At 72.6% G+C, this 52,289-nt stretch carries 65 protein-coding genes, 3 tRNA genes, 1 other RNA gene, 1 pseudogene and 1 riboswitch (2 of these 71 only partly in view); of the genes and pseudogenes, 33 read left to right on the forward strand and 37 right to left on the reverse strand.

Annotated features, from left to right (window positions below):
* Both AC1DQC_RS11245 and glnA read right to left on the reverse strand, forming a co-directional pair.
* On the reverse strand, positions 1-72 hold the 5' portion of the coding sequence (locus tag AC1DQC_RS11245) for a bifunctional [glutamine synthetase] adenylyltransferase/[glutamine synthetase]-adenylyl-L-tyrosine phosphorylase (protein WP_477051320.1). It extends 2,991 nt beyond the left edge of the window; 72 of the gene's 3,063 nt are visible here — the first part of the coding sequence; its start codon is at positions 70-72; its stop codon lies beyond the left edge, outside the window.
* Positions 69-1,406 (reverse strand): type I glutamate--ammonia ligase, encoded by a 1,338-nt coding sequence (glnA, locus tag AC1DQC_RS11250; RefSeq protein ID WP_477051321.1) that lies wholly within the window; start codon positions 1,404-1,406, stop codon positions 69-71. Before glnA ends, AC1DQC_RS11245 begins: the two co-directional genes overlap by 4 nt.
* A 130-nt stretch (positions 1,407-1,536) precedes the next feature.
* On the opposite strand from glnA, the gene AC1DQC_RS11255 reads away from it, so the two are divergent.
* Entirely contained in the window at positions 1,537-3,225 is a 1,689-nt protein-coding gene (locus tag AC1DQC_RS11255) for an NAD+ synthase (RefSeq protein WP_477051322.1), read from the forward strand.
* Between the two features lie 23 nt (positions 3,226-3,248).
* The gene (gene panB / locus AC1DQC_RS11260; protein WP_477051323.1) at positions 3,249-4,061 is read left to right on the forward strand and encodes a 3-methyl-2-oxobutanoate hydroxymethyltransferase; all 813 of its coding nucleotides are present in this window, start codon (positions 3,249-3,251) and stop codon (positions 4,059-4,061) included.
* 3 nt (positions 4,062-4,064) lie between these two features.
* On the opposite strand, the gene AC1DQC_RS11265 is transcribed toward panB, so the two are convergent.
* Positions 4,065-4,238 (reverse strand): SPOR domain-containing protein, encoded by a 174-nt coding sequence (locus AC1DQC_RS11265; RefSeq protein WP_477051324.1) that lies wholly within the window; start codon positions 4,236-4,238, stop codon positions 4,065-4,067.
* A 67-nt stretch (positions 4,239-4,305) separates the two neighbouring features.
* Between AC1DQC_RS11265 and map the strand changes: the two genes are divergently transcribed.
* From map to AC1DQC_RS11295, 6 genes are all read left to right on the forward strand, one after another.
* Positions 4,306-5,178 carry a type I methionyl aminopeptidase gene (map, locus tag AC1DQC_RS11270; protein WP_477051325.1) on the forward strand — a complete coding sequence of 291 codons (873 nt, stop codon included), beginning with the start codon at positions 4,306-4,308 and terminating at the stop codon, positions 5,176-5,178.
* Positions 5,175-5,951, forward strand: a complete 777-nt coding sequence (ppgK, locus tag AC1DQC_RS11275; protein WP_477051326.1) for a polyphosphate--glucose phosphotransferase — start codon at positions 5,175-5,177, stop codon at positions 5,949-5,951. The genes map and ppgK overlap by 4 nt, the downstream gene beginning before the upstream one ends.
* 3 nt (positions 5,952-5,954) lie before the next feature.
* Complete coding sequence (locus AC1DQC_RS11280; RefSeq protein ID WP_477051327.1) at positions 5,955-6,728, forward strand: MBL fold metallo-hydrolase; 774 nt, start codon at positions 5,955-5,957, stop codon at positions 6,726-6,728.
* A complete protein-coding gene (locus AC1DQC_RS11285) occupies positions 6,725-7,033 on the forward strand; it encodes a DUF6191 domain-containing protein (RefSeq protein ID WP_477051328.1) in 309 nt (102 codons plus the stop codon). The genes AC1DQC_RS11280 and AC1DQC_RS11285 overlap by 4 nt, the downstream gene beginning before the upstream one ends.
* A 10-nt stretch (positions 7,034-7,043) precedes the next feature.
* Positions 7,044-7,442 (forward strand): VOC family protein, encoded by a 399-nt coding sequence (locus tag AC1DQC_RS11290; protein WP_477051329.1) that lies wholly within the window; start codon positions 7,044-7,046, stop codon positions 7,440-7,442.
* A gap of 80 nt (positions 7,443-7,522) precedes the next feature.
* The gene (locus AC1DQC_RS11295; RefSeq protein WP_477051330.1) at positions 7,523-8,407 is read left to right on the forward strand and encodes a hypothetical protein; all 885 of its coding nucleotides are present in this window, start codon (positions 7,523-7,525) and stop codon (positions 8,405-8,407) included.
* On the opposite strand, the gene AC1DQC_RS11300 is transcribed toward AC1DQC_RS11295, so the two are convergent.
* Both AC1DQC_RS11300 and AC1DQC_RS11305 read right to left on the reverse strand, forming a co-directional pair.
* On the reverse strand, positions 8,400-8,849 hold the full coding sequence (locus tag AC1DQC_RS11300; protein WP_477051331.1) for a GatB/YqeY domain-containing protein: 450 nt from the start codon (positions 8,847-8,849) through the stop codon (positions 8,400-8,402). The genes AC1DQC_RS11295 and AC1DQC_RS11300 overlap by 8 nt on opposite strands.
* Positions 8,850-9,088: 239 nt before the next feature.
* On the reverse strand, positions 9,089-9,295 hold the full coding sequence (locus AC1DQC_RS11305) for a hypothetical protein (protein ID WP_477051332.1): 207 nt from the start codon (positions 9,293-9,295) through the stop codon (positions 9,089-9,091).
* 45 nt (positions 9,296-9,340) lie between these two features.
* Here AC1DQC_RS11305 and AC1DQC_RS11310 point away from each other — a divergent pair, with 45 nt between their 5' ends.
* Positions 9,341-9,628: a hypothetical protein gene (locus AC1DQC_RS11310; protein WP_477051333.1), complete on the forward strand. Its 288-nt coding sequence runs from the start codon at positions 9,341-9,343 to the stop codon at positions 9,626-9,628.
* A 60-nt stretch (positions 9,629-9,688) separates the two neighbouring features.
* On the opposite strand, the gene AC1DQC_RS11315 is transcribed toward AC1DQC_RS11310, so the two are convergent.
* The 9 genes from AC1DQC_RS11315 to AC1DQC_RS11355 all read right to left on the reverse strand — a co-directional run bounded on the left by AC1DQC_RS11315 (position 9,689) and on the right by AC1DQC_RS11355 (position 14,754).
* A complete protein-coding gene (locus AC1DQC_RS11315) occupies positions 9,689-9,946 on the reverse strand; it encodes a hypothetical protein (protein ID WP_477051334.1) in 258 nt (85 codons plus the stop codon).
* A 33-nt stretch (positions 9,947-9,979) separates the two neighbouring features.
* Positions 9,980-10,462 (reverse strand): hypothetical protein, encoded by a 483-nt coding sequence (locus AC1DQC_RS11320; protein WP_477051335.1) that lies wholly within the window; start codon positions 10,460-10,462, stop codon positions 9,980-9,982.
* A 95-nt stretch (positions 10,463-10,557) separates the two neighbouring features.
* Positions 10,558-10,722, reverse strand: a complete 165-nt coding sequence (locus AC1DQC_RS11325) for a hypothetical protein (RefSeq protein WP_477051336.1) — start codon at positions 10,720-10,722, stop codon at positions 10,558-10,560.
* Between the two features lie 392 nt (positions 10,723-11,114).
* Entirely contained in the window at positions 11,115-11,762 is a 648-nt protein-coding gene (locus AC1DQC_RS11330) for an HK97 family phage prohead protease (protein ID WP_477051337.1), read from the reverse strand.
* 4 nt (positions 11,763-11,766) lie between these two features.
* Complete coding sequence (locus tag AC1DQC_RS11335; RefSeq protein ID WP_477051338.1) at positions 11,767-12,267, reverse strand: hypothetical protein; 501 nt, start codon at positions 12,265-12,267, stop codon at positions 11,767-11,769.
* Position 12,268: 1 nt separating this feature from the next.
* Positions 12,269-12,568: a hypothetical protein gene (locus AC1DQC_RS11340; RefSeq protein ID WP_477051339.1), complete on the reverse strand. Its 300-nt coding sequence runs from the start codon at positions 12,566-12,568 to the stop codon at positions 12,269-12,271.
* Between the two features lie 259 nt (positions 12,569-12,827).
* A complete protein-coding gene (locus tag AC1DQC_RS11345) occupies positions 12,828-14,255 on the reverse strand; it encodes a DUF3631 domain-containing protein (protein WP_477051340.1) in 1,428 nt (475 codons plus the stop codon).
* A complete protein-coding gene (locus tag AC1DQC_RS11350; protein WP_477051341.1) occupies positions 14,252-14,431 on the reverse strand; it encodes a hypothetical protein in 180 nt (59 codons plus the stop codon). The genes AC1DQC_RS11345 and AC1DQC_RS11350 overlap by 4 nt, the downstream gene beginning before the upstream one ends.
* A 128-nt stretch (positions 14,432-14,559) precedes the next feature.
* Positions 14,560-14,754, reverse strand: coding sequence for a helix-turn-helix transcriptional regulator (locus AC1DQC_RS11355; protein WP_477051342.1), 195 nt, complete (start codon positions 14,752-14,754; stop codon positions 14,560-14,562).
* A 95-nt stretch (positions 14,755-14,849) separates the two neighbouring features.
* Between AC1DQC_RS11355 and AC1DQC_RS11360 the strand changes: the two genes are divergently transcribed.
* Both AC1DQC_RS11360 and AC1DQC_RS11365 read left to right on the forward strand, forming a co-directional pair.
* The gene (locus tag AC1DQC_RS11360; protein WP_477051343.1) at positions 14,850-15,293 is read left to right on the forward strand and encodes a helix-turn-helix domain-containing protein; all 444 of its coding nucleotides are present in this window, start codon (positions 14,850-14,852) and stop codon (positions 15,291-15,293) included.
* The gene (locus tag AC1DQC_RS11365) at positions 15,286-16,392 is read left to right on the forward strand and encodes a tyrosine-type recombinase/integrase (protein WP_477051344.1); all 1,107 of its coding nucleotides are present in this window, start codon (positions 15,286-15,288) and stop codon (positions 16,390-16,392) included. Before AC1DQC_RS11360 ends, AC1DQC_RS11365 begins: the two co-directional genes overlap by 8 nt.
* Positions 16,393-16,419: 27 nt before the next feature.
* On the opposite strand, the gene rnpB is transcribed toward AC1DQC_RS11365, so the two are convergent.
* Positions 16,420-16,802: RNase P RNA component class A (rnpB, locus tag AC1DQC_RS11370), an RNA gene on the reverse strand.
* A 79-nt stretch (positions 16,803-16,881) separates the two neighbouring features.
* On the opposite strand from rnpB, the gene AC1DQC_RS11375 reads away from it, so the two are divergent.
* The gene (locus AC1DQC_RS11375) at positions 16,882-17,172 is read left to right on the forward strand and encodes a LuxR C-terminal-related transcriptional regulator (protein WP_477051345.1); all 291 of its coding nucleotides are present in this window, start codon (positions 16,882-16,884) and stop codon (positions 17,170-17,172) included.
* Here the strand turns inward: AC1DQC_RS11375 and AC1DQC_RS11380 are convergent.
* Positions 17,154-17,537: a tautomerase family protein gene (locus tag AC1DQC_RS11380; RefSeq protein ID WP_477051346.1), complete on the reverse strand. Its 384-nt coding sequence runs from the start codon at positions 17,535-17,537 to the stop codon at positions 17,154-17,156. The genes AC1DQC_RS11375 and AC1DQC_RS11380 overlap by 19 nt on opposite strands.
* Before the next feature lie 47 nt (positions 17,538-17,584).
* On the opposite strand from AC1DQC_RS11380, the gene AC1DQC_RS11385 reads away from it, so the two are divergent.
* Together AC1DQC_RS11385 and AC1DQC_RS11390 are read left to right on the forward strand one after the other, a co-directional pair.
* Positions 17,585-18,364: a YaaA family protein gene (locus tag AC1DQC_RS11385; protein WP_477051347.1), complete on the forward strand. Its 780-nt coding sequence runs from the start codon at positions 17,585-17,587 to the stop codon at positions 18,362-18,364.
* A gap of 18 nt (positions 18,365-18,382) precedes the next feature.
* Entirely contained in the window at positions 18,383-19,534 is a 1,152-nt protein-coding gene (locus AC1DQC_RS11390) for an SLC13 family permease (RefSeq protein ID WP_477051348.1), read from the forward strand.
* Positions 19,535-19,540: 6 nt separating this feature from the next.
* Here the strand turns inward: AC1DQC_RS11390 and AC1DQC_RS11395 are convergent, their stop codons facing one another.
* The 4 genes from AC1DQC_RS11395 to AC1DQC_RS11410 are packed head-to-tail and all read right to left on the reverse strand — an operon-like array spanning position 19,541 to position 23,156.
* Complete coding sequence (locus tag AC1DQC_RS11395; protein ID WP_477051349.1) at positions 19,541-20,293, reverse strand: histidine phosphatase family protein; 753 nt, start codon at positions 20,291-20,293, stop codon at positions 19,541-19,543.
* 43 nt (positions 20,294-20,336) lie between these two features.
* Entirely contained in the window at positions 20,337-21,083 is a 747-nt protein-coding gene (locus AC1DQC_RS11400) for a zinc ribbon domain-containing protein (RefSeq protein ID WP_477051350.1), read from the reverse strand.
* Complete coding sequence (locus tag AC1DQC_RS11405) at positions 21,080-22,279, reverse strand: Nif3-like dinuclear metal center hexameric protein (protein WP_477051351.1); 1,200 nt, start codon at positions 22,277-22,279, stop codon at positions 21,080-21,082. The genes AC1DQC_RS11400 and AC1DQC_RS11405 overlap by 4 nt, the downstream gene beginning before the upstream one ends.
* Positions 22,280-22,301: 22 nt before the next feature.
* Entirely contained in the window at positions 22,302-23,156 is an 855-nt protein-coding gene (locus AC1DQC_RS11410) for an MOSC domain-containing protein (protein ID WP_477051352.1), read from the reverse strand.
* 232 nt (positions 23,157-23,388) lie between these two features.
* Here AC1DQC_RS11410 and AC1DQC_RS11415 point away from each other — a divergent pair, with 232 nt between their 5' ends.
* Entirely contained in the window at positions 23,389-24,225 is an 837-nt protein-coding gene (locus AC1DQC_RS11415) for a phosphatase PAP2 family protein (RefSeq protein ID WP_477051438.1), read from the forward strand.
* Here AC1DQC_RS11415 and AC1DQC_RS11420 read toward each other — a convergent pair.
* The 3 genes from AC1DQC_RS11420 to AC1DQC_RS11430 form a co-directional block, all read right to left on the reverse strand.
* A tRNA-Val gene (locus AC1DQC_RS11420) sits at positions 24,185-24,258 on the reverse strand. The genes AC1DQC_RS11415 and AC1DQC_RS11420 overlap by 41 nt on opposite strands.
* A gap of 59 nt (positions 24,259-24,317) precedes the next feature.
* Positions 24,318-24,785, reverse strand: coding sequence for a peroxiredoxin (locus AC1DQC_RS11425; protein WP_477051353.1), 468 nt, complete (start codon positions 24,783-24,785; stop codon positions 24,318-24,320).
* Between the two features lie 29 nt (positions 24,786-24,814).
* On the reverse strand, positions 24,815-25,237 hold the full coding sequence (locus AC1DQC_RS11430) for a DUF3052 domain-containing protein (RefSeq protein WP_477051354.1): 423 nt from the start codon (positions 25,235-25,237) through the stop codon (positions 24,815-24,817).
* Between the two features lie 333 nt (positions 25,238-25,570).
* Here AC1DQC_RS11430 and aceE point away from each other — a divergent pair, with 333 nt between their 5' ends.
* Positions 25,571-28,315, forward strand: a complete 2,745-nt coding sequence (gene aceE, locus AC1DQC_RS11435; RefSeq protein ID WP_477051355.1) for a pyruvate dehydrogenase (acetyl-transferring), homodimeric type — start codon at positions 25,571-25,573, stop codon at positions 28,313-28,315.
* Positions 28,316-28,377: 62 nt separating this feature from the next.
* Here the strand turns inward: aceE and AC1DQC_RS11440 are convergent, their stop codons facing one another.
* Complete coding sequence (locus AC1DQC_RS11440; RefSeq protein WP_477051356.1) at positions 28,378-29,064, reverse strand: hypothetical protein; 687 nt, start codon at positions 29,062-29,064, stop codon at positions 28,378-28,380.
* A gap of 134 nt (positions 29,065-29,198) precedes the next feature.
* On the opposite strand from AC1DQC_RS11440, the gene AC1DQC_RS11445 reads away from it, so the two are divergent.
* The 5 genes and pseudogenes from AC1DQC_RS11445 to AC1DQC_RS11465 all read left to right on the forward strand — a co-directional run.
* The gene (locus AC1DQC_RS11445) at positions 29,199-30,500 is read left to right on the forward strand and encodes a PucR family transcriptional regulator (protein WP_477051357.1); all 1,302 of its coding nucleotides are present in this window, start codon (positions 29,199-29,201) and stop codon (positions 30,498-30,500) included.
* 88 nt (positions 30,501-30,588) lie between these two features.
* On the forward strand, positions 30,589-31,572 hold the full coding sequence (locus AC1DQC_RS11450; protein WP_477051358.1) for an ACP S-malonyltransferase: 984 nt from the start codon (positions 30,589-30,591) through the stop codon (positions 31,570-31,572).
* On the forward strand, positions 31,569-32,573 hold the full coding sequence (locus AC1DQC_RS11455) for a beta-ketoacyl-ACP synthase III (RefSeq protein WP_477051359.1): 1,005 nt from the start codon (positions 31,569-31,571) through the stop codon (positions 32,571-32,573). Before AC1DQC_RS11450 ends, AC1DQC_RS11455 begins: the two co-directional genes overlap by 4 nt.
* 88 nt (positions 32,574-32,661) lie before the next feature.
* The gene (locus tag AC1DQC_RS11460; RefSeq protein ID WP_477051360.1) at positions 32,662-32,910 is read left to right on the forward strand and encodes an acyl carrier protein; all 249 of its coding nucleotides are present in this window, start codon (positions 32,662-32,664) and stop codon (positions 32,908-32,910) included.
* A 46-nt stretch (positions 32,911-32,956) separates the two neighbouring features.
* A pseudogene (locus AC1DQC_RS11465) lies at positions 32,957-34,072 on the forward strand (beta-ketoacyl-[acyl-carrier-protein] synthase family protein); the annotation flags it as partial.
* 97 nt (positions 34,073-34,169) lie between these two features.
* Here AC1DQC_RS11465 and AC1DQC_RS11470 read toward each other — a convergent pair.
* On the reverse strand, positions 34,170-34,670 hold the full coding sequence (locus AC1DQC_RS11470; RefSeq protein ID WP_477051361.1) for a DUF3145 domain-containing protein: 501 nt from the start codon (positions 34,668-34,670) through the stop codon (positions 34,170-34,172).
* Between the two features lie 125 nt (positions 34,671-34,795).
* Positions 34,796-35,284, reverse strand: a complete 489-nt coding sequence (def, locus tag AC1DQC_RS11475; RefSeq protein WP_056090379.1) for a peptide deformylase — start codon at positions 35,282-35,284, stop codon at positions 34,796-34,798.
* Between the two features lie 160 nt (positions 35,285-35,444).
* Here def and AC1DQC_RS11480 point away from each other — a divergent pair, with 160 nt between their 5' ends.
* From AC1DQC_RS11480 to AC1DQC_RS11490, 3 genes are read left to right on the forward strand one after another with little or no spacing between them, the layout of a single operon-like run.
* Positions 35,445-36,158 carry an ATP-binding cassette domain-containing protein gene (locus AC1DQC_RS11480; RefSeq protein ID WP_477051362.1) on the forward strand — a complete coding sequence of 238 codons (714 nt, stop codon included), beginning with the start codon at positions 35,445-35,447 and terminating at the stop codon, positions 36,156-36,158.
* 9 nt (positions 36,159-36,167) lie between these two features.
* Positions 36,168-38,168: a YhgE/Pip family protein gene (locus tag AC1DQC_RS11485; protein ID WP_477051363.1), complete on the forward strand. Its 2,001-nt coding sequence runs from the start codon at positions 36,168-36,170 to the stop codon at positions 38,166-38,168.
* A 13-nt stretch (positions 38,169-38,181) separates the two neighbouring features.
* On the forward strand, positions 38,182-38,721 hold the full coding sequence (locus tag AC1DQC_RS11490) for a TetR/AcrR family transcriptional regulator (RefSeq protein ID WP_477051364.1): 540 nt from the start codon (positions 38,182-38,184) through the stop codon (positions 38,719-38,721).
* Between the two features lie 67 nt (positions 38,722-38,788).
* On the opposite strand, the gene AC1DQC_RS11495 is transcribed toward AC1DQC_RS11490, so the two are convergent.
* From AC1DQC_RS11495 to AC1DQC_RS11515, 5 genes are all read right to left on the reverse strand, one after another.
* Complete coding sequence (locus AC1DQC_RS11495; protein ID WP_477051365.1) at positions 38,789-39,010, reverse strand: BldC family transcriptional regulator; 222 nt, start codon at positions 39,008-39,010, stop codon at positions 38,789-38,791.
* A 16-nt stretch (positions 39,011-39,026) separates the two neighbouring features.
* Positions 39,027-39,101: riboswitch (cyclic di-GMP riboswitch) on the reverse strand.
* 75 nt (positions 39,102-39,176) lie between these two features.
* Positions 39,177-39,983 carry a DUF1206 domain-containing protein gene (locus tag AC1DQC_RS11500; RefSeq protein ID WP_477051366.1) on the reverse strand — a complete coding sequence of 269 codons (807 nt, stop codon included), beginning with the start codon at positions 39,981-39,983 and terminating at the stop codon, positions 39,177-39,179.
* Between the two features lie 82 nt (positions 39,984-40,065).
* Positions 40,066-40,139: transfer RNA gene (locus tag AC1DQC_RS11505), tRNA-Ile, on the reverse strand.
* A gap of 24 nt (positions 40,140-40,163) precedes the next feature.
* Positions 40,164-41,654, reverse strand: a complete 1,491-nt coding sequence (locus AC1DQC_RS11510; protein WP_477051367.1) for a multicopper oxidase family protein — start codon at positions 41,652-41,654, stop codon at positions 40,164-40,166.
* Positions 41,655-41,658: 4 nt separating this feature from the next.
* Positions 41,659-42,099, reverse strand: a complete 441-nt coding sequence (locus tag AC1DQC_RS11515) for a hypothetical protein (protein ID WP_477051368.1) — start codon at positions 42,097-42,099, stop codon at positions 41,659-41,661.
* A 156-nt stretch (positions 42,100-42,255) separates the two neighbouring features.
* Between AC1DQC_RS11515 and AC1DQC_RS11520 the strand changes: the two genes are divergently transcribed.
* On the forward strand, positions 42,256-42,768 hold the full coding sequence (locus AC1DQC_RS11520; protein WP_477051369.1) for a hypothetical protein: 513 nt from the start codon (positions 42,256-42,258) through the stop codon (positions 42,766-42,768).
* A 47-nt stretch (positions 42,769-42,815) separates the two neighbouring features.
* A tRNA-Asn gene (locus AC1DQC_RS11525) sits at positions 42,816-42,891 on the forward strand.
* A gap of 76 nt (positions 42,892-42,967) precedes the next feature.
* Here the strand turns inward: AC1DQC_RS11525 and AC1DQC_RS11530 are convergent.
* Positions 42,968-43,633 (reverse strand): response regulator transcription factor, encoded by a 666-nt coding sequence (locus AC1DQC_RS11530; protein WP_477051370.1) that lies wholly within the window; start codon positions 43,631-43,633, stop codon positions 42,968-42,970.
* A 92-nt stretch (positions 43,634-43,725) separates the two neighbouring features.
* Here AC1DQC_RS11530 and AC1DQC_RS11535 point away from each other — a divergent pair, with 92 nt between their 5' ends.
* The 3 genes from AC1DQC_RS11535 (at position 43,726) to AC1DQC_RS11545 (ending at position 45,274) form a co-directional block, all read left to right on the forward strand.
* The gene (locus AC1DQC_RS11535; RefSeq protein ID WP_477051371.1) at positions 43,726-44,004 is read left to right on the forward strand and encodes a GlsB/YeaQ/YmgE family stress response membrane protein; all 279 of its coding nucleotides are present in this window, start codon (positions 43,726-43,728) and stop codon (positions 44,002-44,004) included.
* Positions 44,005-44,221: 217 nt separating this feature from the next.
* Positions 44,222-44,542 (forward strand): hypothetical protein, encoded by a 321-nt coding sequence (locus AC1DQC_RS11540; protein WP_477051372.1) that lies wholly within the window; start codon positions 44,222-44,224, stop codon positions 44,540-44,542.
* Between the two features lie 150 nt (positions 44,543-44,692).
* Positions 44,693-45,274, forward strand: coding sequence for a dihydrofolate reductase family protein (locus AC1DQC_RS11545; RefSeq protein ID WP_477051373.1), 582 nt, complete (start codon positions 44,693-44,695; stop codon positions 45,272-45,274).
* An 11-nt stretch (positions 45,275-45,285) separates the two neighbouring features.
* Here AC1DQC_RS11545 and AC1DQC_RS11550 read toward each other — a convergent pair whose 3' ends face one another.
* Genes AC1DQC_RS11550 through AC1DQC_RS11560 form a run of 3 tightly spaced genes read right to left on the reverse strand, consistent with a single transcriptional unit; the run spans position 45,286 to position 49,230 of the window.
* Positions 45,286-45,906, reverse strand: a complete 621-nt coding sequence (locus AC1DQC_RS11550) for a CG0192-related protein (protein WP_477051374.1) — start codon at positions 45,904-45,906, stop codon at positions 45,286-45,288.
* A gap of 40 nt (positions 45,907-45,946) precedes the next feature.
* Complete coding sequence (locus AC1DQC_RS11555) at positions 45,947-48,085, reverse strand: amylo-alpha-1,6-glucosidase (protein WP_477051375.1); 2,139 nt, start codon at positions 48,083-48,085, stop codon at positions 45,947-45,949.
* Positions 48,085-49,230 carry a glycosyltransferase family 4 protein gene (locus tag AC1DQC_RS11560; protein ID WP_477051376.1) on the reverse strand — a complete coding sequence of 382 codons (1,146 nt, stop codon included), beginning with the start codon at positions 49,228-49,230 and terminating at the stop codon, positions 48,085-48,087. The genes AC1DQC_RS11555 and AC1DQC_RS11560 overlap by 1 nt, the downstream gene beginning before the upstream one ends.
* Positions 49,231-49,714: 484 nt before the next feature.
* Here AC1DQC_RS11560 and AC1DQC_RS11565 point away from each other — a divergent pair, with 484 nt between their 5' ends.
* From AC1DQC_RS11565 to AC1DQC_RS11580, 4 genes are read left to right on the forward strand one after another with little or no spacing between them, the layout of a single operon-like run.
* The gene (locus tag AC1DQC_RS11565; RefSeq protein ID WP_477051377.1) at positions 49,715-49,882 is read left to right on the forward strand and encodes a hypothetical protein; all 168 of its coding nucleotides are present in this window, start codon (positions 49,715-49,717) and stop codon (positions 49,880-49,882) included.
* Positions 49,883-49,931: 49 nt separating this feature from the next.
* Positions 49,932-50,087: a hypothetical protein gene (locus AC1DQC_RS11570; protein WP_477051378.1), complete on the forward strand. Its 156-nt coding sequence runs from the start codon at positions 49,932-49,934 to the stop codon at positions 50,085-50,087.
* The gene (locus AC1DQC_RS11575) at positions 50,084-50,851 is read left to right on the forward strand and encodes a histidine phosphatase family protein (protein ID WP_477051379.1); all 768 of its coding nucleotides are present in this window, start codon (positions 50,084-50,086) and stop codon (positions 50,849-50,851) included. Before AC1DQC_RS11570 ends, AC1DQC_RS11575 begins: the two co-directional genes overlap by 4 nt.
* Positions 50,835-51,698: an NAD(P)H-hydrate dehydratase gene (locus AC1DQC_RS11580; protein WP_477051380.1), complete on the forward strand. Its 864-nt coding sequence runs from the start codon at positions 50,835-50,837 to the stop codon at positions 51,696-51,698. The genes AC1DQC_RS11575 and AC1DQC_RS11580 overlap by 17 nt, the downstream gene beginning before the upstream one ends.
* A 63-nt stretch (positions 51,699-51,761) precedes the next feature.
* On the opposite strand, the gene AC1DQC_RS11585 is transcribed toward AC1DQC_RS11580, so the two are convergent.
* Both AC1DQC_RS11585 and AC1DQC_RS11590 read right to left on the reverse strand, forming a co-directional pair.
* Positions 51,762-52,028 carry a GlsB/YeaQ/YmgE family stress response membrane protein gene (locus AC1DQC_RS11585; protein ID WP_477051381.1) on the reverse strand — a complete coding sequence of 89 codons (267 nt, stop codon included), beginning with the start codon at positions 52,026-52,028 and terminating at the stop codon, positions 51,762-51,764.
* A 97-nt stretch (positions 52,029-52,125) separates the two neighbouring features.
* Positions 52,126-52,289: the final stretch of an anaerobic ribonucleoside-triphosphate reductase activating protein gene (locus AC1DQC_RS11590; RefSeq protein WP_477051382.1), read on the reverse strand. 535 nt of this gene lie beyond the right edge of the window; the window shows 164 of its 699 coding nt (coding positions 536-699); its start codon lies beyond the right edge, outside the window — the gene reads right to left on this strand; it ends in the stop codon at positions 52,126-52,128.

Raw genomic sequence — 52,289 nt, forward strand, 5'->3', positions numbered from 1 at the left:
TGTGAGCCGTCCGGCCAGCGACGTCCCGCGTCCCGCGCGCTCGCGGGCGTCGGGGCCTCCCGGGACCGTCACAGGACCGGGAGGAACCGCCGCAGCTCGTACGGCGTCACCTGCGAGCGGTAGGCCTCCCACTCCTGGCGCTTGTTGCGCAGGAAGTAGTCGAAGACGTGCTCGCCCAGGGTCTCCGCGACCAGCTCCGAGCGCTCCATGATCGAGATGGCCGCGTCGAGCGAGGTGGGCAGCGGCTCGATGCCGAGCGCGCGACGCTCGGCGTCGGTGAGCTCCCACACGTCGTCCTCGGCGCCCTCGGGGAGCTCGTAGCCCTCCTCGACGCCCTTGAGGCCGGCAGTGAGCAGCAGCGCGAACGCAAGGTACGGGTTGGTCGCCGAGTCGATCGCGCGGTACTCGATGCGGCTCGAGTTGCCCTTGCCCGGCTTGTACATGGGCACGCGCACCAGGGCCGACCGGTTGTTGTGGCCCCAGCAGACGTAGCTCGGCGCCTCGGCGCCGCCCCACAGCCGCTTGTAGGAGTTCACGAACTGGTTGGTCACGGCGGTGATCTCGGGGGCGTGCCGCAGCAGTCCGGCGATGAACGAGCGCGCCGTCTTGGAGAGCTCCAGGTGGCCGCCGGCCTCGTGGAACGCGTTGCGGTCGCCCTGGAAGAGGGACAGGTGCGTGTGCATGCCGGACCCGGGCTGGTCGGCCAGGGGCTTCGGCATGAAGGAGGCGAAGACGCCCTGCTCGAGGGCGACCTCCTTGACCACGGTGCGGAACGTCATGATGTTGTCCGCGGTGGTCAGCGCGTCGGCGTACCGCAGGTCGATCTCGTTCTGCCCCGGGCCGGCCTCGTGGTGCGAGAACTCCACCGAGATGCCCATGGACTCGAGCATCGTGATGGCCGCACGCCGGAAGTCGTGGGCCGTGCCGCGCGGCACGTGGTCGAAGTAGCCGCCCTGGTCGACGGGCACCAGCGGCTGCGTCGGGTCCGCGGGGGCGTCGAACAGGTAGAACTCGACTTCGGGGTGCGTGTAGAACGTGAACCCCTGGTCGGCGGCCTTGGACAGCGCGCGCTTCAGCACGTTGCGCGAGTCCGCCAGCGACGGCTCGCCGTCGGGCGTGAGCAGGTCGCAGAACATGCGCGCGGTGCCGTGCCGCTCCCCGCGCCAGGGCAGCACCTGGAACGTCGAGGGGTCGGGCTTGGCGATCATGTCCGCCTCGTACACCCGCGTCAGGCCCTCGATGGCGCTGCCGTCGAAGCCGATCCCCTCGGAGAACGCAGCCTCCAGCTCCGCCGGGGCCACCGCCACCGACTTCAGGATCCCGAGCACGTCGGTGAACCAGAGACGGATGAAGCGGATGTCCCGCTCCTCGACCGTGCGGAGCACGAACTCCTGCTGCCTGTCCATGCGGTACATCCTGCCTGATGAACCGCCGTGCCGAGCGTCAGTGTCCGAGGTGCGTCGGAGCGGATCCGGGAACCGATCCGCACGGCTCTCCCGCGCGGTCGAGTGGCGGCGCGATGGTTAGGCTCACCCCATGCCTCATCCCCGCATCGCCCTCGCGCAGATCGACACGCGCGTGGGTGACGTCGACGCGAACGCCCAGGCGGTGCTGGCGTGGGCGCGCACGGCCGCGCAGGCCGGAGCGGACCTCGTGGTCTTCCCCGAGATGACGCTCACCGGCTACCCGATCGAGGACCTCGCCCTCCGGGCGTCGTTCCGCCGCGGCGCCGAGGCCGCGCTGCAGCGCACCGCGACGGCGCTTGCCGACGACGGGCTGGGGGCGCTCGCCGTGCTCGTCGGCACCGTCGGGGAGAAGTCCGTGACACCGGTGCACGAGCCCGGCGCTCCCGAGGGTCCGCGGCGCCCCACCAACCAGGCGGTCCTGCTCCAGCACGGGCAGGTGCAGGTCCGCTACGACAAGCACCACCTGCCCAACTACGGCGTGTTCGACGAGTACCGGATCTTCGCGTCCGGCGACGACGTCTGCGTGATCGACGTGCAGGGCCGCCGGGTCGGCGTCGTCGTCTGCGAGGACATCTGGCAGGACGGCGGCCCGGTCTCGCAGATGGACGAGAACGAGGTCTCGTTGCTCGTCGTGCTCAACGCCTCCCCCTACGAGGAGGGCAAGGGCCACCAGCGCGTCGAGCTCGCGGCGCGGCGCGCGCACGAGGTCGCGGCGCCGGTGGCCTACGTGAACCTCGTCGGCGCGCAGGACGACCTCGTCTTCGACGGCGGCTCGTTCGTCATCGCGACCGACGGCACCGTGCTGACCCGGGCGCCGCAGTTCGTCGAGCACCTGCTGGTGTGGGACCTGCTCGACGACGACGACGCGCCGGCCACGGGCCCGGTCGCTCCCCCGTTGTCCGCCGACGAGGAGGTCTACCGGGCGCTCGTCACGGGCCTGCACGGGTACGTGACCAAGAACGGGTTCCACTCGGTGGTGCTGGGCATGTCGGGTGGCATCGACTCCGCGCTGACCGCCGCCATCGCCGCCGACGCGATCGGTGGCGAGAACGTGGTCGGCGTCTCGATGCCGTCGGTGTACTCGTCGGACCACAGCAAGGACGATGCGCAGGACCTGGCCAAGCGGATCGGCGCGGACTACCGCGTCCAGCCGATCAAGGCGATGGTCGACGCGTTCGAGGCCGAGCTCGCGCTCGAGGGCGTCGCCGCCGAGAACCTGCAGGCCCGGGTCCGCGGGATCATCCTCATGGCGATCTCGAACCGCGAGGGCCACCTGGTGATCGCGCCCGGCAACAAGTCGGAGCTCGCGGTCGGGTACACGACGATCTACGACGCCGGCAGCATCGGCGGCTTCGCGCCCATCAAGGACGTCGACAAGTCGCGCGTCTGGTCGCTCGCCCGCTGGCGCAACAACGCCGCGCTCGACGGCGTGTTCGGTCCCGACGAGCTGCCGCCCATCCCCGAGTCGTCGATCACCAAGCCGCCGTCGGCCGAGCTGCGGCCCGGGCAGGTCGACCAGGACTCCCTGCCGCCGTACGACGTCCTCGACGAGGTGCTGGACGCCTACGTCGAGCACGCGGAGGGCAGGGCCGAGCTGCTGGCCCGCGGGTTCGACCCGGCCGTCGTCGACAAGGTCCTGGCCCTCGTCGACCGGGCCGAGTGGAAGCGCCGGCAGTACCCGCCGGGCACCAAGGTGACCGCGCTGGCCTTCGGCCGCGACCGCCGGCTGCCCATCACCACCCGCTGGCGTGAGCCGTGAGCACCCCGACAGGAGCCCCTGGAATGAGCCCGACCCCGAAGCGCGTCCGCGTGCACCACCTGCGCGAGGCCAAGGAGCGCGGCGAGCGCCTGACCATGCTCACGGCGTACGACGCCGTCACCGCGCGGATCTTCGACGAGGCCGGCATCGACATGCTGCTGGTCGGCGACTCGATCGGGAACACCATGCACGGGCACACGACCACGCTGCCCGTGACCGTCGACGACCTCGTCCCGCCGGCCCGCGCCGTCGCGGGTGCCGCCAAGCGCGCGTTCGTCGTCGCCGACCTGCCCTTCGGCTCCTACGAGGCCGGTCCGGCGCAGGCTCTCGAGACCGCCGTGCGGATGATGAAGGAGACCGGCGTCGCCGCCGTGAAGTTCGAGGGCGGCAAGCGCGTCGCGGCGCAGATCAAGGCACTGACCGACGCCGGCATCCCGGTGGTCGCGCACCTCGGCTACACGCCGCAGTCGGAGAACCTGCTGGGCGGTCCGCGGGTCCAGGGCCGCGGCGACCTCGCGGCCGAGCTGCTCTGCGAGGACGCGGTCGCGATCCAGGAGGCCGGGGCGGTCGCCGTGGTGCTCGAGATGGTGCCCGCTCCGGTGGCCGCGCGCGTCACGGAGATCCTGCACATCCCGACGATCGGCATCGGCGCGGGCGCGCAGTGCGACGGCCAGGTGCTCGTCTGGGTCGACATGGCCGGTATGACCGACTGGTCACCGCGCTTCGCGAAGCGGTTCGGCGAGGTCGGTGCCGCCCTCAGGGCCGCGGCCTCCGCCTACGCGGACGAGGTGCGTGGCGGCACGTTCCCGGACAAGGACCACCAGTTCGACGCGTGACGCTCAGGACTGCGGCTCGTCCTCCGCGTCCCAGTCCTGGTTGCGCTTGCGGGCCTTCTCCAGCGCGAGGGTGGCCTCCTCGCGCGAGGCGTACGGCCCCATGAGCTTGGTCCAGTCGCTCTGCCGGCCCTCCTCGACCTCGTGGGTCTCGATGTTGAACCAGTAGTTGCCTGCCATCGTGCACTCCCTCCTCCGCGGCACCGCCGACCGGTCGCGTTGCCCTCCTGTCCGTAGACTGCCAGGTATGTCGACCGTGCACGCGCCACGATCCGCCCTGGTCCCGGGCACGCTCAGCCCTCGCCGGGCGGTGCCCGCGGGGATCGCCCGCCCGGAGTACGTCGGCCGGCCGGGTCCCGCGCACTGGTCGGGCAGCAACGTGTTCGAGCCGGAGATGGTCGACCGCATCCGGGTCGCCGCCCGCCTCGCCGCGCAGGCGCTCGAGCTCGTCGGCAGCCACGTCACGCCCGGGATCACCACCGACGAGCTGGACGCGATCGGTCACGAGTTCCTCGTCGACCACGGCGCCTACCCGTCGACGCTCGGCTACCGCGACTTCCCCAAGTCGCTGTGCACCTCGATCAACGAGGTCATCTGCCACGGCATCCCGGACTCGACCGTGGTCGAGGACGGCGACATCGTGAACATCGACATCACGGCCTACATCGGCGGCGTGCACGGCGACAACAACGCCACCTTCCTGGCGGGGGACGTCGACGAGGAGTCCCGGCTGCTGGTCGAGCGCACGCGCGAGGCCCTGAACCGCGCGATCAAGGCCGTGGTCCCGGGCCGCGAGCTCAACGTGATCGGCCGGGTCATCGAGAAGTACGCGGCACGCTTCGGGTACGGCGTGGTCCGCGACTACACGGGGCACGGCGTCGGACCCGCCTTCCACACCGGGCTGGTCGTCCCGCACTACGACGCGGCACCCGGCTACGACACCCCGATCGAGCCCGGCATGGTGTTCACCATCGAGCCCATGCTCAACCTGGGCACCCCCGACTGGGTGATGTGGGACGACGACTGGACCGTCCTCACGGCCGACGGCCGGCGCAGCGCGCAGTTCGAGCACACCCTGCTGGTCACCGACACCGGAGCGGAGATCCTGACCCTGCCATGAGCGACCACAAGCACACGAAGACCCCCGAGACGGCGTTCGGCATCGACATCGGCGGCAGCGGCATCAAGGGCGCGCCGGTGTCGTTGAAGGACGGCGAGTTCGCCGCCGACCGGCTCCGCATCCCGACACCGAGCCCTTCGACGCCCGACGCCGTCGCCGAGACGGTGGCCAAGGTCGTCGACTCGTTCAAGCTGGCCAAGGACGTGCCGATCGGCGTCACGTTCCCCGCCGTGATCCTGCACGGCGTCGCGCAGTCCGCCGCGAACGTCGACAAGTCGTGGATCGGCACCGACGTCGAGAAGGCCGTGCACAACGCGACCGGGCGCAAGGTGCTGGCCGTCAACGACGCCGACGCCGCGGGCTACGCCGAGGTGCTGTACGGCGCGGCCAAGGGCATCGACGGCGTGGTCCTCGTGGTCACGCTGGGCACCGGCATCGGCTCCGCGCTGATCGTCGACGGCCACCTGGTGCCCAACACCGAGCTGGGCCACCTGGAGATCGACGGGCACGACGCGGAGTCCCGGGCGGCCGAGAGCGTCCGCGACCGCGAGGACCTCGACTGGGCGCAGTGGGCGGAGCGCCTGCAGCGGTACTTCACCGTGGTCGAGAACCTGTTCTGGCCCGACCTGATCGTGGTCGGCGGCGGCGTGAGCAAGCACTACTCCGACTTCCTGCCGCTGCTCGACCTCCGCACGACGATCGTGCCGGCGAAGCTGCGCAACGCCGCGGGGATCGTCGGCGCGGCCGCCCTCGCGGCCGAGGCGCGCGGCTGACCCGTGCGCGACCTCGTGGAGGTCGCGCACGGTGTGCACGTCGCGACGAGCCAGGTCTACACGACGACCTCGACGGTGGTCGTCGGCGAGGACGGGACGTGCCTCGTGGTCGACCCTGCCGTCACCGCGCGTGAGGTCGACGGTCTCGCGGCGGTGATCCGCGACCGGGGCTGGACGCCGGTCGCCGTCTGGTCGACGCACGCGCACTGGGACCACGTGCTCGACGGCCCCGGCTTCTCGCGGCTCCCCCGCTGGTCGCAGGGCGTGGCCGCGACGGATCCCGAGACGCTCGCGGCCGAGCGGGACGCCGACCCCGAGCTCGCCCGCACCGGCGAGGCCCCGGCGCCGGTCGCCGCGATCCGCACGCCCTACCCCCGGCAGTCCCCGGGTGTGCTCGACTGGTCCGGCCCTCCCGTGCACGTCCTGACGCACGAGGCGCACTGCCGCCCCCACACCGCCCTGGTCCTGCCCTCCGTCGGCGTCCTGGTCGCCGGCGACATGCTCTCGGACGTCGAGATCCCACTGCTGGACCTCACCGCGGCCGACCCGGTCGGCGACTACCGGACGGCGCTGGACCTCCTGGCGTCCGTCGGCGCGGACGTCGTGGTCCCCGGTCACGGCCGCGTGGGGTCCGCCGACGAGCTCTCGCGACGGCTGGTCGCCGACCGCGCGTACCTCGCCGCGCTCGTCGCCGGGTCACCGTGGGACGACGACCGCCTCGCCCTCCCCTGGGCGGCTGCCGCGCACGAGGCCCAGCGATCGGCCCTGGCGCCGTGAGCGGCACGGCGTGGCTCGTCGTCGGCGCCGTCGGCGCGCTGGCGCTCCTGCTCCTCGCGCTCGACCGCATGACCGCGCACGGCTGGTTCGACCGCAGGCACCCGCGCGAGCGCCGGCCCGCCGAGGGCGCCGCGGCGAGCGGGATGCTGGGCGACCTCATCGACGTCTTCCAGCCGAACCGGGTGCACCTCACGGCGGAGCAGGAACGGCAGAGGCTGGACATCCAGCAGACCGGTGACGCCGCGGGTCGGCTCGACCTGGACTCCGGCGTCGTCCGCCTCGACCCGGAACGGCCGCCCCAGTAGCGTGCCGCGCATGGCACCCGTGGTCTCCCACCTGACGATCGACTGCGCCGACCCCCGCGCCCTGGCCCGCTGGTGGCGCGAGGTGCTCGACTGGACGTACCTCTGGGACTCCGAGGACGACGAGGAGGAGGTCGGGATCGGGCCGGCCGACGGCTCGTCCACCGGCTGGCTCTTCCTCAAGGTCCCCGACGTGAAGACCGTCAAGAACCGGCTGCACGCCGACCTGCGGCCGCCGAACGGCTCGGACCAGGCCACCGAGCTCGCGCGCCTGCTCGCGCTCGGAGCCACGCGCGTGGACATCGGGCAGCATGACGTCCCGTGGCACGTGCTGGCCGACCCGGAGGGTAACGAGTTCTGCCTGCTGCGCAGCACCCCTGACCAGGTGGAAGCGATCCTCGCCGGCTCCTGACCGTCCCCCGCGCGGGTGACGCCGGCGAGTCACGGGCGGAATCGGACGAATCGGCCGGCGATCGTCGGTAGTTTCCTCGGATGGTCAGTGCAGCACTCCCTGTCCTGGGCGACGTCGCGTGGGACGACTGGCGGGACTGGCTCCCCCTGGCCGTCTCGCTGCTCACGCTGGTCGCGGCCCTGTGCGCGTGGGGGTTCGCCGCCAAGGCGGCGCGGCGCGCGGCACGCCAGGCCGACGCCGCCCTCCGGCAGGCGAGGTCGTTCGACGAGCAGGTCGCCATCGCCCGGGAGGCTCTCGCCATGGCCCGTCGCGAGGCGCAGGACGCCCGGTCCGACGCCGACCGCCAGCGCCAGGAGACCGACCGGACGCGGCGGATGCTCGAGGAGGTACGGCTCGACGCGCTCGCGCCGACGGTCGTCGCGCGGGCAGTCCCCAGCAGCTCGGACGCACCCGGCCGGCCGACGCTCGAGGCGTGCCAGCTGACCGCGGGCGGCCAGGACCGCTGGCGGCCGCTCGGCGGACAGCTCGCGGTCGGTCGGGACCAGACGTTCGCCTTCCGCACGGCGCTGACCCTGTGGTTCGAGAACGTCTCCGACCGGGCCGCGCAGGTCGACATCCTCGACCCGGCCGGCGGGGAGCTCGACCTGCTGCCGGGCCACCCGCTGGTGGTCCCCGCTCGCGAGTCCCGCAGCGTCACCTGGATGCGCCTGTGGACCTCGCGGGACCTCGACAGCGACGAGCAGATCCAGGACCCGGCGGCGTGGCTGTTCAACCTGACCTTCGCGGTCAGCGACCTCGGCATGCACGTCCGCGACACGTACGCCTTCGACGGCGACCTGCGCTTCTTCGACCGGGACGGCTCCTGGCTGGTCGTGATGCCCGAGCCGCCCCTGCCGTGGACGTCCGACGTCGCGTCGATGCTCCCGGGCCGCAGCTACCAGCGGCTCGACGTCCCCGTCAGCTGAGCGCCCCACGCACGAGCGTCGACAGCTTCTTGCCGTCCGCGCTCGCCCCCGCACGCGCGGTCGCCTCCTTCATCACCGCGCCCATGTCCCGCACGGAGGTCGCGCCGACGTCGGCGATCACGGCCTGCACGAGCGCCGCGAGCTCGTCGTCCGACAGCTGGGCGGGCAGGTACGTCTCGATGAGGTCGGCCTCGGACGTCTCGGTCGCGGCCCGCTCGGGCGCGCCGGCGTCGGTGTAGATCTGCGCCGAGTCGCGGCGCTTCTTCACCTCGCGCGCCAGGATCTTGAGCACCTCGTCGTCGGACAGCTCCTTCTCGACCGCTCCCGCCTTCGCCTCGAACCGCACCGCGCCGATGATCTGGCGCAGGACCCCCGTGCGCTCGGTGTCGCGGGCCTTCATCGCGGTGGTCAGGTCGGACGTCAGCTGGTCGAGGGTGCTCATGGGAGCCATCGTGCCCCGTCACCGCGGATCGGCGCAGTCGGAATCCGATGAGGACGGATGAGTCAGTCGATACGCCGGGTTCAAACTCGGCCGACTCTCTGACCTGCGCAGGAACCGTCGTTTGTGCCGCTGACCTGCGAGAACGTCCGTTGCGAACCGATGGCGGCAGTTGCGAAACGGTGGCAATCTCGCGTCATTCTCGCGTCACTCGCGTCATTTTCGCGTCACGCGGCGACGCCCTAGAACGCCACCGCACCGGCGCTCTGCCAGCGGTCCGCAGCGTCGCGGTACTCCAACCAATACGAGCGGCTCGGGTCCGGGCGCCCGACCCGCTGCGCGGCGTAGACGCCCGCGTCGACCGCGCTCGGCGCCTCGAACGCGTCGCCGACCGGCTCGGCACGCTTGGGCTGTCCCTGCGGGAACTCGATGACTCTGAAGACGACCATGCCGCCACCGTAGGCACCGGCGCCGACACCGCTACGGTGCTCGGCATGGCGCTCATCGTGGTTCTCAGCGTGCTCGGCGCAGCGTTGCCGAGCGCCGGGGTGGTGCGCGTCTACCGGCGCGCCCGTGCCGACGAGCGGGCACGCGTCGCGCTCGTCGCCGAGCGCGGTGGGAACGTGGACGGCGATTGGGAGCACGATTTCGACAACCATTTCATCGGGTTGCACGCGCCCGGCAGCCGTCTGCGCATCGCCCGGCGCGACGTGGTGCTCGTCATCCTCGGGCTCATGTGCACCGCCGCCGCGACGATCCTCGGTGCTTGCCCCGACGCGTAGGTGACTCCGCCCGGGCTCTGGCGCCCACATACGACGGCGAGCCCGAGTACCGGCGGACCTCTAGTTCCTCGGGCGCCCGTCGAGCCCGGGTTGGTCGTTCGCCAGCGGAAGACCCACATCAGTCCACCCGGCGCCGTCGGACCTCTGCAGCCGGTAGTCGGTAGCCGCTTCGAGTGTCTCCACGAGGCGCAACCGGTCCTGACCCTTGCGCCTCGCCTCACCGTCGTCGTCGGCGTCGAACACCGCGCCCACCGGCGTGACCTCGGCTTGGTCGATGTCCGGAACTTGCGCGACTCGGTAGGTGGGCATGGCCGCCACGTTAGCGCTCGCCCGCGCTCCCGGCGGGGCCGACTACGTCGTCGGTGACCCGATGAGCGACCCGATGACCTGACAGACGAGGCCGACCCCGACGAACACCAGCGCGAGCACCTGCGGCAACCGCCCAGCGCCCGCGATCCGCTCGTCGGCGTCGGCACGGGTGGCTGCCTCGGCGGCGATGAGGGCAGCGAGCGCGGCATCGCCCCCGCGCATCTCGCCCTCGTGTGCAATGGCGGCGTCGCGCAAACGTTGGTGCTCGACGTCGATGCGCCGCAGCCGCTCGGACAACTCAGGTTCACCGGGAATCGCCTTGCTCACCACAGCGCTCGCCGTCGTCGTCACGGTGAAGGTGTCGTGCACCGTCACCTCGTAATGCACCGGCGGTTGCTTCCGGCGGGGCAGTGAGGATCGCACCGAGCCCCACGCGGCCCCGAACCGCTCTGGCCACAGCGCCCACGCCTGCGCGACGGCGGCACCCACGGCGCACACGACGGCTGCCCACTCCCACGCGTTCATGCTCGGCAGCGTGGCACGTGACCGAGCGCCACGAGTCCGAATTGGCACCACGAACGGATGACCCCGCCGGGGCTCGGACCTCGGTAGCGACGTCGCTACCGATGCGGCTTGCGGGCGGGCTCGGCGGGTTCCGGCTCGGGCTCGGGCTCGTCAGGCTCGGGCGTCAAGTTCTTGACACCCCCGGGCTCGACCGGCTGCCGCACGGGCGGCTTGGCGATCACGTGATCGGTCGTGATGAGGTATTTCGGGTCGGTCTTCACAATGCTTTCCTCTCGTGTAAACAATGGTGGCGGTTGGCTATTGTTCAGCGATTAGCGGCCCCACAAAAACTGCGCCGAGGTGCGCCAAGGTGGCTCCGAGACGGGCAAGAATAGGCGGCAATTACTCCGGTCCCACGCCCAACAATACCGATTCTCCCCGTTATGAGACAAAAACAATTCAGTCAGGGGTCACGCGGGGGGTGGCCCATTCATAAAAACTCGACCGCATTTCCAATTCTATCGCGGGTCGCTGACCTGCGGGTTTACACATCGCGCCCGTCTGTGCTGCCTAAACTTGTGTAATTCGATTCCAATTCACATTCGTGCGGTGCTTTCTTACGGGCATCGACGGGCGGCCGGCCTGCCTTTTGTTCGGTAGGTGAATTGCACACCTACCGTCGGGGATGGGGATTAAACGTGCGCTCGGGCTGCGCATTCTTGGTGGGTGCGATGCGCGCCGCGCGATGCAATGTGGGCAGCGACCTCGGTGCCGGGTGCTCGCGGAACCACGCGCGCAAATCATCGTCGGCATTGGTGCCGATTGCCCGGCGCAGCGCGAGCACCTTGGCCTCTTGGTACGCGGGCTCGTCGACGAGACTCACGTGGTGCAACTTGGCGGCCCGAATCTCCCGCACCCCGCCGACACCGGGGGTTGCCTCGGTCGCCTCGAACCCAATCGATGCCCCGCCGTAGGTTCCTTCCGAAAGGTTTTCCCACGCCTCGCGCCCGGTGGGGGTGTCGAACATTTGGAAACGCGCCCACAATCCGTCCGGCTCGTCGGAAAACTCGACGGCTTTGGCGACGGGGCGGCGCTCACTCATGGGGGCATGGCTGTCGGTGAGCCGGATTTTGGGCCACGCCTGCGGGTTGGTGACGAGCGCGTGAAACGCACCCCGGCGGAACATCTCGCCGTGCCGGTGCTCGGTGAGCATCGACACCGCATCCCACGGGACGCACAACAGGTCGACCATGTGCCGGTCGGTTTTCCGGTCGGTGTAGGCGCGCCGGATGTCGAGGGTAAAGCCGGTCGAGTTGGTCATCGTTCTAGGTTCCTCTCGTGAGTGATGCGCGCGAACGCCGGGCAAAGAATGCCCGGATACCCGCGTCGGGGTCGTCGGGGTCGTGTGCGTCGAGGATGATTGCGCCCCGGTAGGCGGGCCGGTCGACGAGGGCCACGTGGTCGAGTTCGGCGGCGGTGACGAAATGCATCCCCCCGTTGCTGCGCTTGCCGTAGGTGCTCATTGCGACGGACACCCCGCGATAAGCACCGGCCATCATTTGTGCCCACGCGTGCGGCCCGCGCAGCCCCTCGGCGAACCGGAACACCCCGACGAGCCCGACGGGCTCGTCACGGAACTCGACGCCGAACCCGGCGACGGCGAGGGGGTCGTCGGTGTGCCCGTCGCGCAACTCGATGAGCGGCCACCATTCGGGGTGCGCGAGCAGCCGGTCGAACGTGCCGCGCATGACCCGCTCGCCGCCGGTGTCGGCGACGCCCTCGGTGAGTTGCTGCCACGGCACGCACACCACCTCGACGGTGCGCACGTCACCACATCCGGGGCGGGATGGGCGGCCCGCCGCTCTCGATGTACCCGGCATAGTCGCCGCGCCCGAGCGCCCGGCGGGCGTCGCCGCTTAACGACGGCGGCTTGCGCGCCTCGTTGGGCTCGATGCGGTGCCCGTCGCGGTCGCGCCACTCGGCGCGGGCGCACGTCCTGCCGGGCACGGTGCTCGCGTACTCATGCGGCTTGACCCGATACCACTCGCCGCCGCCGGTGGGCTCGGCCCATAGCCCCGAGAGGTCCGGGGTGGGCTCGTCGGGCGTCGTGCTCGTCTCGGTGGTCATGGTGCGTTCCTCTCGTCGGGGTCACGGGGTCCGGCGATGACGGCACCGCCGCACGTCGGGCATTTGAGGTAGGCGGACACGTGCGCGCGCACGAGCGTCGGTGCCGGTCGTGGGCACCCGGCGCGGTGTGGGATGCCGTCGACGCCGGGGGCGGTCACCGCGCTCGGGCTTGGGCTCGACGAGCCGCCTCGACGGGGCTCGCGCAGGTAGTTCGCCAGCGGCGAGGGACGTAGGTCGCGACTTCCTAGACGCCGACCCATCACGCACCCCAGCCGGTTCGGGTGTCACCCGGTGTCACCTCGGCGTCACCCGTGACAGTCGGGCCGGTTTCCCCGGTTCGGCCGGTTCGGCCGGTTTCACCTGGGAGGGGTACGCCGTACCGGCGGAACGGTCGAGCGAGGTCGCGCAGCGCGTAACCGCGCGTGCGGGCGGCGTCGGTGTCGCGCACGGTGTGGACCCGGTGCGAGCGCGCCAGCATGCGCCCGAGGCGCTGGGCGGTCAGTTCCCGCCCGAACGGTGAGCCGAGCCCCCACGTGTCGGGGTCATGCCGGATGAGCGCGCTCACGAGCGTTGCGGTCGGCACGAACGACCTGCCCTCGGGCCAAACGGCGGCGAGGTCGGCGAGCACGCGCACGGCGGGCGGGTAGGTCATGAGGTCGTCCTCTCGGTCGAGCCGTTGGAGTTCGAGGTCACGGCGCACGAGCGCCACGGTGCGGGCAGGCCACTCGCCCCCGGCGGCGTACGCGACGCGCAGCAACGGCAACCACCGCTCGCGGTCGCGCCCGTGCATCGGCAGGTCGCCGGGTAGGTCGGGGCGCGAGCCCGCGACCCGCTCGCGCACCTCGTCGCCCCACTCGGCGAGCGCGGTGGCGAGGTCGTCGGCGTCGCGCTCGATGTCCTCCCAATCCGAGGGCTCGGCGCGGTTGTCGGTGTCCTGCACGAGCAGCACGCGAATGACCCGCGAGAGGGTGTCTTGCGGCAGGTGCGGCGAGTTCCCAGCGAGCGCCACGGCGGCGAACGTGGGCAGTTCCCGCACCACCCACCCGCCACCCTTCTCGGGCACGGTGGTCGGGCGGGTGGCACCACGCTTGTACCCGGAATTCAAGATGGCCACGAGGTCGCCGACGCCCTCGCGTTTCGGGTCGAGGTTGCGGTCAACCTCGTCGAGCAGCAACGTGCGCGACCCCTCGCCGCCAACATCGAGCAGGCGGGCCAACATTGCTGGGCTCGACACCGAGCCCATTTGTACGGCGGCACGGGTGAGGCGTGCGAAATGTTCGAGCAGCGTGGTTTTTCCCGAGCCCGGGGTTGCGGATTCAATGAGCAGCCGGGGGGTGGTGTAGCACTCAAACGCGAGGTGCGTATGTGCTGCCCACAACGTCACGATGTCGAGGTCGTCGTCGTCGAGCACCACGATGAATCGCCCGAACCATGCCCGTGCCCGGTTGAGCACATCCTCGGAAATCAAACCGGCCGAACCGGCCGAGGCGGCCGAACCGGTCAGCCCCCGCGCGACCTCGGCGAGCGGCTCGTCGTCGGCAGGGACACCCGCCCGGGCGTCGAGCATGGTGAGCGCGCCCACCACGTCGACCGGCACAACCGCCTCACGGCCTCGCAGCGCCGCAACCGCACGCTCGCCGTCGGCGCCGCCGACCGGCCCGAGCGGGGGCCACCCGTCGTCGGTCACGGGCGCACCGCCTCGCACCACTCGCAGTCGCAGCCCTCGGCGTGGATGTCCTCGGGCGCCGGAACCCGCCCCGGCACGTTGAGCAGCCGGTCGAGCACGAGGGACGCGCGGCGCCGCTCCCACGACGGGCGCACCTGCGCGGGCGTCAGCCGCCTCGTGGTGAGCCGGGCGGTCATGAGGCCCGCCGGGGCTGTCCGGCACCGCAGGGGCGGCGTACCGTGGTGTTGCGCTCGGTACATGGGTGGTTTACGCGGCCCGCGACCTCACCACGGTTGCGGGCCGTGCCCGCGCCGGTCACCCGACGTCACCCGACCCGCTGGTGTGTGCGGTCGTCGATCCACCGCTCGACCTCGGACAGCCGATAGAGCACCTGGCGCCCGACCTTGACCCACGCCGGGCCGACGCCCTGCCAGCGCCACACGCGCAGCGTCTCGGGCGCGAGGCGCAGTTTTGCCGCCGTCTCGCCGGTGGTGAGCAACGGGTCTTGTGCCTGGTGCATCCCGGATCATCTCCCGTCGACCGTTCCGAATTGGGAAGATCGTGCACCCGTGTGGGAGTTGCCCGCAAGCCGTTTCGGGACGTAATCTGCATCCCATGTTGGAAACCGTTGGCAGCGCGGTCCGAGCGTTGCGCGAGGCTCACGCCCTGACCCAAGCCGAACTCGCGGCACAGTTCAGCGCCCTCTCTGCCGAACGCTGGCACCCGTCGACCGTGGCGAAAGTGGAGGGCGGCAGTCGCGCTCTAACGTTCGTCGAGGCGGGCACGCTGGCGGAGGTGTTCGGGGTGACGCTCGACGAGTTCTTCGCCGCCGCCCAATCTGACGACGCCCGCCGAGCCGCGCAGTGGCTCGCCAGCCTCAACCTCGCGCAGGCCGACTTTTCTCGCCTCGCCGAGTCGCTCTCCGAGGCGGTTGATCGCATCGGCGCCGCCCGCCAGCACACCGACGCGCCACTCATGGAAACGACGACCGCTTGGGCGGCGGCCCTGCGACTCGACCTCGACGCGATCCTCACCATCGAAGGGCCAGACCGTGGCTAACGTTCAGAAACTCGACTCGGGCAAGTACCGAGCCCGCTACCGCAGCCCGGAGGGAAAGCACCGCACGAAGACGTTTGCGAAACTCACCGAGGCCCGTCGGTGGCTCGACGAGAACACCGCCAGCGTCGTCGCCGGGGTGTGGGTCGACCCGAGCGCCGGGCGGCTCACGTTCCGCGAGTACGCCGAACATTGGCGTTCGGTGCAGGCGCACCGCCCCTCGACGGCTGACCAGGTGGTGCGGCATCTGCACCGGCACGTGTACCCGGTGTTCGGGTCACGCGCGCTCGCCTCGATCTTGCCGTCGGACCTCAAAGCGCTCGTCAAGCGGCTGTCGCTGACGCTCGCACCGGCAACCGTCTCGGTGATCTACCGGCACGTGTCGGCGATCTTCAAGGCGGCAGTTGCCGACCGCAAGATCGCGCACTCACCGTGCGCCGGGGTGTCGGTTCCCAAGCCGCGCAAGGCGCGCGTCGTGCCCGTCTCGACCGACGATGTGCTCGCCGTCGCCGAGGCGATGCCCACCCGCTACCGGGCGGCGGTGTTGATGTCGGCGGGCACCGGCCTGCGCCTCGGCGAGGTGCTCGGGCTTGCCGTGCGGCACGTCGACTTCCTGCGGCGGCAGGTCGTCGTCGAGCGCCAACTCGTGCAGATCGCAGGACAGCCGCCCGAGTTCGGCCCGCCCAAGACGAACGCCTCGTATCGCACCGTGCCGCTCCCGCAAATGGTGCTCGACGAGTTGGCAGCCCACCTCGCCGCGTTCCCGCCGAGTGACCGTGACGCGCTGGTGTTCACCAACCACATTGGCGCCCCGATCCGACGCACGAGCCTGTGGAAGATATGGCAGGGCGCCATCGAGGTCGCCGGGGTGGACCCGTTCACCTTCCACGGCTTGCGGCACCACTACGCCTCGTTGCTCATCCGCCACGGCGAGTCGGTCAAGGTCGTGCAAGAGCGCCTCGGGCACGCCACGGCAGCCGAGACGCTCGACACCTACTCGCACCTGTGGCCCGACTCCGACGACCGCACCCGCGAGGCTGTCGACGCCGCGTGGTCGCAGAATCTCGCGTCAGATTCGCGTCACGCCGTGACCGGCGAGTAGTCCCGCCGCAGGTCAGCGGCCTAAGTGCGGATGAGTCAGTCGATACGCCGGGTTCTGTCCTCGCGCGCGGTTGCCCGCAGCTGCGCGAGTGGCGGCCATCCCTCTACGACGTACGTTGCCGCACGCCTCCAGCGGCCTACCCGGGAGCTCGGGCGAGCAGCCCTCGAACGCTCCCTGTCTGACCTTGCTCCGGGTGGGGTTTACCTAGCCGCACCGGTCGCCCGGCACGCTGGTGGTCTCTTACACCACCGTTTCACCCTTACCCGACCGGCGGACCGATCGGGCGGTCTGTTCTCTGTGGCACTGTCCCGCGGGTCACCCCGGGTGGGTGTTACCCACCACCCTGCTCTGCGGAGCCCGGACGTTCCTCGGCGAGCCCGAGGGCTCGACGCGGCCGCCTGACTGACTCATCCGCAGCGCCAGCCTATCGGCTCGCACGCGGTTCGGATTTTCACCCATCCTCGCCGCACCCGGCGTCGAACCACGGGTATGGACATTGCACAAGGACTGACCAAGCGCGAGCGCGTGATCCTCGCGCACCTGGCCCTGCCCCTCACGCTCGGAGAGATCGCGGGGTCGCTGTTCGTCACCCGCAACACGGTGAAGTCGCAGGTCCGCTCGATCTATCTCAAGCTCGGCGTCGCCGACCGGGAAGGGGCCCTGCGAGCCGGCCGCCGCCTCGGGCTCTTGTCGGCCGACCTCGGCATGCCCGAGATCGATCGCCGGCACCGGCGGTTCACCGAGGTGCCGCAGCCGGCCGTTCAGACGTCGACGCGATAGCCCAGCGACAGCTCGTCGCCCGAGACGCCCCGGATACCCCAGTTCTCCGGTGGGCTCTCGATGATGATCACCTCGAGGTCGTCGACGGACAGACCCAGAGTGGGCGCGACGTCGTCGTAGAAGGCGGCGATGAGCGCGCGGCGGGCCTCCCGGCTCCGACCGGTGAAGCAGAGGATCTCGACCACCAGGTAGTCCTTGCCGCGCGGAGCGACGAGGTCGTCCGGGTCGAGCAGCAGGAAGCGGTGGAACCGCTTGTCCTGCGGCAGCCCCCAGGCACCGGTGACCACCCGGTGGATCGCGTCGGACACCGAGCCCCGACGGTCCTGCCAGACGTCGCGGCGGCCGTAGATCTTCACGTGCGCCATGTGGTCCTCCTCGCGCTCGGGCGTCGCGCGGAGCCTACAGTTCAGGCGTGCTCGTGCTCCTGCCGCCCTCCGAGGGCAAGACGCCGCCGCGCGCCCGCGGCCCCCGGCTCGACCTCGACGCCCTCGCCGCGCCTGGGCTCACGCCCGTGCGGGAGAAGATCCTGGACGCGTTGATCCAGGTCAGCACCATGCCGGACGCGATGCAGGTGCTCGGGGTGGGTGCGAGCCTTGCCGACGACGTCGCCCGCAACACGGCCCTGCGCACGGCACCGACGGCCCCCGCCAAGAAGGTGTACTCCGGCGTCCTGTACGCGGCGGCGGGGCTCGACCGCCTCACACCGACCGCGCGGGCGCGGGCCGCGGACAGCGTCCGGATCGTGTCGGGCTTGTGGGGCCTGGTCGCACCCGACGACCTGATCCCGGCGTACCGGCTCTCGATGGGCACGGAGCTGCCCGGCATCGGACCGCTCGCCGGCGCATGGCGGGGTGCGCTCGGGGTCGAGCTCTCGGACCGCGCCGAGGGCGAGCTCGTGGTCGACTGCCGCTCGGCCACCTACCTCGCGGCCTGGCACCCGCCGGCGTCGGCCGACTGGGTGGCCGTCCGGGTGCTCCGGGAGCTCGACGGGACCAGGTCGGTGGTCTCGCACAACGCCAAGCACACGCGCGGCGTCCTCACGCGGCACCTGCTCACGCGACGCGGCCGCGCACCGCACGACGCCGCCTCGCTGGCGCGGGTGGCCCAGGAGCTCGTCGGCTCGGAGCTGCTGGCCGTCGAGCTCGGGCCGCCCGCCCGGGGGGCGCGGACCCTCTCGCTCGTCGTGGCCTGAATGGGGCACCGCCGGCGCGTGCCGTGGTGGCTCGTCGCGGTGGTGGTGAGCGCGGCCGCGGTGCTCTCGGGCGCGCTGCCCGCCGACGACGCCCGAGCCCTGGCGGAGCGGACGCTGCCCGTGCTCGTGTTCGTCGCCGCCCTGACGGTCGTCGCCGAGATGTGCGCCGGCGGTGGGCTGTTCGACGCCGCTGCCGGCCTGGCATCGCGCGTGGCCGGCGGGCACCGATGGGCACTGTGGGGCCTGGTGGTCCTGCTGGCGGTGGTCAGCACGGCCGTCCTGTCGCTGGACACCACGGCGGTGCTGCTCACGCCCGTCGTCATCGCGCTCGCCCGGCGCACGCACACTCCCCCGCTGCCGTTCGCGCTCGCGGTCCTCGCGCTGGCCAACACGGCGTCGCTCGTCCTGCCGGTCTCCAACCTCACCAACCTGCTCGCCGACCACACGCTGCGCGCGGCGGGCGTCGGCTACCTCGGGCTGATGTGGGCGCCGGCGCTCGCCGCCATCGTGATCACGGTGGCCGTGCTCGCCGTCCGGGACCGCCGGTCGCTGCGCGGTGGCTACGACGTGCACCCCCCTCGCGCCGTGCGGGACCGCGTGCTGCTCGCGGTCTGCGCGCTCGCCGTGGGCGCGCTCGCCGTGGCCTTCGTCGTGGGTGCCCCGACGGCACCCACCGCGGTCGTGGTGGCGGTCGTGCTCCTCGCGGCCACCCTCCTGCGGCACCAGAAGCTGCCCGTGGCGGCCCGCGACCTCGTGCCGTGGCGGACGCTGCTGGTGGTGCTCGGGCTCTTCGTCGTGGTGGCGACCGCGCACGCGCACGGCCTGGGCGCGGTTCTCGAGGCCGCGGCCGGCACGGGCGGCACACCGGGCGACCTGCTCCGGGTGGCCGCCGTCGGCGCCCTCGCGTCGAACGCGATCAACAACCTGCCCGCCTACCTGGCGCTGGAGCCGGCCGTGGCCGCGGACCCCGTGCGGGTGGCCGCCCTGCTCATCGGCACCGGCGTGGGTCCGCTGATCACGCCGTGGGGCTCGCTGGCAACCGTCCTGTGGTGGCAGCGGTGCCGCACCGTGCTGCTCGACGTGCCCGCCGGGACCATCGTGCGGCAGGGGCTCCTGCTGGCTCCCCTCGCGGTCGTCGGTGCCACGCTCGCGCTCGTCGCGACATCCTGAGCGACGTCAGGCGGTCGTCGACCATCCCTCGCTGGGCACACCGACCACGGCGATCTCGTCGCGCCGGTCCGCGAACAGCCGCACGATGCTCACCGACGCCGGTGCGACGCGCAGCTGGCTCCACGACGACGGCTGGGCGCCCATGGTGACGCCGAGCGCCGCGCGGATCGACACGGCATGGCTCACCACCACGACCGTCCGGTCGACGCCCTGCGCCAGCAGCTCGTCGAGCCCGCGCTGCAGCCGGCGCCCGACGTCCTCGATCGACTCGCCCCCGGGCGGCCGCAGGTCGGCCTTCGTGTGCCACGGCTCCAGCTGGCCGGGCCACCGTTCCTCGATCTGCTCGGAGGTCAGGCCCTGCCACTCGCCGAAGTTCGCCTCCTGGAACGTGGCATCGGTCCGCACTGGTAGGCCCAGCTGCTCCGCGATGATCGCGCTGGTCTGCTGCGTGCGCACCATCGGGGAGGCGACGACCTCGCTGGGGTACGGGATGTCGCCCCACAGGTCGCGACCGATGCGGTCGACGAGGTGGGCGGCGTCGTGCGCCTGCCGCACGCCCGTCTCGTCCAAGGGCGGACCCGGCTCGCCCGAGCCGGAGTAGCCCCTCGAGACGGTCATGGTCGTCTGGCCGTGCCGGACGAGCACGACGGTGACCGGCTGCTCCTCGTCGAAGCGCACACCCGCCCCCGACGGGCGCGGAGCCCGCGACCCCGCGGGATCGGCTGGCGAGGTGGTCAGCGGTTCGGCGGCGTCGCTCACCCTCGCAGTGTGGCGTGCGCGCGTCCGGCGCGCGACCTGCGCGTCAGCCCTTGGCGGGCTCCGGGAGCCGGACGAGGATGCGCCCGCACTCCTCGCAGCGGACCACCTGGTCCGCGGGTGCCTTGACGATCGCCTCGACGTCGAGCGGGTTGAGCTCGAGCCGGCAGCTCTCGCAGCGACGGCCCCGGAGCGCGCCCGCGCCCTTGCCGCCCAGCTGGGCGCGCAGCTTCTCGTAGAGCGCGACCAGCCCGGCGTCGAGCCCGTCGACGGCCTTCGCGCGCTCGGCGCGCACCGCCTCGGCGTCGGCGTCGAGCGCGACGTACGCCGCGTCGCGCTCCGCCTCGACCGCGGCGCGCTTGCCGGCCAGCGACTCGTGCGCCGTGGTCACCTCGGTGAGCGCGGTCTCGTGCGCCTCGAGCCGTTCCATGACGTCGAGCTCGACCTCCTCGAGCTCCGCCTGCCGACGCCCGAGGGTGCCGAGCTCGCTCTGCAGCGCCTGGAGGTCCTTGGGGCTCCCCTGCCCGGAGTCGAGCCGGGCCTGGTCGCGCGCGGCGCGCACCCGCACCTGCTCGACGTCGGCCTCGGCCTTGGCCAGCTCACGCCGCAGGTCGCTCACCGCCGTCTGGGACGTCACGAGCGCCGTGTGCAGGTCGGTGACCTGCGAGTCCAGCTCGATCAGACGAGCGAGCTCCGGCAGGGTGCGCTTCTTGTGGGCGATCTGGTCCAGGCGGGTGTCGAGCTCCTGGACCTCGAGCAGTCGGCGCTGGTCCGCTGCGGGTGCTGTCGTCACGGGTGTCCTTCGGTCGAGGCGTGGGGTGCGGCCGGCTCCGGGCTCGCGACGCGACCCGTCCACGGGTCGGTGCGCAGCGTGCTGACGCGCGTGTCCACCGTAGTCCCCGCGGCGGCCACATCCTGCTCGAGCGCCCGGGCGGCGTGGGCGAGCCAGGGCCACTCGGACGCGAAGTGCGCGACGTCCACGAGGTACGGCGTGGGCGCGCCCTCGAACTCGGCGCGCTCGCGCAGCTCCGAGGCCGGGTGATGGCGCAGGTCGGCGGTCACGTAGGCGTCCACCCCGGAGGCGCGCACGGCGTCGAACAGCGAGTCGCCGGAGCCGCCGACCACGGCGACCCGCTCGACGCGCCCGTCCGGGTCGCCGGCGAAGCGCACGCCCTGCGCGGTCGCCGGCAGGGCCGCCGCGACGACGGCGGCGAACGCGGCGAGCGTCGTCGGCTCCCGGAGCGCACCGACCCGACCGATGCCCGTGCTCCCCGGCCAGGACGCCAGCTCGAGCACGTCGAACGCCGGCTCCTCGTACGGGTGCGCTGCCCGCAGGGCGGCGACGACCGCCGCCCGACGTCGGCGCGGCGCGACCATCTCGACGCGCGCCTCGACCACGCGGGCCGCCTCGCCGGCCGACCCGATCGTCGGTGTCGCCGCCGACGACGGGGTGAAGGTCCCTTCGCCCGTCGACGTCCACGCGCACCGCGTGTACTCGCCGAGGGCGCCCGCCCCGGCCGCGGCGAGGGCGTCGACCAGCCGCTCGGCGTCCCCGACCGGGACGAACACCACGTGCTTGTCCAGGGGCTCGGCGGGCGCGGCGTCGAGAGGCACGGTGCCGACGAGCCCGAGCGCGTCGGCCAGCGCGTCCGCGACGCCGTCCGCCGCGGCGTCGGCGTTGGTGTGCGCCGTGAACAGCGCGACGCCGGAGCGGACCAGCCGGTGCAGCAGCGCGCCCTTGAAGCTCGTCGCGGCGATGGAGTGGACGGGCCGTAGCAGCAGCGGGTGGTGGGTCACGACGAGGTCGGCCTCCCACGCCACCGCCTCGTCGACGACGGCGGCGACCGGGTCGACCGCGAACAGCACCCGGCGCACCGGCTGCTCGGGATCCCCGGTGACCAGACCGACCGCGTCCCACGACTCGGCGGTGGACGGCGGGTACCGGCGCTCGAGCAGGTGCACGACGTCGGCCAGGCGGGGCGCGGTCACGCCGATCACGCTACCCGGCGGCTCATCGCACCTCGACCGCGTCGCCGACCGCGATCCGGCCCGTGCGCACGGGAACCATCTGGATGCCGAACCACAGCTCACCGTCCCACCGGCGGTGCCGCGCCAGCACCACCAGGGGCTCGCGGCCCTTCACCTGTGTGTCCGGGTCGATCGTCGTCATGACGCAGCGTCCGCACAGGTCGGCGAAGCGCAGCTCCACGTCCCCGGCGACCAGCGTCGACCACCGGTCCTCCGCGAACGCCTCGAGGTCCCCGTCCACCACCAGGTTGGGCCGGAACCGCCGCATGTCGAGCGGCTGCCGGGCGTCGGGGACCGGCTCGCCGCGGGACAGCGCCAGCTCGACCCGCTCGTCGTGGATCTCGGCCGCCCACGCGTCGAGCCGCGCGAGCGACGCCGTCGTCGTCACGTGCAGCGGTCCGCTGTCGTTGAGCGACATGGGGTCGGCCAGCGTGCCGCCGTGCTTCTCCGCCATGCCGCGTCGGGCCGGGTCGTCGAGCCACAGCAGGCGCGCGGCGCGGCCGATCAGCGCCGAGCACCAGGCATCCGCCTCGTCGCCGGCGCGCGTGGCGGTGTCGAGCCTGCTGAGCCGCACCGGGACGTCGGCGGGTCCCGCGGGCTCGGCGACCACCAGCGGCTCCCGGCCGGGGGCGGTGAGCCGGACGCCGCCGTCGACGGGCGTGGCCCGGGCGCCGAGCAGGACGGGGTGCTTGCGCGCCGTGATCGTCTCCCCCGAGCTGTCCACGAGCATCCACCGACGGTCGCCGCGCGGCCCCGACGTGTCGACCGTCATCTGGTCGAGCGGGCTCCCCGCGAGCGACTTCACCGGGTAGACGGTGAGGGCGGAGACGAGAGGCATGCGCGGACCCTAACAACGACCGTGGGTCGGTCGGCGTCGCCACCCTGACGCCGACGGCCTTCGTCGCAGCGACGGAGTGACGAGATCGACACCAGCGCGGCTCGTCGCGGCCGACCGGAATGTCGTCGACGTCCGCTATAACGGTGAGCAACCATCGTCGAGGCGCCCCGGGCGCCGCCCGGCGGTCGGCCGACGTGCGACCATTGGGTGCTCGGGGCATCCGTCTCGCGGCATGAAGGGCGTGATCGGGGTGCAAGAGTTGATCGGTCGCGGCGCGCGCGGGCTGCGCGAGCTGGCGCTGCTGGTCCTGCTGTGGATCGGCTACACGGTCGTGCGGGCCACCGCGGGCGCCGACGTCCACGCCGCCCACGGCTCGGCGCTCGGGATCCTGGGCATCGAGCGCACCCTCCACATCGACGTCGAGCAGGCGCTCGACCACTGGGTCACCGGCGTCCGGGGCGTCGAGGTCGTGGCCTCGTTCTGGTACGCGTCGCTCCACCTCGTGGTCACCGGCTCGGTGCTCCTGTGGCTCTACCTGCGGCACCCCGACGCCTACCGGCCCCTGCGCCGGGCCCTCGTGCTCGCCACCGGCGTCGCCCTGGTCTGCTACCTCGCCCTGCCGACGGCTCCCCCGAGGCTGCTGCCCGGGTACACGGACATCCTCCAGCGCACGGCCGACGTCGGCTGGTGGCCGGGGGCCGGGGCCGCCGGTTCGGTGCCGACCAACGAGCTGGCGGCGTTCCCGTCGATGCACGCCGGCTGGTCGCTGTGGGTCGGGCTGGCGCTCGTCGTCGCCGCCCGCACCCCCGCGGTGCGCTGGCTGGGCGCGTGCTACGCCCTCGGGACCGCCGCCGTCGTCGTGCTCACGGGCAACCACTGGATCCTCGACGTCGTCGCGGGCTGGGTCGCGGTCGCGGTGCCGGCCCTGTGGCTGCTGCGCCGCGCGGACCTCCGCGCGGACCGGGCGGAGGAACCGCGGGAGCACGACGACCTCGTGCCGACGCCGGGAGCGGGTACGGACGGTGCGGTGGGCCCGGCCGGTTTCGAACCGGCGACCTCCGCGGTGTAAGCGCGGCGCTCTGACCAGCTGAGCTACAGGCCCGGACGAGCGCCCGACCAGCGGGCGTCTCGACGGGCGCACAGCCTACCGGGCGGTGCCGCTCACGCGGCGAGCTCGGCCAGCGCCTCGCGGTAGGCGGCGAAGTCGCGTGCGCGACCGGGAGGGTTCACCAGGCTCCAGCGCAGCACGCCGTCGGCGTCGACCAGGAAGCTGCCGCGCACGGCGAACCCCTTGGCCTCGTCGAACACGCCGTACGCGCGCGCGACCTCGCCGTGTGGCCAGAAGTCCGACAGCAGGTCGAACCCGAAGCCCTCCTGGGCCGCCCAGGCGCGCAGCGAGTGCACGGGGTCGCACGAGACGACGAGCACGTGGACGCCCGCGGCCTCGAACTCGCTGATGTTGTCGCGCAGCTCGCACAGCTCGCCCGTGCAGGTTCCGGAGAACGCGAACGGCACGAACACGATCACGACGGGACCGCCGCTCAGCCCGCGCAGCGTGACGGGCGTGCCGTGAGTGTCGGACAGGGAGAAGTCGGGCGCGGGAGCGCCGAGCGTGGGGGTGTCAGCCATGTCGCGGACTGTAATCGCCCAGGCGACCCTCAGCGACCGCGTCCGCGGGCTCCCAGGCGGGTGGCGGACCAGTCGGGGGCGATCGAGAACGTGCTCATGGCGTGCAGCCCGGAGGTGGTCGCCGCTTCCTCGATGTCGCTGTGCGAGACGTGTCCGGACCGCCCGGCCTTGGGCGTGAGCACCCAGATCGGTCCGCCGTCGTCGAGCACGGTCATGGCGTCCACGAGCGCGTCGGTGAGGTCGCCGTCGCCGTCACGGAACCAGATGACGGCCCCGTCGGTGACGTCGTCGTACTCCTCGTCGACCAGCTCGGCGCCGGTCACAGCCTCGAGGCTGCTGCGCAGCTCGTCGTCGACGTCGTCGTCGTAACCGAACTCCTGGACAACCTGGCCCGAGGTGAAGCCCAGTCGGGCGGCCACCTGCGACGCGCCTTCGTCCGCGGTGGATGACACGTCCGGACCGCTCCCTTCGTTCTCGGTGCCCCTCACGGAGCACCTGCTCGTTGCCGCACACGCTAGCCCACCGCACCCTCACGGGCGCACGCAAGAGCTGCCCGGACGAAGGTGTCGCGGAGGCCGCCTCGACGTCGGCCAGGGGCACTGTCGTGGACGTCACGTGGACGTTCCCGGTACTCGGTGTGACTTTCGGGCCTCCGGGGTCCGAGAATGGGTCGACTACCCGCACCCGTCGAGCCGCCCACCCAGGCGTGCCCAGCACGGGCCGGGCCAGATGCGCCGCCGATGCCGACCGGGCTCGTGCGCGCGGACGAGAAGCAAGGAGCGCTGGTGGCTTCGATCGACGAGACGGGACCGCTCATCGGCGGCCTGCTCAGCCAGGTGCCGGACATCGACCCGGACGAGACCGGCGAGTGGGTGGAGTCCCTCGACGGACTCATCGACGAGAAGGGCGGCCCGCGAGCGCGCTATGTGCTGCTGAGCATGCTGCGGCACGCGCGCCAGCGGAACGTGGCCATCCCGGCCTCGCTCAACACGCCGTACGTCAACACCATCGCGGTGGACGACGAGCCGTACTTCCCCGGCGACGAGGCCCTCGAGCGGCGCTACCGCTCCTGGATCCGCTGGAACGCCGCCGTCATGGTCACGCGGGCACAGCGCCCCGGGATCGGCGTCGGCGGCCACATCTCGTCGTACGCGTCGGTCGCGACGCTCACCGAGGTGGGGCTCAACCACTTCTTCCGCGGCAAGGACCACCCGGGCGGCGGCGACCAGGTCTACTTCCAGGGCCACGCCTCCCCCGGCGTCTACGCCCGCGCCTTCCTCGAGGGCCGCCTGTCGGCCCACCAGCTGGACGGCTTCCGGCAGGAGCTGTCGCACCCGGGCGGCGGCCTGCCGTCGTACCCGCACCCGCGCCTGGCCCCGGACCTGTGGGAGTTCCCGACGGTCTCGATGGGCCTCGGCCCGTCGTCGGCCATCTACCAGGCCTGGACCAACCGGTACCTGCACCTGCGCGGCATCAAGGACACGAGCCAGCAGGACGTCTGGGCGTTCCTGGGCGACGGCGAGATGGACGAGCCCGAGTCCCGCGGCATGCTCCAGCTGGCCGGGCAGCAGGGCCTCGACAACCTGACCTTCGTCGTCAACTGCAACCTGCAGCGCCTCGACGGCCCGGTCCGCGGCAACGGCAAGATCATCCAGGAGCTCGAGGCGCAGTTCCGCGGCGCCGGCTGGAACGTCATCAAGGTCGTGTGGGGCCGCGAGTGGGACGCCCTGCTCCAGGCCGACAAGGACCGCGCGCTCGTCAACCTGATGAACACGACGCCCGACGGCGACTTCCAGACGTACCGCGCGGAGAACGGCGCGTTCATCCGCGAGAACTTCTTCGGCCGCGACCCGCGGACCAAGCAGCTCGTCGAGAAGATGACCGACGACGAGATCTGGGCGCTCAAGCGCGGCGGGCACGACTACCGCAAGATCTACGCCGCCTACAAGGCCGCCCGCGAGCACACGGGCCAGCCGACGGTGATCCTCGCGCACACCATCAAGGGCTACGGCCTGGGCTCCGGGTTCGCCGGGCGCAACGCCACGCACCAGATGAAGAAGCTCAAGGGCGACGACCTCAAGACGCTGCGCGACTCGCTGCACATCCCGATCACGGACGAGCAGATCGACGAGAACCCGTACGTCCCGCCGTACTTCCACCCCGGGGCCGAGGACGAGGGCATCCAGTACATGCTGGAGCGTCGCCGTCAGCTGGGCGGGTTCGTGCCCGAGCGCCGGACGACGCACAAGCCGCTCGTCCTGCCGGAGGACAAGGTCTACGACGGTCTGGCCCGTGGTTCGGGTCATCAGGAGGTCGCCACGACCATGGCGCTCGTGCGCCTGTTCAAGGACCTGGTGCGGGACAAGGAGTTCGGCCACCGCCTGGTGCCGATCATCCCCGACGAGGCGCGCACCTTCGGCCTCGACTCGATCTTCCCGAGCGCCAAGATCTTCAACACGAACGGCCAGAACTACATGGCCGTGGACCGCGAGCTCATGCTCTCCTACAAGGAGTCCGAGTCCGGCCAGATCATGCACACGGGTATCAACGAGGCGGGGTCGGCCTCCGCGTTCCAGGCCGTCGGCACGTCGTACGCCACGCACGGCGAGCCGCTGATCCCGTTCTACTTCTACTACTCGATGTTCGGGTTCCAGCGCACCGGCGACCAGTTCTGGGCTGCCGGCGACCAGATGGCCCGCGGCTTCCTCATCGGCGCCACGGCCGGCCGCACCACGCTGACCGGCGAGGGCCTGCAGCACGCCGACGGACACTCCCCGCTGCTCGCGGGAACGATGTCCCACGTCGTGCACTACGACCCGGCGTACGGGTACGAGATCCGGCACATCGTCAAGGACGGCATCGAGCGGATGTACGGCGAGGGTCACGACCGTGACCGCGACGTCATCTACTACCTCACCGTCTACAACGAGCCGATGCTCCAGCCGGCCGAGCCGGAGGGCGTCGACGTCGAGGGCATCCTGCGCGGCATCCACCTGGTGTCCCCCGCCGAGGGTGACGGGCCCCGCGCCCAGATCCTGGCGTCGGGCGTCGCGGTGCCGTGGGCGCTCGAGGCGCAGAAGCTGCTCGCCGAGGACTGGGGCGTCCGCGCCGCGGTGTGGTCGGTGACCAGCTGGAACGAGCTGCGCCGCGACGGCCTCGCCGCCGACCAGCAGGCATACCTGCACCCCGGCGAGGAGGAGCGCGTCCCGTACCTCACGCAGAAGCTGCAGGGGGCCGAGGGTCCGTTCGTCGCGACGACGGACTTCGACCACCTCGTCGCCGACCAGGTGCGGGCGTGGATCCCCGGCCCGTACGCCACGCTGGGCGCCGACGGCTTCGGCTTCTCGGACACCCGCGCGGCGGCCCGCCGGCACTTCAAGATCGACGGCCCGTCGACGGCGGTCCGCGTTCTCCAGCAGCTCGCCCGCTCGGGCGCCGTGGCCCCCGAGGCCCCGGCGCAGGCGATCGAGCGCTACCGCCTGTACGACGTCACCGCCGGCACGTCCGGCAACGTGGGCGGCGACAGCTGACCGCGTGAGCACACGACGAAGGCCCGGGCTCGATGAGCCCGGGCCTTCGTCGTGCTCCGGCGTCAGGTGCCGGGGATGGTCTGCTGCGCGTGCGCGACGTCGCGGGCGAGCTCGCCCTTGAGCTCCGCGACGGCCTTCTGGTTCGGGTAGAGGTCGAGAGCCGCGATGTGCTGCTTGGCCTCGAGCGGGCGGCCGGCCTCGATGGACGCGAGGACGAGCTGGCGGGCGACCTCGGGGTCGTGCTCGCGCGGCCGCCAGTGGCCCACGCCGAGCCCCAGCGCGTCGACCGGGAGCCCGGCCTCGCGCAGCACGGCGAGCGCGGCGACGAGCGCCTTCCCGGACGGGTCGCGCTCCGCGGCGGTGGTCAGGCGGCGGACGGTCCCCTCGTGGTCGTCGTGCACCGACAGGCGCGCGACCTCGATCAGGGGGTACCAGGCGCGCGGGTTGCCGGCGAGCTCCTCGCCCAGGGCCCAGACGGCCAGGTCCGCGGCCCGCTGGCTCTCGCCCTCGTCGGTCGGTCCGGCGAGCGGGTCCTGCTCCGCGCTGGACTCCGCGGCGCGCCGGCGGACGATCTCCGCCAGCGCGACGAACGCCCGCTCGTTGTTCGGGTCGTCGCTGAGCATCGAGCGCAGAGCGTCCTCGTGGAGCGTGTCACCGCGGCGCGCGGCCTTCGTCGGACGGCGCGCGCCGACCCGCGAGGCCGAGGTCGGCCGTCGCATGAGCTGACGCAGACGGGGCAGGAGTGCCATGACGTGACCCTATCCGGTAGGGCCGGAGCCCACCCGGCCGGGGAGATTCCTCACACTCAGGACACGCCCTCAGGGCGGCCCGCGACCCCCGCGGTTTGTCGACTTCCCACAACGCCGGACCCTATGCTCGGCGCATGTCCAGCACCACGCACGGGACGGGCTCCGCTCCCGCCGCCCCACCCGACAAGCCGGACGCCGCGACCGCACCGGCCCGGACTCGTCGGTCGTCGCCGGGGCGCGGGCGGGCGCCCGTGCTGGAGGCCCGCGGTGGTCCGGAGACGCAGCGCAGGGTGCGCGACAGCGCCGGGCTGCTCTCCGCGGCGGCCATGCGGCGGCTCGACGACGACCTCGAGTGGTACCGCGCGCTCCCGGCCGAGGACCGGTCGTGGGTGGGTCTGGTGGCGCAGGCGGGCATCACCGCGTTCGTCACCTGGTTCGCGGAGCCGACCCGGCCCCCGCACGGCGTCGGCGACATCTTCGCCGCCGCGCCCCCGGAGCTGACCCGGTCCATCTCGCTGCAGCACACCCTCCAGCTGGTCCGGGTGGTCGTCGACGTGGTCGAGACGCACAGCGACCGGCTCGCGGCGCCCGGCGACGAGCGCGAGGTGCGCGAGGCCGTCCTGCGCTACTCCCGCGAGGTCGCGTTCTCGGCGGCGGAGGTCTACGCGCGTGCCGCCGAGGTGCGTGGGGCGTGGGACGCGCGCCTCGAGGCGCTCGTCGTGGACGCGCTCGTGCGAGGCGATGTCGACGACGCGCTGCGCTCCCGCATCGCCGCGCTCGGCTGGAGCGGGCGAGGATCGACCCTGGTCATGGTGGGGACGACGACGTCCGCGCTCGACGACGTCCGCGCCGCCGAGCTGCGCCGGGCGACGCGACGCGCCGCCGACGACGCGCTGGTCGGGATCCAGGGCGACCGCCTCGTCGTGTTCCTCGGGGGCGAGGGCGACCTGCGCGCCGCCGCGGCGACCCTGCTCCCCCGGTTCGGTCCCGGTCCCGTGGTGATCGGGCCGGTGGTCGGCGACCTCACCGACTCCGCCCGGTCGGCACGCGCCGCGCTCTCCGGGCTGCTCGCGGCCCCCGCGTGGGAGCAGGCGCCGCGGCCCGTGCAGGCCGACGAGCTCCTCCCCGAGCGCGTGCTCATCGGCGACGTGACCGCGCGCACGGCGCTCGTGGCGCAGGCCTACGCGCCGCTGGCCGCGAGCCCGGGCTCCCTGCTGGAGACGCTGTCGGCCTACCTCGGCACCGGACGGTCCCTCGAGGCGGCCGCGCGGACGCTCTACGTGCACCCGAACACCGTGCGGTACCGCCTGCGGCGGGTGTCGGACGTGACCGGGTGGGACCCCCTCGACGCCCGGGAGTCGTACGTCCTGCAGACGGCGCTGGCGCTCGGCCGGCTGGACGCCGCCGCGGCCGCGCCGACCGTGAGCGGGCGCTGACGTCTTGTAGGAGTCGCACAAGGGCGTCGGAGAAGGTTGGTGCACGCCGTGAGGCGGGCGAGCACGGTCGGCCAGGCAGAGTGGTCGGGTGCTCGCAGTCGTCTGCCCCGGTCAGGGCGCCCAGTCCCCCGGCATGCTCGCCCCGTGGCTCGAGCTGCCGTCCGTCGCCGAGTCGATCGCGCGGGCGTCCCGCACGACCGGCCTCGACCTGGTCGCCCACGGCACCACGTCCGACGCCGAGACCATCCGCGACACCGCCGTCGCGCAGCCGCTGCTCGTGGCCACGGCGCTGGCCACCCTGCGTGCCGTGCTCGACCTCGACGCCGACGCCTCCCTGGCGGTCGCCGCGCAGAAGGTGGCCGGGTTCACCGCGGGGCACTCCGTGGGCGAGCTCGCCGCTGCCGCCATCGCCGGCGTGCTGACGGACGACGAGGCCCTGCGCCTGGTGACGGTCCGCGGCGCGGCGATGGCCCGCGCGGCCGCCGTGACGCCGACCGGCATGTGCGCGGTGCTGGGCGGCGACCCCGACGAGGTCCTCGCGGCGCTTGCCACTCACGGCCTCGTCGCTGCGAACGTCAACGGCGGCGGTCAGGTGGTCGCGGCCGGCACGCTGGACGCCCTCGCCGCGTTCGCCGCTGCGCCCCCGACGCGCGCCCGCGTGGTCCCGCTGCAGGTGGCGGGCGCGTTCCACACCGAGCACATGGCCCCCGCGGTCGCCGAGCTGCGGGCCGCCGCGGACGACGTGCAGCCCGGCGAGCCGCAGGTGCGCCTGCTCACCAACTCCGACGGCACCGTCACCGCCTCCGGCGCGCGGGCCCTCGAGCTCATCGTCGCGCAGGTGGCCAACCCGGTCCGCTGGGACCTGTGCCAGGCCACGCTGCTGGAGCTCGGCGTCACGGGCCTGCTCGAGGTCGCCCCCGCAGGGGTGCTGACCGGCCTGGCCCGGCGTACGCTGCCCGGGGTCGAGACGGTCGCCGTCAAGACCCCCGCCGACCTCGACGCCGCACGCGATCTCGTTCGCCGGCACGCCGGCACCACCCACCCCGCAACCAGCCTGGAGAACCCGTCGTGACCCGTCCCACCCTCACGCAGGTCACCGGACCGGCGCACACCCGCATCCTCGGCCTCGGAGGCGTCCGCGGCGAGCGGGTCGTGCCCAACGACGAGCTGATCGGACCGATCGACTCCTCGGACGAGTGGATCCAGCAGCGCACCGGCATCATCACGCGCCGTCGGGCCGAGGCGGGCACCGACGTGCTCGACCTCGCCGAGGGCGCGGCGCTGCAGGCGATCGCCAACGCGGGCCTGACGGGCGCGGACATCGACGTCGTGATCCTCTCGACCGTCACCTACTTCCACCAGACGCCCGCGGGCGCGGCGATCATCGCCGACCGGATCGGCGCCACCCCCGCGGCTGCCTTCGACATCTCAGCGGCCTGCGCGGGCTACTGCTACGGCATCGGGCAGGCGGACGCCCTCGTCCGTGCCGGCTCCGCGCGGCACGTGCTGGTCATCGGCGCCGAGAAGATGAGCGACTTCGTCGACCCGACCGACCGCTCGATCTCGTTCCTGCTCGGCGACGGCGCCGGCGCGGTCGTCATCGGCCCGTCCGACACGCCCGGCATCGGCCCGACGGTCTGGGGCTCCGACGGCAGCCAGGCCCAGGCGATCCGCCAGACGCACTCCTGGCTCGCGACCCGCGACGAGGGCGCCGGCTGGCCCACGCTCCGCCAGGAGGGCCCCAGCGTCTACAAGTGGGCCGTCTGGCAGATGGCGCCCGTCGCCCAGAAGGCCATGGACGCCGCCGGCGTGACCGCCGACGAGATCGAGGCCTTCATCCCCCACCAGGCGAACATGCGGATCATCGACCAGATGATCAAGACGCTGAAGCTTCCCGACACCGTGGTCATCGGTCGCGACATCGCGGACACCGGCAACACCTCCGCCGCGTCGATCCCGCTGGCCACCGAGCGCCTCCTGCGCGAGGGCCAGGTGTCCAGCGGCGCACTCGCCCTGCAGATCGGCTTCGGCGCCGGTCTGGTCTACGCGGCCCAGGTCGTCGTCCTGCCCTGAACCACCGAGGTACGACCCCCGGTTGTACCGTTCGTCCGACCCCACCGCTTCATCCCCGAAGCAGCATCACCGACACGAGGAGACACCGATGGCGTACAGCGAGCAGGAGATCCTGGCCGGCCTGGCCGAGATCGTCAGCGAGGAGACCGGGCTGCCCACCGACTCCGTCCTGCCCGAGAAGTCCTTCACCGACGACCTCGACATCGACTCCCTGTCGATGATGACGATCGTCACGCTCGCCGAGGAGAAGTTCGACGTGCGCATCCCCGACGACGAGGTCAAGAACCTCGCCACCGTCGGCGATGCCGTCTCGTTCATCACGGCCGCGCAGGCCTGAGCCTGAGCCACCGGGTCGGTCCCGGGCGACGCCCGGGACCTGGGTCGAGCGCTTCGAGCTCCCCGTCCAGTTCGCGGCGACCATCAAGGTCGAGCCCTCCGAGGTCCTCGCGCGGCCCGAGCTGAAGCGGATGGACCCCTCGGCGCAGTACGCGATCATCGCGGCGCGCGAGGCGTGGGCCGACGCCGGCTCCCCCGAGGTCGACGGCGACCGGCTCGGCTCGGTCGTCTCGTCCGGCATCGGCGGCATCCGCACGATCCTGGACGCGTGGGAGTCCCTGCTGTCGAGCGGCAGCGCGCGCCGGGTCCTGCCCATGACCGTGCCGATGCTCATGCCCAACTCCCCGACCGCCTATGTCTCGCTCGAGTTCGGCGCCCGCGCCGGGGCGCACGCCGTCGTGTCCGCCTGCGCCTCGGGCGCCGAGGCGATCGGCTACGCCGTCGACATGATCCGCAACGGCCGCGCCGACATCGTCATCGCCGGCGGCACCGAGGCGTCGATCCACCCGATGAACGTGGCGGCCTTCGCCGCGTCCCGCACGCTCTCGCTGCGCAACGACGACCCCGAGCGCGCCTCGCGCCCCTACGACGTCGACCGCGACGGGTTCGTCATGGGCGACGGCGCCGGTGTGGTCGTCCTGGAGAGTGCCGAGCACGCCGCCGCGCGCGGCGCCCGCGTCTACGCCCGCATCGCCGGCGTCGGCCTCTCCGCCGACGGCTACCACATCACGTCGCCCGAGCCCTCGGGCGAGGGGCAGATCCGCGCGATGCGCGCCGCGCTCGAGGAGTCGGGGATCGCCCGCACCGACGTGGTGCACGTCAACGCGCACGCGACGTCGACGGTGGTCGGCGACCTCATCGAGGCCCGGTCGATCCGCGGGCTGCTGGGCGACGAGGCCGACCACGTCGCGCTCTCGGCCACCAAGTCGATGACCGGTCACCTGCTCGGCGGCGCCGGCGCGCTGGAGACGATCTTCACGATCCTGGCGCTGCACGACCGGCAGGCCCCGCCCACCATCAACGTCGACAACCCCGACCCCGAGCTGGTGCTCGACCTGGTCCGCGACAAGCCCCGCGCCCTGCGCGACGGCGACATCGCGGGCGTCAACAACTCGTTCGGGTTCGGCGGCCACAACGTCGCGCTGGTCGTGGCCTCGGTCTGAGGTCCCGGCCGCCTCTCGACAAGGCCATGAGCGTCGTCACGGAGACCCGTGACGACGCTCATGGCCTTCTCGCTCGCCGCGAGGACGCCGGCCGAGGTCAGCCGACCCGGTGCAGCCAGCGGACGGGCGCGCCCGCGCCGGCGTAGCGGAACGGCTCCAGCTCGTCGTCCCAGGCCTGCCCGAGCGCCAGGTCGAGCTCGGTGCGCAGGCGCATCGGGTCCGCGGCGTGCTCCAGCGCGGCCCGGATGCGGTCCTCGGGCACCACGATGTTGCCGTGCACGTCCGTCGCGGCGTGGAAGATCCCCAGCTCGGGCGTGTGGCTCCAGCGGGAGCCGTCGACGCCGTGGCTGGCCTCCTCGGTGATCTCGTAGCGCAGGTGCGCCCAGCCGCGCAGGGCGGACGCGAGACGCGCACCGGTGCCCTGCGGCCCCTGCCACGAGTGCTCCGCGCGGTAGAAGCCCGGACCGGCCGGCTGCGCCGTCCAGTCGAACGACGCGCGCGTACCCAGCACGTTTCCTGCCGCCCACTCCACGTGGGGGCATAGCGCGCGCGGTGCAGAGTGCACGAAAAGTACACCGCGGGTGATCGCACCTGCCATGTCGTCCTCCTGATCGGGCTCGAGGTTCGCCTTCCCCAACGACCTCAGTCACGAATCAGAAGTACGCACGGTCTCGCGGCGTGCTGGGGACAGCATGCCGGAGGAAGCGGGCGGGCGCCAGCCGCTCAGAGCGTGTCGCGGATCGCGCGCATCGCCTTCTTGCGCACGGACCGCTCCAGGCGGTCGAGGTAGAGCATCCCGTCGAGGTGGTCGACCTCGTGCTGGAGGCAGCGGGCCATGAGCTCGACGCCCTCGACGACCACCTCCTTGCCGTCGAGGTCCGTCCCCACCACCCGGGCGTACCAGGACCGGTGGGTCGGGTACCAGAGGCCGGGGACCGACAGGCAGCCCTCGTCGCCGTCCTGGTACTCGTCCTCCGACAGCTCGACGATCACGGGGTTGAGCACGTAGCCCACCTCGTCGTCGATGTTCCACGAGAACGCCCGCAGGCTGACCCCGATCTGGTTCGCGGCCAGGCCCGCGCGCCCCTCCGTGTCGACAGTCTCGAGCAGGTCCTCGACGAGGCCGCGCACGCGGTCGTCGATGGTCGTGATCGGGTCGCAGGGTGTGCGCAGGACGGGGTCTCCGACAGTCCGGATCTCTCGCATCGCCATGCGCCGATCCTCGCACGGCAGGCCGGTCGACGAGGCGCCCTCACCCGCCGGCACGGCACGTACCGCCCGGAGTGTGAGGAGAACGACACGCCCGCCCCGCGACGAACGCTGTTCTCGGGACTACGCTTTTGTACTGACCGGTCAGTTGAAGGAGTGTTCCATGACCACCGCACCCGAGATCCTCGCCCCCGCCGCCGAGGTGCCCGCGCCCGCCGTGCGTGCGCGCGCACTGCAGCTGCACGCCGACCGCGGCACCGTGTACGGCCCGGTGGACCTCGACCTCGTCGCGGGCCGGCTGACGCTCATCCAGGGACCCCAGGGCGCGGGCCGCTCGAGCCTCCTGCTCACCCTCGCCGGCCGCATGGTGCCGGACGCGCCCGCGGACCTCGTCGTCCTGGGTCGTCGGCTCCCGGCGCAGCGCGCCGCCGTCCAGCGCGACGCGGCGCTGGCCGGCTTCGCCGGGATCGACGAGCTGGACGACTCCGTCTCGGTCGGCTCGCACGTCCGGGAACGCCTCGCCTGGCTCTCGCCCTGGTACCGGCGCGCGCGGCGGGCCGACCAGGCGCTCGTGGACACCGTGCTGGCCCCGGTCTTCGGCGACCGGCCCGTGCCGGACGCGCAGACCGTCGTCTGGCACCTCGACGAGGTCGACGCCCTCCTGCTCCGCATCGCGCTCGCGATGGCCCAGCACCCCGGCCTGCTCGTCGTCGACGACGTGGACCAGGTGCACGACCGGGCCCGGCGCCGGATCGTCTGGGACCGCCTCGAGGCGATCGCCGCCACCGGCGTCACCGTCGTCGCGTCCTGCGCCGCGGCCGACGAGGCCGCCGGCACCGCATGGACCGTCGTGCCCGTCACCGCCCCCACCGACTGAAGGACCGTCATGCTCTCCCTCACCTCCGGCACCGAGCTGCGCCGCTTCGGACGCGGCCGGCTCCCCCGGCTCGCCGTCGCCGCGATGCTGCTCGTGCCGCTGCTGTACGGCGCGCTCTACCTGTGGGCGTTCTGGAACCCGACCGGGCACCTGGACGCGATGCCCGTCGCGCTGGTGAACGCCGACGCGGGCGCAGAGCGCGACGGGACCCGGGTGACCGCCGGCCAGGACCTCACCGACGAGCTCACGGACGACGGCGCGCTCGACTGGGTGGTCACCGGTGCGGCCGACGCCGCGGCGGGCGTGCGCGACGGCGACTTCTACTTCGCGGTCACCATCCCCACGGACTTCTCGGCCGACCTGGTCTCCGCGGGCGGCGACGACCCGACCTCCGCGCAGATCGACGTCACCTACAACGACGCCAACTCGTTCATCGGCACGACGCTCGGCCGGTCGGCCATGGACCACGTGCGTGACGCGGTCGCCGCGACCGCCGGGGAGGAGGCCGTGGACCAGGTGCTGGTCGGCCTCGGCTCCGCGCGGGACGGCATGCTCCAGGCCGCCGACGGGGCGATCTCGCTTCGGGACGCGTCGGCCCGGCTGAGCGACGGCGCCCAGCAGGTGGCCGACGGTGCCACCGACGCCCGCGACGGCGCCTCGCAGCTGGCCGACGGCGCGGCGGCGCTCGACGACGGCACCGGGCAGGTGGCCGGCGGAGCCGCACGGCTGGCGACGGGCGCCTCGCAGCTGTCGACCGGCGCCCGGACGGCCGCCGACTCGAGCAGCACCCTCGCGGCCGGCACGCAGTCGGTGGCCGACGGGGTGCACGCCGCGACCCAGCAGGTCGACGGTCTCGCGGGTCAGCTGCCCGCCGTGTCCGCCGGGCTGGACCAGGTCACCGCGTACCTCACGGCCCGCGCCGCGGCCGGGGACACCGACGCGGCCGCACTCCTGGCCGGCCTGGCGGGCGCGGACCTGCCGACGGCGGCGCAGGTCGCGACCATGACCGACCAGCTGCACGCGCTCGACGCCGGCGCCGCCACGACCGCGGCCGGCGCCCAGTCGCTCAGCACCGGGCTCGGCACTCTCGCCGACTCCGCGGCCACGCTGTCCACCGGCGCGTCGACGCTCGCCTCGGGCGCGCAGCAGGCGGCCGACGGCGCCGACACCCTCTCCACCGGAGCGTCGAGCCTGGCCGCGGGCACCGCGACGCTCGCCGACGGCGCGGCCCAGGTGGCCGACGGGACCGGCTCGCTCGGCGGGGGCGCGCAGCAGCTGGCCGACGGCCTCTCGGACGGAGCGGGTCAGATCCCGGCCGACACCGACGCGCAGCGCACCGCCCGCGCCGACGCCCTGTCCACGCCGGTCGCCATCGACGACGAGGACGTCGCGCCCGCGGCCAGCCTCGGCGAGGGGTTCGCGCCCCTGTTCATCCCGCTGGCCCTGTTCGTCGGCGGACTCATCACCTGGCTGCTCCTGCGGCCGCTGCCTACCCGAGCGCTGGCCACGCCGGCGCCCGGCTGGCGGGTCGCGCTCGCCGGCTACCTGCCGTCGCTGGTGATCGGCGCCGGCCAGGTGGCGCTGCTGCTCGGCGTGGTCGGCCTCGGGCTCGGGCTCAGCATCGGCCACCCCGTCGGCACCGTCGCGTTCCTGCTGCTGGTCGCGGCGACCTTCCTGGCCGTGCAGCAGATGCTGATCGCCGTGCTCGGCTCCGCCGCGGGCAAGGTCGCGACGATCGCGCTGCTCATGCTCCAGATCACGTCGGCCAGCGGCACCTACCCGGTCCAGACGACGCCCGCGTTCTTCCAGGCCATCCACCCGCTCCTGCCCATGACGTACGCCGTCGAGGGCCTGCGCGACCTCATCACCGGGACCCCGGACGCCCGGCTGTGGACCGCCGTCGCGTACCTCGTCGGGCTGACCCTGGCCTCGCTGGCCGTGACGTCGTGGAAGGCCGGTCGCCTGCGGACGTGGACCGTGGCGCGGCTCCACCCGGCGCTGAGCATCTGAGAGGCTGACGACCATGAGCGCGACCACCCGGGAGCACATCGTCGAGGCCGCCCTCGCGCTCGTCGCCGACCGCGGCTTCACGGCCACGTCCGTCGACGACATCGCCTCGGCCGCGGGCGTCGCCAAGGGCAGCGTCTTCTACAACTTCGGCTCGAAGTCGGGTCTCTTCGAGGCCATCATCACGGAGGGCGTCACCCGCCTGACGGCCGCGTTGCGCGCGGCGGCCGACGGCCTGCACGGTCGGGAGGCGCTCGAGGCGCTGGTCACCGAGCTGCTCGCGCAGGTCCGGGCGCACCCCGACTTCGCCAAGCTCATGGTGGCCGAGACGTTCCGGACCGGCCGCAGCTGGCAGGACTCGATCCGGCTGGTGCGTGACGAGTCGATGGGGACGTTCGCGGCTGTCGTCGCGGAGACCTGGCCGGACCGCGACCCGTCCCTGACGGCTGCGGCCCTGTTCGGCGCGACCCTGCTGGCCGGCCTCGAGTGGCTGGTGTTCCAGCCGGACCGCACGATCGAGGACGTCCGCGCGGCGGTGCTGGTCACGCTGCACTGAGTCCCGAACGAGAAGAGCCCCTTCCGTCGTCGGAAGGGGCTCTCTCAGAATGCTGTGTGGAGCGAGGTCACTCCGCCGCGCGCTGCGTGGGGACGCCCGTGAGGAGCGAGCGGACCTCGGACTCGTGGAAGCGGCGGTGGCCGCCGAGGGTACGGACGGCCGAGAGCTTGCCGGCCTGGGCCCAGCGCGTGACCGTCTTCGGGTCGACGCGGAAGAGCACGGCAACCTCGCCCGGCGTGAGCAGAGCGCCCTGCGAGAGGGGGGCCTCGGTGGTGGTGGTGACAGCCATGACTGTTCTCCTGTCGTTCGGTAGCTCGGCTGGCCATGTAGGCCCCGTGGCTTTGCGTCCCCGCCTTGCAGCGGGTTTGCCGTTGTCGCTGACGAAGGGAACTATGCCCGAAACTGGACACTTGTGCAACAACCACCCGCGCACGTTTCGCGCGCAAACGGGTGATTTATATCCGGCCATACCGGGCGCGGACGAACGAGTAGATGCCGTAGGCGACGAAGCCGAGCGCGACGATGACCAGCAGCGCGACCCCGGCCGGCTGGTCGCGGAGCGTGTGCAGCGCGCCGTCCAGGCCCGTGGCCTTGGACGGGTTGGCCTCCACGGCGGCCGTGACGAAGAGCACGCCGACGATCGCGAGCGCCACGCCCTTGAGCACGTAGCCGGCAACACCCAGGCGCCGGACGACGGGCCCGGCGGTGCCCGACGGGAGCCGGTGGAGGTCCTCGAGGAACTTCTTCTTCCAGCCCTTGTACACGTGGTAGCCGCCGACGACGACGATCGCCAGGCCCACCGCGGCGACGAGCACCCGGCCGCCAGGCGCGCTCATCAGCTTCGCCGTCATGTCGGCGGTCTGCTGCGAGCTCGAGGTCCCGCCCCCGCGGGCGAAGCTGAACGCGCCGAACGCCAGCGCCAGGTAGACGACCGCGCGACCGATCGCCTTGGCCCGGTCTCCGGCGCCGCTCTCGCTCCGGACGCCCGTCGGCGACCCGCCGTGGATCGCCTTGGCCACCTGCCAGGCGCCGAGCGCGAGGAACGCCACGACGGAGAACCACAGCACGATGCCGCCGAACGGGGTGGCCGCGATCGTGCCGAGCGCACCCGACTGGTCGGCCTGCTTGGCGCCGCTGCCGAACGCCACCTGCAGCGCGAGGACGCCGATGAGCACGTGCAGCACGCCGCTCACCGCGTACCCGGCGCGGGCCGCGAGCTCCCAGGACCGTTGCGCGTTCTCCGTGCCGCTCGTCGAGACCACCGGACTCTCCTCCTACCATCGGGCCGTGCCCGAGATCGTGGCAGGAGTCGCGCGTTCCGGCGACCGGAACGCTCGGCGTCGGTGGGGCAGGTGGGGCTTGAACCCACGACCCACGGATTATGAGTCCGCTGCTCTGACCGGCTGAGCTACTGCCCCGAGGCACCGCAACCCTACCGAGGCTCACTCGGGCGCGTTGTCGGCCTCGCCGCCGAGCGCGTACGGGTCGGTCACCCCCTCGTAGGCCAGGTGGGCGAGCAGCCCCTGCTGCGCGTGCGGGAGGTTGTGGCAGTGGTCCATCCAGATGCCCGGGTTGTCGGCGACGAAGGCGACGTCGTACCGCTCCCCCGCGGCGAGCTCCAGCGAGTCCGTCCACCAGGGGCTGCCCGTCGACGGCTCTCCGTCGCGAGACAGCACGAGCAGGTGGTGGCCGTGCAGGTGCATCGGGTGCGGCTGGCCGCTGGAGTTGCGCAGCGTCATCCGGACGACGTCGCCCTCGCGGACGACGAACATCGGGACGTCGGGGTAGGTGTGCCCGTTGATCGTCCACTGCAGGCCCGGGCGGCCGTCGACGAAGCCGGGACGACGTCCGATCGTGTAGGCGAAGTGCCGGTCGGCGGCTCGTGGGTCGAAGCCGACGTCCGTGGGTGTGCCGTAGGTGAGCAGGTCGAGCGTCGCGCGGGGGTCGTCGCCGTCCGGGGCGTCGTCGGACGGGCCGACGATCACGGACTCGGAGCCCAGCCGGACGCGCACCGAGGTGCCGTCGGGGGGGACGGTCACCCCGAGGTCCGCGCGACCGCCGCCGGCGAGCAGGACCGCCCGACCTCCCACGGACCCCGGCTCGTGCACGTCCCGGCCGTCCAGCGCCAGCAGTCGGGCGTCGGCGCCGGGGACCCAGGTCCGCAGCACGCCGGAGCCCGTGTTGACCACCCGGACGCGCACGCGGTCGCCGGGCTGGGCGTCGGCGCGCAGGTCGTCGGGACTGCCGTCGATCGTCGGCGTCGACCCGTAGGTGTGGACCGCGGCGACCACCTCGGCGTCGTCGTCGGACGTCGCCGGGTGGACCACGAGCACGCCGAACAGGCCGCCGCGCACCTGGGCGTGCGAGACCTGGTGCGAGTGGTACCAGAACGTGCCGGCGTCGTCGACGACGAACCGGTAGACGTGCGAGCCGCCCACCGGGACGGCGTCCTGCGTGACCCCGGCGACGCCGTCCTCGGCGTTGGGGACGTCGACGCCGTGCCAGTGCAGGGTTGTGCCGTCGGGCACCGAGCGGTTGACCAGCGTCACCTGGACGAGGTTGCCCACGTCCGCCTCGATGGTCGGGCCGGGCGAGGAGCCGTTGAGCGTGTAGCCCGGGATCGTCCGGCCGTCGCCGAGCGCGACGGGTCCCGACTCCGCCGTCAGCGTCACGTCGACGTCGGGGACGCCGGTCGACGGGCCGGTGAGCGACGCGACGCTCACCGTCGGTCCGTCGACGGCGTCGTGGCCGTGGGTCCCCGCGGCGCGCACCGGCCCGCCGCCCGCGTCCGGGTAGCCCATGTCCATCACCGACGCGTGCGCCGGGACGAGACTGGTCCACCAGAACCAGGCGAGCGGGCCGACCACGAGCACGGCGGCCACGACCGCCGCGACCACGCGACGCCGTCGGCCCAGCGCCTCCCCCTCGGTCATCTGCTCAGGCGGTGGCGGCGGCAGGGGCCGACGTGTCGGTCGTCGCCGCGCCCCTCGGTACGCGCGAGCCGGCCGTGATGCTCACGCCGAGCAGCGCGAGCGCGTTGATCCCGTGCAGGGCGCCGACGGCCGGAGCGCCGAACGCCACGAACGCCAGGGCGATCTGGAGCAGGGTCAGGCCGAAGATGATCAGCGCGTACCGCACCGCGCCCGCGAACTTGGCGAAGAACGAGACGATGAGCAGCGCGATCACGAGCAGGGGGATCACCATCGTCCCGACCGTGCCGTGGATCGAGTGACCGATGTTGCCCTCGTAGTTCGAGTCGATGACGGCACCGTCCTCGATCTCGTGCAGGGTGGTGAACCAGCCGAGCGCGATGGCGCCCGCCTGGACGAAGACTCCGGCTGCCACCAGGAAGGCGAGAACGCGATACGTGGCTCTCATGGCGTACCTCTCTTGATCCGTCGCGATCCGAGGGCGCGACCTGGGTGACCGCGCCTCCTTCCACGATCCTCCTCCGGGCAATCTGATACTTGTGTCCCGGTTTGTGACTTTGACGTACCGGATCGGGCGCGTGTGACACGCGGGTACCGTTGCCGCGTGGCCCTGTTCTCCCGTCGTCGGCTGCCTGCCGCCGACCGCACCCGGCTCGACCTGCGGCCCGGCGACGCCGTCCTCGTGAGCACCCAGCTCGCCGACGGGCGCTGGGCCGTCGCGACGCGCCACGCACTGCACCTCCTCGGCGCGGACGGACCGGCGCAGCGGCACCCCTGGTCGGACGTCGACCACGGTTCGCTCGACCCCGCCACCCGCACGATGACCCTGCGATGGGTGTGGGGCGACTCCGAGCGGCTGACGTTCGCCGAGGTCCCCGGGTCGTTCGCGTTCTCCCAGACGTTCCGGGAGCGGGTCCAGCAGTCGGTCGTCCATGCGGTGTCCGTCACACTTCCCGATGGCCGCCGCGCACGCGTGGTCCTGCGCCGCGACGAGGCCGGTGTGCTGTTCACGCAGGTCCTCGGCGATGCCTCCGTCGACCTGTCAGACCCGGCCGTCGCGGCCGTCGTGGACGCCGCCGAGGACGAGGTCCGCGACGCCGTCGGACTCCCCCGCTGAGCGTCCGAGGCACCCTCGAACGGCTGCTAGAGTTTCTTCCCGCACGATCCCTCGTAGCTCAATTGGCAGAGCATCCGACTGTTAATCGGACGGTTACTGGTTCGAGTCCAGTCGAGGGAGCCAGTATCACCGCAGGTCAGGCCTCCTTTCGAGGGGGCCTTCGTGCTGTCGTGCCAGATGCGTGCCGATGCCTGGTTCTCTACGGCCCGCCGCGCCAGTGGTCGATGCGGCGGTGGTCGGGGACAAACCCGTGGTTGACGCCCCACAGCACGGCCTGGGTGCGGCTCTGGGCGCCGATCTTGCGGTAGACCGAGCGGATGTAGGACTTCACCGTGTTCGGGCTGAGGTAGGTGTGCGCGGCGACCTCGGCGTTGCTCAGCCCCTGGGTGATCAGCGCCAGGATCTCCGACTCCCGGTCCGTCAGACCCTCACCGCGACCCGGCCAGTCCAGCCCGTTCGCGGGCCGCACCCGACCCGGGACCTCGCTGACCACCACCTCGCCGGCATGGACCGCCTCGAGCGCGGCGACGAAGTCGCGGGCCGGCAGTGCCTTCGACAGGTACCCGCGGACGCCCTGGTCGCGGGCGCTGGCGACCAGGTCCGGGTGGAAGTTCCAGGTGAACACGACCACCTTGCGGGCGCTGGGGTTGCGGACCAGCTCACCGATCTGCTCGTGGTCCGACTCCGGCTGGGCGAACGCGTCGTACAGCACGATGTCCACGGCCTGCTCGACCGGCGCGTTCGTGTCGATCTCGGCCACCACGACCCGGTCGCGGTACTCGTCCAAGATCTTGGCCACGCCCATCACCACCACGTCGTAGTCGTCCACGAGCGCGACCGTGAACGGCTGCTGGGGTGCGGGCATACCTCACGATAAACCCCCCTGGGGGTGTAGTGCACCCACCCTAGGGGTGGTGAAGTCGAGGGGTATCAATCGCCCCACCAGGAGGTTTCACCATGCTGGGACTCATCATCACCATCATCGTCGTCGGCCTCATCGCGGGCCTGCTCGCACGCCTCATCGTCCCGGGCCGGCAGAACCTGTCCATCGCCATGACCATCGTCATCGGCATCATCGGCTCGTTCGTCGGCGGATTCCTCGGCTACCTGTTCTTCCGCAGCGACGCCGCCGACGGCTTCCTGCAGCCCGCCGGCATCATCGGATCGATCATCGGCGCCATCATCGTGCTGCTCATCTGGATCCGCGTCGGCGCCCGCCGCTCCATCACCAGCTGACCCCACCGCGGGTTCCGGTCTCACGACCGGACCCGTGGTGCTGCGTGGTCGCCCGGACGGGTGAAGAGGGGGCGCTCGCCGCGCCGCCGCCGTCCGGCGCTGCCATCTTCCTGTCAGTGAAGCCGACGATCGCGGACCTGCGCCTGGAGCCTGGCCGCGGACAGCACGACACACAGCAGCTAGAGGTCATAGCTCTGCGTTGAGGAAAGGAGACGCCATGAGCGTGGCACAGACCCTCTGGGCCTCCATCCAGGAGGACCCGGTCTTCATGAGGAAGATCAACGGCTGGCTCACAGTCTTCTGGCTGCTGAACTTCCCACCCGTGATCGCGGTCTACATCTGGGCGCCGGACGCCTGGAAGCAGGCGTCGATCCTCTACCTGGCCCTCGTGTCCATCTACGCCAACGTCGCCGGTCACCTAGCAGCGTGGCAAGCATCCCGGATCGAGGTCCTCCAGAACGACGACGCCAACGTGGCGGACGTGCTCGAGAAGGTGGAGGAGATCCACGCCGTCACCAACGGAGCGAGCAAGGGGTGACGGACTGACGTGGGTGGCGGCGATCTCCAAGTGATGCGCGCCGCCCACGGGCTGGCTTGCCATCATCGGGCTGAGCGCGACGATGAGTTGGGGGCGAGCGCGACCCCGCGACGCAGGCCACGACGCGTGCCGGCTCGGAAGGGGACTGCCATGACCGCTGTGTACACCTGGGACGTCTTCTCGACCCTCGACGGCTACGGCTCGTTCGTCGACGGCGCCGACTGGGGTGGCTACTGGAGCAAGCAGGGCCCCGAGCTGCTCGAGCACCGCGCGGCACTGTTCGAGACCGAGCAGCGCCTGGTGTTCGGCGCCACCACCTTCCGCGAGATGGCGGGGATCTGGTCGTCGGGGATCGATCCCCTCCTGGTGGACGAGTGGAACACGCGGTTGCGGCGCATGCCGGCGATCGTGCTGTCCTCGACCCTGGACGACACCCTCGGGTGGCCCGACGCGTCGATCGAGAGGGGCGACGCGGCGGAGGTCGTCGCCCGGCTGAAGCAGGAGTCCGACGTGCCGCTGCGGTCCCCGGGCGGCAGCCTGTCGCTGAACCGGGCACTGATGGCCTCCGGACTCGTCGACCGCCTCCAGCTCACCCTCTTCCCCGTGATCTCCGGAAGGACCGGGGCCAGCCCGATCCTCGCGGGTGCGGCCGACTTCGAGCTCGAGCTGCTGGAGAGCCGGACGCTGGACGGTCGCACCCAGGAGCTCGTCTACCGCCCGACTCTGCGCTAGCGGCGCCGGTCTCAGTCGACGTAGGCCAGCACGACCGGGGACGCGAGGCCCGACCACGTGCCCGTGAGCGTGGACTCGCGGTCGGTGGGAGGAGCCGCGTGCCCGTCGAGACGGCGCCGGACGACGAGGCGCAGCGCTCCCGACGTCTCCACGACCGTCGTCGAGTCGTCCGAGGACACGCGCACGTCGCGGACGGGCGGGACGTCACGCGCGCCAGAGCCGCTCGCGGTCACGCGCATGCTCGGTTCTCGCGGGGCGTCCGCGCCCTCGACCCTCTCCTCGGCCTGGTCGACGCCGGCCAGCAGCACGGACGCGAGCGCGGCGGCGTAGACGGGGTCCCCGGTCGCGTCGTAGATCCAGCGGCGCCCGAGCACGGAGTGCTCCATGGTGCAGATCAGGAACGGTTCCGCACCGGCCAGCGGGGCGCCCCGATAGGTCAGCGGGACCTGGAGCAGGTCCCCGTCCGCACTCGACAGGACGTGCGTCTCGATGCCGACCTCGCCGTCCGGGTCGTCGAACCGGTACGCAGCCACGAGCGCGAGCTCCCGCTTCCCCCAGGGCTGCGTAGGAACCCAGTCGTTGAGCAGCTCCGCCTTGGTCGGGCTGATGGTGGCGCGGTGGATCAGGGCCATCGGCCGACCTTAACGTGCGACCGGAGAACCGAACGCCCGGTTATCGCGGATCCAGGTCGTGGCGCAGAGGACGTGGGGCGCGGGAGAGCTTGAGGTCCGCAGGCAGGTCGGCGATGTCCGCGTGGTCGTTCGACGCGACGTCGAACCGCACGCGCGCGCCGCCCAGCGGCACGTTGTCGAACCGCACCCGACCGAAGCCCGCCGGCATCGCGGGCGCCAGCCACACCGTCCCGTGCGGCAGGCACGGGTCGTACCGCAGCAGCGTCCGGAGCAGCAGCATCGGGGTGGTCGTCGCCCAGGCCTGCGGCGAGCAGGACGTGGGGTACGGGACGGGACCCTCGGGGTACTCGTCGCGCGCGAACCCGCAGAAGAGCTCGGGGAGCCGCCCTCCGAACCGGTCGGCCGCCTCGAGGAGGCCGACCGCGATGCGCTGGGCCTGCTCGACGAACCCGTAGCGCATCAGGCCGGCGGCGATCAGGGCGTTGTCGTGGGGCCACACCGAGCCGTTGTGGTAGCTGGCCGGGTTGTAGGCGCCCATGTCCGACGCCAGCGTCCGGACGCCCCAGCCGGTGAACATCGACGGCGACAGGAGCCGGTCGGCGACCGCCTCGGCCTTGTCCTCGTCGACGATGCCGGTCCACAGGCAGTGCCCGATGTTCGAGGCCGACGAGTCGACGGGGCGCTTGTCGCCGTCCAGGGCGAGGGCGAACATGCTGCGGTCCGGCAGCCAGAACCGTCGGTTGAACTCCTCCTTGAGCTGTGCCGCGCGGTCGCGCCACTGCTGGGCCAGCCGTTCGTCCCCCTGGTGCCGGGCGAGCAGGGCACGCGCGACGTAGGCGGCGTAGACGTACCCCTGGACCTCGCACAGCGCGATCGGGGTGCGCGGCAGAGACCCGTCCGCGAAGGTGATCCCGTCCCAGGAGTCCTTCCAGCCCTGGTTGGCCAGCCCGCCGCCGTGCAGGCGCTCGTACTCGACGAAGCCGTCGCCGTCGCGGTCGCCGTACTCCTCGACCCAGGAGAGCGCGCGGTCGACGTGGGGCAGGAGGGAGGCCAGCTCACCGTCGGCGACGCCCCACCGGCACAGCTCGCCGACGAGGCACACGAAGAGCGGGGTCGCGTCGGCCGTCCCGTAGTACACGCCGCCGCCGCCGAGCGCGAGCCCGGTGTCGACCCCCAGCCGCACCTCGTGCAGGATCCGGCCGGGCTGCTCCTCCGTCGACGGATCGACCTTGGTGCCCTGGTAGTGGGCGAGCGTCTGCAGCGTCCCCAGCGCGAGCGACTGGTCCACGGGCAGGGCCATGAACGACGCGAGCAGCGAGTCGCGGCCGAACAGCGCCATGAACCACGGCGCACCCGCCGCGACCGCGGTGCGCTCGGGGTGCGCCGGGTCCGTGATGCGCAGCGCACCCAGGTCGGTCTGGCTGCGCTCGAGGATGCGCTGCAGGGACTCGTCCTCCACCCCGACGACGGGGCCGCGCTCGCGCCAGGCACGGTACCGGCGTGACGGGACGGACTCCTCCAGCGGCTCCCCCATGGGAAAGCTGATCGCAGCCCGCGCCCCGTCCACGACCGGGTGCGCGATGACGTGCCCCGACCACGACCCGCGAGCGGGCACGGTCACCCGGAACGTGAGGCCGCCGAGGTCCGGCTCCGCACCGCCGTCGGACGTGATCACCACGCCGCGGCGGTGCTCGTGCCACTGCGCCTCCAGCACGAGCTCGCGCCCCTCGATCCGGGCGCTGCGGTCCCAGGCGCGCTTGACCCGGCCGTCCTTGACCTCGAACAGGTCGGCGAAGTCCGCCGCGATCCGGACGGTGAGCTCGCAGGTCACGGGCGCCCGTCCGTAGTTGCGCACCAGGATGTCCTCGCGCAGCCCCGTGGCGACGCGGCGCTGACGCTCGACCACGAGCTCGGTGTCGTCCAGGCCGTCGCGCGCGTTCCGGCCGACGAACACCGCACGGAACGGCTCGGGTGTCATCACGGCGAGCGCCTCGAGGGGTCGGCCGTCGACGAGCACCTGCCAGCCCGAGATGATGCGCGTGTCCTCGAAGAAGACGCCCTGCGGGCGGCGCGGATCGATGTCGCCGTCGATCCCCGAGAGGCAGAACGACGAGCCCTCGAAGAGCGTGACGGCGCCCGGGCCGCCCGTCGGGACCATCGCTTCGTCGGGCGTGGTCATCACGACAGGCGGGAGCGCCGTGCCGCCAGCGCCGTCGAGCCGACCACGAGGGGTGCGCCGCTCGCGACGGCGGCATCCACGCCGGTGACCGGGGTCGACCATGCGGGCCGGCTCTGCTCGAGTGCCCGCGCCTCGACCACCTGTGTGTACAGGCGGACGTGGTCGGCCACCATGCGCTCCGTGGCGAAGCGCTCGCACGCCGCTGCCCGGCAGGCTGCGCGGTCGAGGGTGCCCGCGTCCCGCAGTGCGGCGACCAGCTCCGGCTGGGTGCGCCGCAGGTAGCCGGTGACACCGTCGTCGACGATCTCGGGCGCCGCACCTGCCGGGGTCGCGACCACCGGCGTCCCGCACGCGAGCGCCTCGAGCATCACGAGGCCGAACGGCTCGGGCCACTGGATGGGATTGAGCAGTGCCGTCGATCCGCCGATCAGGGCGAGCTTGTCCGCCTCGCCGAGCTCGCCCACGTACTCGATCTCGCGCGAGAGCAGCGGGCGGACCTGCTCCTCGAAGTACTCGTGCTCGCGGGGCTCGCGCAGCTTGGCGGCGATCTTCAGGGGCATGCCGGCCTCGCGAGCGATGAGCGCCGCCTCCCGCGGGCCCTTCTCGCGGCACATCCGTCCGACGAAGCTGACGTACCCGCCGTCGCCGGCGCCGACCGGGACGGTATCGACGTCGATGCCGTGGTGGATCACCGCCGCGACGGGGATGTCTCCCGCGGTGGACGCCTGGTGGTGGGAGATCGCGACGATGGCGACGCCGTTCATCGCCTCGTACAACGGCGACAGTGCGGCGTTGAACGGCCCGTGGTTGGTGGTCACCACAGGAGGGACTCGATGCTCGTGGTTCAGCAGCGGCCCCGCGAGCGTGTGGTCGTGGATCACGTCGACGTCGAGCATCGCGTCGTACGCGCGCAGGACGTGCGTCAGCTCCGAGACCGAGTCGCCCGTCAGGGGACGGTCCAGGGGTGCCTCCGCCGTGCCGGGGACCTGTGGCACAGGGCACTCGCTGTTGGCGGCGGCGGCGAGGACCACGTCGTGGCCCGCGTCGAGCAGTCCTCGGGCAAGGCGGTCGATGACGGACTCGGTACCGCCGTAGGCGGGGGGCGGTACGGGGACCCAGGGAGGGGCGATGATTCCGATGCGCATGGTGGGCCGATGTCTCTGCGACGTCCGGACGCGCCACGCCTCGACGCGCGACCAACGCTACGCCCGGGTTTCCCGGCCCGCGCGCCCTGGACCGGGTTCGCACCACGGCGCAGGATCGGCACGGGCACGCTCCCCGAGCAGGGCGCGGCTGAGCGCGCGATGATCGAACCGCTCCTCGGGTGCCTGGAGCACGAGGCCAGGGCACCGGGTCGACACCGCCGCCCTCGTGGCGGCCCGCACGGAGGAGGACCGCAGTGCGAGCAGCCCCGCGCTGGGTGCACGACCTCCTCGCGCTCTGGCGTTCGCAGAGCGTGCGCGCCGTGCGCTGGCGCCGCACGCCGGGACGTCGCGGACCGTCGAGCGGCTGACCGGTCGCGCCTGCCTGCGGTCCGGCGCATGATCGGAGCTGAGGCGAGGCATGCCTGAGGCCGCCGCCGGACGGGCTCCAGAGTCGCGGCCCACAGCACGACCGTGGGAGCCCATGATGAGCCAGACCACCCCCGACCCGATCGAGGGCCGCGACGACCCGTTCCGGTCCGACGACGACGCGCGCGAGGAGAGCCGTCCCGACGACGAGACCCGCGTGGGCCTCCCGTTCGTCGGTGTCGCGGACACCGACCCCGACCGCGACGAGCCCGGCGACCGGGTGTAGCCCCGCTCGACCCCCACCACCGACCCGCTCGATCCAGGACGGAGCCACGATGGACCACGAGAACAGGGATGACCCGAGGGCCGACGACACACCGCCGCTGCCCGGGACGACCGCGCCGGAGGGCGAGACCGAGCAGGGGGACAACCAGGACGTCGCGGCGGAGAAGATCTACCCGACCGACCCCACCGGAGCCGAGCCGGCGTGAGCGCAACCACCACGCCGGCGCCCGTGGGCGTCTCCGAGCTCACGCTGGTCCGCCACGGCGAGAGCGTCGGCAACGTCGCCGCGACCGCCGCGGAGCGCGCGGGTCTCGAGATCATCGACCTCGAGACCCGCGACGCCGACACTCCCCTCTCGGCGCTGGGCGCGGAGCAGGCCCAGGCCCTGGGCACCTGGCTCCGCGAGCACGGCGAGGGCGCGGGCCCGCAGGTCGTCTGGTGCTCCCCGTACGTGCGGGCGAGGCAGACGGCCACGATCGCGCTGGAGGCCGCCGGCTCCGCGCTCGCGCTGCGCCTCGACGAGCGTCTGCGCGACCGGGAGCTGGGCATCCTCGACCTGCTCACCTCGACGGGCGTCGATGCCCGGTACCCGACCGAGGCGGCTCGCCGGCGCCATCTGGGCAAGTTCTACTACCGCCCGCCGGGCGGCGAGTCCTGGGCGGACCTCGTCCTGCGGGTGCGCTCGTTCCTGTCCGACCTGGATCGCGTGGAGCAGGGCAGGCGGGTACTCGTCGTCGCGCACGACGCCGTCATCATGAGCATGCGGTACGTGTGCGAGGCGCTCACCGAGGAGGGCGTCCTCGACCTGGCGCGGCACACGCCCGTGCGGAACGCCGCCGTCACCCGACTCGTCCGCACGCCGACCGGTTCCGGGTGGACGCTGGCGGCGTTCAACGAGGACGACCACCTCGAGCGCGAGGGAGCGCCCGTGACCACGCACGCCGGGGACCGCGATGCCCTCCCGCACTGAGCTCCTCACGCCGGCACTCCTGCGCGACTGGCCGCTGCCGGCCGACGCGACGTCGAAGTACGGCCGCGGGCAGGTGGTCATCGTCGGCGGAGCTCGTCGGACGCCCGGCGCGGCGCTGCTCGCCGGGGTGACCGCGCTCCGCGTCGGGGCAGGTCGCCTCACCCTGGGCGTCGCGGGGTCCGTCGCGGTCGCCCTGGCGATCGAGCTGCCGGAGGCGGGCGTGACCGGCCTGCCGGAGACGGCGGACGGGTGCCCGGACGGCACGGGGACCGACCAGCTGGCGGGCGACCTGGCGACCGCGGACGCGGTCCTGGTCGGTCCCGGCCTCGACGACCCCGAGCGGACGGTCGACCTGCTCGACGCGCTCGCCCCCGCCGTCCCGGCGAAGGTCCCGGTGCTGCTGGACGCCTTCGCGCTGGGGGTCCTCCCCCGCGTGCCGGAGACCGCCGAACGGCTCGCGGGCCGACTCGTGCTGACGCCGAACCCGAAGGAAGCCGCGCTCCTGCTCGGAGTCGAGGAGGTCGACGACCGCACGTGCGCGCGCATCGCCGCGAAGTACGGCGCCGTCGTCACCTGCCAGGGCCGGATCGCTGACCCGGACGGGGCGCAGTGGGAGGTGTCGACCGGGATGCCGGGCCTGGCCACGTCCGGCAGCGGGGACGTCCTGGCCGGGGCCCTGGTGGGGATCCTCGCCCGCGGCGCCGAGCCTGCTCAGGCCGCCTGCTGGGCGACGCACCTGCACGCGGCTGCCGGCGACCGGCTCGCGACGCGGATCGGCCACCTCGGCTACCTGGCGCGGGAGCTCCCGGACCAGCTGCCCACGCTGCTCGACGAGCTCGCCCCCTGACGGTGCCGGGACCCGGCGCACCGGAGCGGCCCGCCACCGTGCGGGCCGCTCCGGGTATCGGGGTCACGCCCGACGGCGCGAGCTCCCGGCGACGATGGACACGCCGATCGCGGCGAGGACGACCTGGAAGATGAGCTCGATCCAGTCGATGCCGTCCGTCGTCTGGACCCCGACGAGACCGGCCAGCCAGGTGCCGAGCAGCGCCGCGACGATGCCGACGATGATGGTCACCAGGATCGAGATGTTCTGTCGGCCACGCACGACCAGGCGGCCGAGCACGCCGATGATGGCGCCGATGATGATGGCGGAGATGATGCCTGCGGGGGTCATGGTTGCTCCTCGAGTTGTGGACGCGGGGTACCGCGACGAGTGAATCTAGGGCCGATCGGCCGGGCCCGCTCGTCGAGAGGGACGACAGGGTCTGGGCTCAGCGAACGACCGACCCGGACGCCTGCAGAGCGGCCCTGGTGAGCGCCCGCCGGTACTCGTCCGTCGTCCCGTCCGGGCGCGCCTCCTGCAGGACGTGGCGTCGGACGCCCAGCCCGGCCAGGAGCTCGCTGAGCTCCGCGACGTCGTCGGCCGCGAGCACGG

The sequence above is a fragment of the Cellulomonas sp. P4_H12 genome (assembly GCF_056400905.1).

Bases quoted from the DNA above. Each gene is read 5' to 3' on its own strand.
- glnA (WP_477051321.1), bottom strand. From the start codon at position 1,406: ATGGACAGGCAGCAGGAGTTCGTGCTCCGCACGGTCGAGGAGCGGGAC.
- AC1DQC_RS11255 (WP_477051322.1), top strand. From the start codon at position 1,537: ATGCCTCATCCCCGCATCGCCCTCGCGCAGATCGACACGCGCGTGGGT.
- panB (WP_477051323.1), top strand. From the start codon at position 3,249: ATGAGCCCGACCCCGAAGCGCGTCCGCGTGCACCACCTGCGCGAGGCC.
- AC1DQC_RS11265 (WP_477051324.1), bottom strand. From the start codon at position 4,238: ATGGCAGGCAACTACTGGTTCAACATCGAGACCCACGAGGTCGAGGAG.
- map (WP_477051325.1), top strand. From the start codon at position 4,306: ATGTCGACCGTGCACGCGCCACGATCCGCCCTGGTCCCGGGCACGCTC.
- ppgK (WP_477051326.1), top strand. From the start codon at position 5,175: ATGAGCGACCACAAGCACACGAAGACCCCCGAGACGGCGTTCGGCATC.
- AC1DQC_RS11290 (WP_477051329.1), top strand. From the start codon at position 7,044: ATGGCACCCGTGGTCTCCCACCTGACGATCGACTGCGCCGACCCCCGC.
- AC1DQC_RS11295 (WP_477051330.1), top strand. From the start codon at position 7,523: ATGGTCAGTGCAGCACTCCCTGTCCTGGGCGACGTCGCGTGGGACGAC.
- AC1DQC_RS11300 (WP_477051331.1), bottom strand. From the start codon at position 8,849: ATGAGCACCCTCGACCAGCTGACGTCCGACCTGACCACCGCGATGAAG.
- AC1DQC_RS11305 (WP_477051332.1), bottom strand. From the start codon at position 9,295: ATGGTCGTCTTCAGAGTCATCGAGTTCCCGCAGGGACAGCCCAAGCGT.
- AC1DQC_RS11310 (WP_477051333.1), top strand. From the start codon at position 9,341: ATGGCGCTCATCGTGGTTCTCAGCGTGCTCGGCGCAGCGTTGCCGAGC.
- AC1DQC_RS11320 (WP_477051335.1), bottom strand. From the start codon at position 10,462: ATGAACGCGTGGGAGTGGGCAGCCGTCGTGTGCGCCGTGGGTGCCGCC.
- AC1DQC_RS11330 (WP_477051337.1), bottom strand. From the start codon at position 11,762: ATGACCAACTCGACCGGCTTTACCCTCGACATCCGGCGCGCCTACACC.
- AC1DQC_RS11340 (WP_477051339.1), bottom strand. From the start codon at position 12,568: ATGACCACCGAGACGAGCACGACGCCCGACGAGCCCACCCCGGACCTC.
- AC1DQC_RS11350 (WP_477051341.1), bottom strand. From the start codon at position 14,431: ATGACCGCCCGGCTCACCACGAGGCGGCTGACGCCCGCGCAGGTGCGC.
- AC1DQC_RS11355 (WP_477051342.1), bottom strand. From the start codon at position 14,754: ATGCACCAGGCACAAGACCCGTTGCTCACCACCGGCGAGACGGCGGCA.
- AC1DQC_RS11360 (WP_477051343.1), top strand. From the start codon at position 14,850: ATGTTGGAAACCGTTGGCAGCGCGGTCCGAGCGTTGCGCGAGGCTCAC.
- AC1DQC_RS11375 (WP_477051345.1), top strand. From the start codon at position 16,882: ATGGACATTGCACAAGGACTGACCAAGCGCGAGCGCGTGATCCTCGCG.
- AC1DQC_RS11380 (WP_477051346.1), bottom strand. From the start codon at position 17,537: ATGGCGCACGTGAAGATCTACGGCCGCCGCGACGTCTGGCAGGACCGT.
- AC1DQC_RS11410 (WP_477051352.1), bottom strand. From the start codon at position 23,156: ATGCCTCTCGTCTCCGCCCTCACCGTCTACCCGGTGAAGTCGCTCGCG.
- AC1DQC_RS11415 (WP_477051438.1), top strand. From the start codon at position 23,389: ATGAAGGGCGTGATCGGGGTGCAAGAGTTGATCGGTCGCGGCGCGCGC.
- AC1DQC_RS11425 (WP_477051353.1), bottom strand. From the start codon at position 24,785: ATGGCTGACACCCCCACGCTCGGCGCTCCCGCGCCCGACTTCTCCCTG.
- AC1DQC_RS11440 (WP_477051356.1), bottom strand. From the start codon at position 29,064: ATGGCACTCCTGCCCCGTCTGCGTCAGCTCATGCGACGGCCGACCTCG.
- AC1DQC_RS11445 (WP_477051357.1), top strand. From the start codon at position 29,199: ATGTCCAGCACCACGCACGGGACGGGCTCCGCTCCCGCCGCCCCACCC.
- AC1DQC_RS11460 (WP_477051360.1), top strand. From the start codon at position 32,662: ATGGCGTACAGCGAGCAGGAGATCCTGGCCGGCCTGGCCGAGATCGTC.
- AC1DQC_RS11470 (WP_477051361.1), bottom strand. From the start codon at position 34,670: ATGGCAGGTGCGATCACCCGCGGTGTACTTTTCGTGCACTCTGCACCG.
- def (WP_056090379.1), bottom strand. From the start codon at position 35,284: ATGGCGATGCGAGAGATCCGGACTGTCGGAGACCCCGTCCTGCGCACA.
- AC1DQC_RS11480 (WP_477051362.1), top strand. From the start codon at position 35,445: ATGACCACCGCACCCGAGATCCTCGCCCCCGCCGCCGAGGTGCCCGCG.
- AC1DQC_RS11485 (WP_477051363.1), top strand. From the start codon at position 36,168: ATGCTCTCCCTCACCTCCGGCACCGAGCTGCGCCGCTTCGGACGCGGC.
- AC1DQC_RS11490 (WP_477051364.1), top strand. From the start codon at position 38,182: ATGAGCGCGACCACCCGGGAGCACATCGTCGAGGCCGCCCTCGCGCTC.
- AC1DQC_RS11495 (WP_477051365.1), bottom strand. From the start codon at position 39,010: ATGGCTGTCACCACCACCACCGAGGCCCCCCTCTCGCAGGGCGCTCTG.
- AC1DQC_RS11510 (WP_477051367.1), bottom strand. From the start codon at position 41,654: ATGACCGAGGGGGAGGCGCTGGGCCGACGGCGTCGCGTGGTCGCGGCG.
- AC1DQC_RS11515 (WP_477051368.1), bottom strand. From the start codon at position 42,099: ATGAGAGCCACGTATCGCGTTCTCGCCTTCCTGGTGGCAGCCGGAGTC.
- AC1DQC_RS11530 (WP_477051370.1), bottom strand. From the start codon at position 43,633: ATGCCCGCACCCCAGCAGCCGTTCACGGTCGCGCTCGTGGACGACTAC.
- AC1DQC_RS11535 (WP_477051371.1), top strand. From the start codon at position 43,726: ATGCTGGGACTCATCATCACCATCATCGTCGTCGGCCTCATCGCGGGC.
- AC1DQC_RS11540 (WP_477051372.1), top strand. From the start codon at position 44,222: ATGAGCGTGGCACAGACCCTCTGGGCCTCCATCCAGGAGGACCCGGTC.
- AC1DQC_RS11545 (WP_477051373.1), top strand. From the start codon at position 44,693: ATGACCGCTGTGTACACCTGGGACGTCTTCTCGACCCTCGACGGCTAC.
- AC1DQC_RS11550 (WP_477051374.1), bottom strand. From the start codon at position 45,906: ATGGCCCTGATCCACCGCGCCACCATCAGCCCGACCAAGGCGGAGCTG.
- AC1DQC_RS11555 (WP_477051375.1), bottom strand. From the start codon at position 48,085: ATGACCACGCCCGACGAAGCGATGGTCCCGACGGGCGGCCCGGGCGCC.
- AC1DQC_RS11560 (WP_477051376.1), bottom strand. From the start codon at position 49,230: ATGCGCATCGGAATCATCGCCCCTCCCTGGGTCCCCGTACCGCCCCCC.
- AC1DQC_RS11565 (WP_477051377.1), top strand. From the start codon at position 49,715: ATGAGCCAGACCACCCCCGACCCGATCGAGGGCCGCGACGACCCGTTC.
- AC1DQC_RS11570 (WP_477051378.1), top strand. From the start codon at position 49,932: ATGGACCACGAGAACAGGGATGACCCGAGGGCCGACGACACACCGCCG.
- AC1DQC_RS11580 (WP_477051380.1), top strand. From the start codon at position 50,835: ATGCCCTCCCGCACTGAGCTCCTCACGCCGGCACTCCTGCGCGACTGG.
- AC1DQC_RS11585 (WP_477051381.1), bottom strand. From the start codon at position 52,028: ATGACCCCCGCAGGCATCATCTCCGCCATCATCATCGGCGCCATCATC.